Source organism: Amycolatopsis bartoniae (genome assembly GCF_014191255.1).
Classification (GTDB): domain Bacteria; phylum Actinomycetota; class Actinomycetes; order Mycobacteriales; family Pseudonocardiaceae; genus Amycolatopsis_E; species Amycolatopsis_E bartoniae.
Window position 1 is genome coordinate 125172 of sequence record NZ_JACHWH010000003.1, and the last position, 56056, is coordinate 181227.

At 72.1% G+C, this 56056-nt stretch carries 54 protein-coding genes (2 of these 54 only partly in view); 25 read left to right on the forward strand and 29 right to left on the reverse strand.

The annotated features are described in order from the left end of the window. A protein-coding gene (locus tag FHX82_RS17220; RefSeq protein WP_145933002.1) for an ATP-binding protein crosses the window boundary here: on the forward strand, nt 1-986 show its 3' end. It extends 2101 nt beyond the left edge of the window; 986 of the gene's 3087 nt are visible here — the last part of the coding sequence; its start codon lies beyond the left edge, outside the window; it ends in the stop codon at nt 984-986. 1 nt (nt 987) lies between these two features. Here the strand turns inward: FHX82_RS17220 and FHX82_RS17225 are convergent, their stop codons facing one another. Together FHX82_RS17225 and FHX82_RS17230 are read right to left on the reverse strand one after the other, a co-directional pair. Further along, complete coding sequence (locus FHX82_RS17225; RefSeq protein WP_229881097.1) at nt 988-1761, reverse strand: ABC transporter permease; 774 nt, start codon at nt 1759-1761, stop codon at nt 988-990. 85 nt (nt 1762-1846) lie between these two features. Continuing rightward, nucleotides 1847-2809 (reverse strand): ATP-binding cassette domain-containing protein, encoded by a 963-nt coding sequence (locus FHX82_RS17230; RefSeq protein ID WP_145933000.1) that lies wholly within the window; start codon nt 2807-2809, stop codon nt 1847-1849. An 86-nt stretch (nt 2810-2895) separates the two neighbouring features. On the opposite strand from FHX82_RS17230, the gene FHX82_RS17235 reads away from it, so the two are divergent. After that, nucleotides 2896-3471 (forward strand): TetR/AcrR family transcriptional regulator, encoded by a 576-nt coding sequence (locus FHX82_RS17235; protein WP_145932999.1) that lies wholly within the window; start codon nt 2896-2898, stop codon nt 3469-3471. On the opposite strand, the gene FHX82_RS17240 is transcribed toward FHX82_RS17235, so the two are convergent. The 5 genes from FHX82_RS17240 to FHX82_RS17260 form a co-directional block, all read right to left on the reverse strand. Then, complete coding sequence (locus tag FHX82_RS17240; protein ID WP_145932998.1) at nt 3448-5187, reverse strand: pyruvate dehydrogenase; 1740 nt, start codon at nt 5185-5187, stop codon at nt 3448-3450. The genes FHX82_RS17235 and FHX82_RS17240 overlap by 24 nt on opposite strands. Nucleotides 5188-5252: 65 nt before the next feature. Further along, entirely contained in the window at nt 5253-6344 is a 1092-nt protein-coding gene (locus tag FHX82_RS17245) for a CaiB/BaiF CoA transferase family protein (protein WP_145932997.1), read from the reverse strand. After that, nucleotides 6344-7186 carry an acyl-CoA thioesterase gene (locus FHX82_RS17250; protein ID WP_145932996.1) on the reverse strand — a complete coding sequence of 281 codons (843 nt, stop codon included), beginning with the start codon at nt 7184-7186 and terminating at the stop codon, nt 6344-6346. The genes FHX82_RS17245 and FHX82_RS17250 overlap by 1 nt, the downstream gene beginning before the upstream one ends. Nucleotides 7187-7194: 8 nt before the next feature. Next, a complete protein-coding gene (locus FHX82_RS17255) occupies nt 7195-7959 on the reverse strand; it encodes a crotonase/enoyl-CoA hydratase family protein (protein WP_145932995.1) in 765 nt (254 codons plus the stop codon). A gap of 231 nt (nt 7960-8190) precedes the next feature. Further along, nucleotides 8191-8790: a hypothetical protein gene (locus FHX82_RS17260; RefSeq protein ID WP_145932994.1), complete on the reverse strand. Its 600-nt coding sequence runs from the start codon at nt 8788-8790 to the stop codon at nt 8191-8193. 101 nt (nt 8791-8891) lie between these two features. Between FHX82_RS17260 and FHX82_RS17265 the strand changes: the two genes are divergently transcribed. Then, entirely contained in the window at nt 8892-9788 is an 897-nt protein-coding gene (locus tag FHX82_RS17265; protein WP_145932993.1) for an SCO4651 family lipoprotein, read from the forward strand. A 10-nt stretch (nt 9789-9798) separates the two neighbouring features. Here FHX82_RS17265 and FHX82_RS17270 read toward each other — a convergent pair whose 3' ends face one another. The 4 genes from FHX82_RS17270 to FHX82_RS17285 all read right to left on the reverse strand — a co-directional run bounded on the left by FHX82_RS17270 (nt 9799) and on the right by FHX82_RS17285 (nt 12656). After that, complete coding sequence (locus FHX82_RS17270) at nt 9799-10437, reverse strand: M15 family metallopeptidase (protein WP_221216137.1); 639 nt, start codon at nt 10435-10437, stop codon at nt 9799-9801. Between the two features lie 53 nt (nt 10438-10490). Then, entirely contained in the window at nt 10491-11663 is a 1173-nt protein-coding gene (locus FHX82_RS17275) for an SEFIR domain-containing protein (RefSeq protein ID WP_183176682.1), read from the reverse strand. 123 nt (nt 11664-11786) lie between these two features. After that, the gene (locus FHX82_RS17280; RefSeq protein WP_145932990.1) at nt 11787-12104 is read right to left on the reverse strand and encodes a GNAT family N-acetyltransferase; all 318 of its coding nucleotides are present in this window, start codon (nt 12102-12104) and stop codon (nt 11787-11789) included. A gap of 36 nt (nt 12105-12140) precedes the next feature. Next, a complete protein-coding gene (locus FHX82_RS17285; RefSeq protein ID WP_145932989.1) occupies nt 12141-12656 on the reverse strand; it encodes an ArsR/SmtB family transcription factor in 516 nt (171 codons plus the stop codon). A gap of 85 nt (nt 12657-12741) precedes the next feature. Between FHX82_RS17285 and FHX82_RS37015 the strand changes: the two genes are divergently transcribed. After that, nucleotides 12742-13062: an MFS transporter gene (locus FHX82_RS37015; RefSeq protein WP_229881106.1), complete on the forward strand. Its 321-nt coding sequence runs from the start codon at nt 12742-12744 to the stop codon at nt 13060-13062. Then, the gene (locus FHX82_RS17290; protein WP_229881095.1) at nt 12944-13993 is read left to right on the forward strand and encodes an MFS transporter; all 1050 of its coding nucleotides are present in this window, start codon (nt 12944-12946) and stop codon (nt 13991-13993) included. Before FHX82_RS37015 ends, FHX82_RS17290 begins: the two co-directional genes overlap by 119 nt. On the opposite strand, the gene FHX82_RS17295 is transcribed toward FHX82_RS17290, so the two are convergent. Next, nucleotides 13902-14402, reverse strand: coding sequence for a molybdenum cofactor biosysynthesis protein (locus FHX82_RS17295; protein WP_145932988.1), 501 nt, complete (start codon nt 14400-14402; stop codon nt 13902-13904). The genes FHX82_RS17290 and FHX82_RS17295 overlap by 92 nt on opposite strands. 16 nt (nt 14403-14418) lie before the next feature. Then, nucleotides 14419-15027: a LysE/ArgO family amino acid transporter gene (locus FHX82_RS17300; protein WP_145932987.1), complete on the reverse strand. Its 609-nt coding sequence runs from the start codon at nt 15025-15027 to the stop codon at nt 14419-14421. Between the two features lie 12 nt (nt 15028-15039). Here FHX82_RS17300 and FHX82_RS17305 point away from each other — a divergent pair, with 12 nt between their 5' ends. From FHX82_RS17305 to FHX82_RS17325, 5 genes are all read left to right on the forward strand, one after another. Continuing rightward, nucleotides 15040-15990: a LysR family transcriptional regulator ArgP gene (locus tag FHX82_RS17305; protein WP_145932986.1), complete on the forward strand. Its 951-nt coding sequence runs from the start codon at nt 15040-15042 to the stop codon at nt 15988-15990. Nucleotides 15991-16041: 51 nt separating this feature from the next. Beyond that, entirely contained in the window at nt 16042-16623 is a 582-nt protein-coding gene (locus FHX82_RS17310) for a winged helix-turn-helix domain-containing protein (RefSeq protein ID WP_145932985.1), read from the forward strand. A 10-nt stretch (nt 16624-16633) separates the two neighbouring features. Beyond that, nucleotides 16634-16795, forward strand: coding sequence for a hypothetical protein (locus tag FHX82_RS17315; RefSeq protein ID WP_186382233.1), 162 nt, complete (start codon nt 16634-16636; stop codon nt 16793-16795). 188 nt (nt 16796-16983) lie between these two features. Then, nucleotides 16984-18348 carry a condensation domain-containing protein gene (locus FHX82_RS17320; protein ID WP_183176683.1) on the forward strand — a complete coding sequence of 455 codons (1365 nt, stop codon included), beginning with the start codon at nt 16984-16986 and terminating at the stop codon, nt 18346-18348. 16 nt (nt 18349-18364) lie between these two features. Further along, complete coding sequence (locus tag FHX82_RS17325) at nt 18365-19744, forward strand: condensation domain-containing protein (protein ID WP_145932982.1); 1380 nt, start codon at nt 18365-18367, stop codon at nt 19742-19744. A 13-nt stretch (nt 19745-19757) separates the two neighbouring features. On the opposite strand, the gene FHX82_RS17330 is transcribed toward FHX82_RS17325, so the two are convergent. Together FHX82_RS17330 and FHX82_RS17335 are read right to left on the reverse strand one after the other, a co-directional pair. Then, nucleotides 19758-20990, reverse strand: a complete 1233-nt coding sequence (locus FHX82_RS17330; RefSeq protein ID WP_145932981.1) for an acetyl-CoA hydrolase/transferase family protein — start codon at nt 20988-20990, stop codon at nt 19758-19760. 9 nt (nt 20991-20999) lie between these two features. Beyond that, a complete protein-coding gene (locus FHX82_RS17335) occupies nt 21000-22166 on the reverse strand; it encodes an amidohydrolase (protein WP_145932980.1) in 1167 nt (388 codons plus the stop codon). Between the two features lie 62 nt (nt 22167-22228). Here FHX82_RS17335 and FHX82_RS17340 point away from each other — a divergent pair, with 62 nt between their 5' ends. Further along, entirely contained in the window at nt 22229-23683 is a 1455-nt protein-coding gene (locus tag FHX82_RS17340) for an aminotransferase class I/II-fold pyridoxal phosphate-dependent enzyme (protein ID WP_145932979.1), read from the forward strand. Here FHX82_RS17340 and FHX82_RS17345 read toward each other — a convergent pair. After that, the gene (locus tag FHX82_RS17345; RefSeq protein ID WP_145932978.1) at nt 23664-24089 is read right to left on the reverse strand and encodes a 2'-5' RNA ligase family protein; all 426 of its coding nucleotides are present in this window, start codon (nt 24087-24089) and stop codon (nt 23664-23666) included. The two genes, FHX82_RS17340 and FHX82_RS17345, sit on opposite strands and share 20 nt — an antisense overlap. A gap of 166 nt (nt 24090-24255) precedes the next feature. Here FHX82_RS17345 and FHX82_RS17350 point away from each other — a divergent pair, with 166 nt between their 5' ends. After that, nucleotides 24256-24588, forward strand: a complete 333-nt coding sequence (locus FHX82_RS17350; protein ID WP_145932977.1) for a hypothetical protein — start codon at nt 24256-24258, stop codon at nt 24586-24588. Nucleotides 24589-25189: 601 nt separating this feature from the next. Here FHX82_RS17350 and FHX82_RS17355 read toward each other — a convergent pair. The 5 genes from FHX82_RS17355 to FHX82_RS17375 all read right to left on the reverse strand — a co-directional run bounded on the left by FHX82_RS17355 (nt 25190) and on the right by FHX82_RS17375 (nt 30042). Continuing rightward, nucleotides 25190-26359: an ROK family protein gene (locus FHX82_RS17355; RefSeq protein WP_145932976.1), complete on the reverse strand. Its 1170-nt coding sequence runs from the start codon at nt 26357-26359 to the stop codon at nt 25190-25192. A 4-nt stretch (nt 26360-26363) separates the two neighbouring features. After that, complete coding sequence (gene xylA / locus FHX82_RS17360) at nt 26364-27539, reverse strand: xylose isomerase (protein ID WP_145932975.1); 1176 nt, start codon at nt 27537-27539, stop codon at nt 26364-26366. 75 nt (nt 27540-27614) lie between these two features. Then, the gene (locus tag FHX82_RS17365; protein WP_183176684.1) at nt 27615-28220 is read right to left on the reverse strand and encodes a hypothetical protein; all 606 of its coding nucleotides are present in this window, start codon (nt 28218-28220) and stop codon (nt 27615-27617) included. 54 nt (nt 28221-28274) lie between these two features. Then, entirely contained in the window at nt 28275-29489 is a 1215-nt protein-coding gene (locus FHX82_RS17370) for an MFS transporter (RefSeq protein WP_145932974.1), read from the reverse strand. 166 nt (nt 29490-29655) lie between these two features. Then, the gene (locus tag FHX82_RS17375; protein ID WP_145932973.1) at nt 29656-30042 is read right to left on the reverse strand and encodes a ribonuclease domain-containing protein; all 387 of its coding nucleotides are present in this window, start codon (nt 30040-30042) and stop codon (nt 29656-29658) included. Between the two features lie 187 nt (nt 30043-30229). Between FHX82_RS17375 and sfnG the strand changes: the two genes are divergently transcribed. The 3 genes from sfnG to FHX82_RS17390 all read left to right on the forward strand — a co-directional run bounded on the left by sfnG (nt 30230) and on the right by FHX82_RS17390 (nt 34740). Beyond that, nucleotides 30230-31372 (forward strand): dimethylsulfone monooxygenase SfnG, encoded by a 1143-nt coding sequence (gene sfnG / locus FHX82_RS17380; protein WP_145932972.1) that lies wholly within the window; start codon nt 30230-30232, stop codon nt 31370-31372. Beyond that, nucleotides 31369-32553: an acyl-CoA dehydrogenase family protein gene (locus FHX82_RS17385; RefSeq protein WP_145932971.1), complete on the forward strand. Its 1185-nt coding sequence runs from the start codon at nt 31369-31371 to the stop codon at nt 32551-32553. The genes sfnG and FHX82_RS17385 overlap by 4 nt, the downstream gene beginning before the upstream one ends. 186 nt (nt 32554-32739) lie before the next feature. Further along, complete coding sequence (locus FHX82_RS17390; RefSeq protein ID WP_145932970.1) at nt 32740-34740, forward strand: phosphocholine-specific phospholipase C; 2001 nt, start codon at nt 32740-32742, stop codon at nt 34738-34740. A gap of 226 nt (nt 34741-34966) precedes the next feature. Here the strand turns inward: FHX82_RS17390 and FHX82_RS17395 are convergent, their stop codons facing one another. Continuing rightward, nucleotides 34967-35179: a hypothetical protein gene (locus FHX82_RS17395; protein ID WP_145932969.1), complete on the reverse strand. Its 213-nt coding sequence runs from the start codon at nt 35177-35179 to the stop codon at nt 34967-34969. Between the two features lie 165 nt (nt 35180-35344). Here FHX82_RS17395 and FHX82_RS17400 point away from each other — a divergent pair, with 165 nt between their 5' ends. Together FHX82_RS17400 and FHX82_RS17405 are read left to right on the forward strand one after the other, a co-directional pair. Then, nucleotides 35345-35833: a MarR family winged helix-turn-helix transcriptional regulator gene (locus tag FHX82_RS17400; protein WP_229881093.1), complete on the forward strand. Its 489-nt coding sequence runs from the start codon at nt 35345-35347 to the stop codon at nt 35831-35833. Nucleotides 35834-35838: 5 nt separating this feature from the next. Continuing rightward, on the forward strand, nt 35839-38136 hold the full coding sequence (locus FHX82_RS17405) for an MFS transporter (RefSeq protein ID WP_145932968.1): 2298 nt from the start codon (nt 35839-35841) through the stop codon (nt 38134-38136). 290 nt (nt 38137-38426) lie between these two features. Here FHX82_RS17405 and FHX82_RS17410 read toward each other — a convergent pair whose 3' ends face one another. The 6 genes from FHX82_RS17410 to FHX82_RS17435 form a co-directional block, all read right to left on the reverse strand. Next, nucleotides 38427-39086, reverse strand: a complete 660-nt coding sequence (locus FHX82_RS17410; RefSeq protein ID WP_145932967.1) for an MSMEG_1061 family FMN-dependent PPOX-type flavoprotein — start codon at nt 39084-39086, stop codon at nt 38427-38429. Nucleotides 39087-39100: 14 nt separating this feature from the next. Continuing rightward, complete coding sequence (locus FHX82_RS17415; RefSeq protein ID WP_145932966.1) at nt 39101-40042, reverse strand: PDR/VanB family oxidoreductase; 942 nt, start codon at nt 40040-40042, stop codon at nt 39101-39103. Between the two features lie 28 nt (nt 40043-40070). After that, a complete protein-coding gene (locus FHX82_RS17420) occupies nt 40071-40595 on the reverse strand; it encodes a siderophore-interacting protein (RefSeq protein ID WP_145932965.1) in 525 nt (174 codons plus the stop codon). Between the two features lie 97 nt (nt 40596-40692). Continuing rightward, nucleotides 40693-41265, reverse strand: a complete 573-nt coding sequence (locus FHX82_RS17425; protein ID WP_145932964.1) for a TetR/AcrR family transcriptional regulator — start codon at nt 41263-41265, stop codon at nt 40693-40695. A gap of 244 nt (nt 41266-41509) precedes the next feature. After that, entirely contained in the window at nt 41510-42370 is an 861-nt protein-coding gene (locus FHX82_RS17430; protein ID WP_145932963.1) for an SAM-dependent methyltransferase, read from the reverse strand. Continuing rightward, complete coding sequence (locus FHX82_RS17435; RefSeq protein WP_145932962.1) at nt 42367-43467, reverse strand: LacI family DNA-binding transcriptional regulator; 1101 nt, start codon at nt 43465-43467, stop codon at nt 42367-42369. The genes FHX82_RS17430 and FHX82_RS17435 overlap by 4 nt, the downstream gene beginning before the upstream one ends. Before the next feature lie 124 nt (nt 43468-43591). Here FHX82_RS17435 and FHX82_RS17440 point away from each other — a divergent pair, with 124 nt between their 5' ends. The 7 genes from FHX82_RS17440 to FHX82_RS17470 all read left to right on the forward strand — a co-directional run bounded on the left by FHX82_RS17440 (nt 43592) and on the right by FHX82_RS17470 (nt 54665). Further along, the gene (locus tag FHX82_RS17440; protein WP_145932961.1) at nt 43592-45637 is read left to right on the forward strand and encodes a hydantoinase/oxoprolinase family protein; all 2046 of its coding nucleotides are present in this window, start codon (nt 43592-43594) and stop codon (nt 45635-45637) included. Nucleotides 45638-45657: 20 nt separating this feature from the next. Then, nucleotides 45658-47286 carry a hydantoinase B/oxoprolinase family protein gene (locus FHX82_RS17445; protein WP_229881090.1) on the forward strand — a complete coding sequence of 543 codons (1629 nt, stop codon included), beginning with the start codon at nt 45658-45660 and terminating at the stop codon, nt 47284-47286. Then, nucleotides 47283-48326 (forward strand): Gfo/Idh/MocA family protein, encoded by a 1044-nt coding sequence (locus tag FHX82_RS17450; protein WP_145932959.1) that lies wholly within the window; start codon nt 47283-47285, stop codon nt 48324-48326. Before FHX82_RS17445 ends, FHX82_RS17450 begins: the two co-directional genes overlap by 4 nt. After that, nucleotides 48323-49423: an NAD(P)/FAD-dependent oxidoreductase gene (locus tag FHX82_RS17455; RefSeq protein ID WP_145932958.1), complete on the forward strand. Its 1101-nt coding sequence runs from the start codon at nt 48323-48325 to the stop codon at nt 49421-49423. The genes FHX82_RS17450 and FHX82_RS17455 overlap by 4 nt, the downstream gene beginning before the upstream one ends. Nucleotides 49424-49447: 24 nt before the next feature. Then, on the forward strand, nt 49448-50791 hold the full coding sequence (locus tag FHX82_RS17460) for an MFS transporter (protein WP_145932957.1): 1344 nt from the start codon (nt 49448-49450) through the stop codon (nt 50789-50791). After that, a complete protein-coding gene (locus tag FHX82_RS17465; RefSeq protein WP_145932956.1) occupies nt 50791-52371 on the forward strand; it encodes a gamma-glutamyltransferase in 1581 nt (526 codons plus the stop codon). Before FHX82_RS17460 ends, FHX82_RS17465 begins: the two co-directional genes overlap by 1 nt. 101 nt (nt 52372-52472) lie before the next feature. Further along, nucleotides 52473-54665 carry an MFS transporter gene (locus FHX82_RS17470; protein WP_145932955.1) on the forward strand — a complete coding sequence of 731 codons (2193 nt, stop codon included), beginning with the start codon at nt 52473-52475 and terminating at the stop codon, nt 54663-54665. A gap of 3 nt (nt 54666-54668) precedes the next feature. Here FHX82_RS17470 and FHX82_RS17475 read toward each other — a convergent pair whose 3' ends face one another. Further along, the gene (locus FHX82_RS17475) at nt 54669-55511 is read right to left on the reverse strand and encodes an AraC family transcriptional regulator (protein ID WP_145933038.1); all 843 of its coding nucleotides are present in this window, start codon (nt 55509-55511) and stop codon (nt 54669-54671) included. A 142-nt stretch (nt 55512-55653) separates the two neighbouring features. Between FHX82_RS17475 and FHX82_RS17480 the strand changes: the two genes are divergently transcribed. Further along, a protein-coding gene (locus tag FHX82_RS17480) for an aldo/keto reductase (protein ID WP_145932954.1) crosses the window boundary here: on the forward strand, nt 55654-56056 show its start. It continues 680 nt past the right edge of the window; 403 of the gene's 1083 nt are visible here — the first part of the coding sequence; the start codon lies at nt 55654-55656; the stop codon falls past the right edge of the window.

The following is a 56056-nucleotide window of genomic DNA, read 5'->3' on the forward strand; positions in this document are numbered from 1 at the left end:
GGTATCTGCGGGAGGCACCGGAGACGCTGCCGCGGATGATCGTGCCGTTGTGGCTGCGGTTCCAGGCCCAGCTCGCGGCCGCGGTGCGCGACCCGGCGCTGTGCGAACGCGCCAGGGCGGCGCTCGCACCGCTGGCGGGGCAGTGGCTCGTCTCGATCTTCGGCTGCGACATCAGCGGTCCGGTCTCGCTGTGGCTGGCCAAGCTCGACGCGGCGCAGGCGCGGTGGGACGACGCGGTCGAGGGGTTCACGGCGGCGTTGCGCGAGGCCGAGACGTTGCGCGCCCGGCCGTGGGCGGTGGAGGCGCGGACGGGGCTCGCCGCCGCGCTCCTCGGCCGCGGCGCACCGGGCGACCGGGCCGAGGCCCAGCGCCTGGCGAAGGAGGCCGCGCGGGAGGCGGCGGCGCTCGGGCTGCCGAAGTCAGGAGTGGACCTGTTCGCGGGCAACGAGTTCCGCTTCACCGGCGCGGTGTGGTCGCTGGGAATGGCCGGCCGCACGGTGCACCTGCCGGACGCGAAGGGGTTGCGGGACCTGCACTTCCTGCTCGGCAGGCCGGGCGTGGAGGTGCCCGCGGTGCAGCTGCTCGACCCGGCGGGCGGCGAGCTGGTGGTGGCGGCGCGGCGGTTCGGCGGCGACGAGGTCCTCGACGAGGAGGCCCGCGCCCGCTACCGCGACCGGCTCACAGTGCTGGACGAGCAGATCGACCGGGCGCTGGAACGCGGCGACGACGACAAGGCCGCCGCGTTCGACGCGGAACGCCAGGCGCTGCTGGACGAACTCCGCGTGGCGGCGGGCCTGGCGGGCCGCCCGCGCCGGCTGGGCGACGAAACGGAACGCGCGCGCAAGGCGGTGACCGCCCGGATCCGCGACGTGCTGCGGAAACTGGACGGCCACCACCCGGAGCTGGCGGCGCACCTGAGGGCCACCGTGTCGACCGGCACGAGCTGCTGCTACCGCCCAGGCCGCGAAACCGCCTGGCGGTTGTGAGTCACCGCCGGTTGTAGCGCCACATCGACAGCGTGCCGAAGACCGCCAGCAGCAGCACGGCCGACAGCAGTGTCCAGCCGATCTCCGGGCCGTTCCACACGCCCCGCATCAGGCCGCGCACGGCCGTCACCAGGTGCGCGATCGGGTCGAACCGCATGAACATCCGCAGCCACGCCGGCGGGTTCTTCGGCTCCACGAACACGTTGGACAGGAACGTGAACGGGAACAGCACGAGCACGCTCACGCTCATCACCGACTTCTGCGTGCGCAGCACCAGCCCCGCCAGCGTCCAGATCCACGAGAACGCGAACGCGAAGACCAGCACCAGCACCACCCCGGCGAGCACCCCCAGTACGCCGCCGGGCGGCCGGAACCCCAGCACCAGTCCCACGACGAGGATCACCGTGGACGCCAGCACGTAGCGCACCAGATCACCCAGCAGCGCGCCGACGAGCGCGGACGGCCGCCACACCGCCAGCGTGCGGATGCGGTCGAACAGGCCCTTCTCCACGTCGACGTTGATCCCGACGCCGGTGTTCGGGGTGATCATCACGACGCTCATCACGAGTACGCCGGGCAGCAGGAACTGCAGGTAGTCCGCGGGCGACGCGGCGAGCGTGCTGCCCAGCAGGTAGGTGAACATCAGGGTCATGATCACCGGGAAGATGGTGACGTCGATCAGCTGTTCCGGGCGGTGCTTGAGCTTCAGCAGCGCGCGGGTGGCGAAGACCAGCGACGCCGACCAGGCGCCGGGCCGCGGCAGGACCGTGCTCACGCGGCCTCCTCGACGGACGCGGCAAGCCGCGGCAGCGCCACAACGTCGGCCGGCGTGGTGCTGGATGGTTCGGTCGCAAGCTCCCTCACGCCAAGACCTCCTTCTTCGCGGTCAGCGCGAGGAAGACCTCGTCGAGGCTGGGCTGGCCGAGGGAGAAGTCGTCGACGGTGATCCCCGACCGCGTCAGCTCGGTCAGCGCGTGCGACGCCTGGACCGCGGGCGGGATGTCGGGGCGACCCAGCCGGGCGATCACGGTCACCGGATCGGCGTGCTTGCCCACCTTCGTGCCCAGCGCGAGCGCCAGCACGCGCTCGGCCTGCGGCCGCTGGGCGGCGTCGCGGAGCCGCAGGTGGACCGAACCGCGGCCGAGCGCGGACTTCAGCGAGCCCGGCGTGCCCTCGGCGATCACCCGGCCGCCGTCGATCACCGCGATGCGCGACGCGAGCTGGTCGGCCTCCTCCAGGTACTGCGTGGTGAGCAGGACGGTGGTGCCCTGCGCGACGATCATCCGCACCAGCTCCCACACCCTCGTGCGGCTGCGGGGATCCAGTCCCGTCGTGGGCTCGTCGAGGAACAGCACGTCGGGCGTCCGCAACATACTGGCCGCGATGTCGAGGCGGCGGCGCATCCCGCCGGAGTAGTCCTTGGCCTGCCGTCCGGCCGCCTGTTCGAGGTCGAACACCGCCAGCAGCTCGGCCGCCCGGCGGCGCGCCGCGGACCCGCGGTAGCCGAGCAGCCGGGCGAGCAGCACGAGGTTCTCGCGCCCGCTGAGGTCCTCGTCGATCGACGCGTACTGGCCGGTGAGGCTGATGCGGGCACGCACCGCGTCCGGCTCGCGCAGCACGTCGTGCCCGAACACGCGGGCCTCGCCGCCGTCCGGCCGGGTGAGCGTGGCCAGCATGCGGACGGTCGTCGTCTTGCCCGCCCCGTTCGGCCCCAGCACCCCGTACACCGTGCCGGCGGGCACGGCGAGGTCGACGCCGTCGACCGCCCGCTGCCCGCCGAACACCTTGACCAGTCCCGACGTTTCGATCGCCAGGTCGTTCATGGTTTCTTCGCCCCTTCCGAGTGGCTTCACCCGCAAGGCGCGAGAAGGGGTGCCAGATCCGATCTGGCGCCGGTTAGGCTGGTCCGATGCCCACCCTCCGTGACCGGATCCTCGACGCCGGCGTCGAGCTGATCTGCACCGCGGGCTGGGACCGCACCACCATGGCGCAGGTGGCCGACCGGGTCGGCGTGAGCAGGCAGATGGTCTACAAGGAGATCGGTGCCCGCGACAAGCTCGCCCGCGCGATCGTCGTCCGGCACGCCGAGGTGTTCCTCTCCGGAGTCGTCGAGCGGCTGCGCGAGCACGGTCCCGACCCGCTCGCCGGAATTCCCGCCGCCGTGGAGTACGTGCTGCGCGCGGCCGCGGACGACCCGCTGCTCAAGGCCGTGCTCGCCGCCGGGCACGGCGGGACGCAGGACCTGCTGCCGCTGCTGACGATCCAGCCCGAGCCGGTGCTCGGCCGTGCCCTCGCCACGCTGCAGGCCGAGTCCGCCGCGCTGTACCGCGGCCTCGGCCTCGCCGACCTGCCCACGCTGGTCGAGGTGGTGGTGCGGCTGACGCTGAGCCACCTCGTACAGCCCTCGGGCCCGGTCGAGCGGGCCGTCGGGCAGGCGGAGTGGCTCGTGCGCGCGGCGCTGTCAGGGCCGCGGGATGTTACGTAGGTTCGAGCGCGCCAGGTCGATCATGCGCCCGACCCCGCCGCTCAGCACCACCTTGCTCGCGGCGAGCATGAAGCCCTTGAGCTGACCGCCCGTGATGTGCGGCGGGATCGACAGCGCGTTCGGGTCGGTCACCACGTCGACGAGCACGGGACCCGGATGCGCCAACGCCTCAGCGAGGGCGTCGCGCACCTTCTCCGGCTCGGTCACGCGGATGGCGTGCAGCCCCGCGCCGCGGGCGATCGCGGCGTAGTCCACGGCGTCGTGGTCGGTCTCGTAGTCCGGCAGGCCGTCGACGAGCATCTCCAGCTTCACCATGCCGAGCGAGGAGTTGTTGAACACCAGGATCTTCACCGGCAGGTCGTGCAGCCGCACCGTCAGCAGCTCGCCCATGAGCATGCCGAGCCCGCCGTCGCCGGACATCGAGATCACCTGGCGGCCCGGCTCGGCCAGCTGCGCGCCGATCGCGTGCGGCAGCGCGTTGGCCATGCTGCCGTGCAGGAACGAGCCGATCACGCGGCGCCGCCCGTTCGGCGTGAGGTAGCGCGCGGCCCAGACGTTGCACATCCCGGTGTCCACAGTGAACACCGCGTCGTCGGCCGCCAGCTCGTCGAGGACGTCGGCGACGTACTCGGGGTGGATCGGCGTGTGGTGCTCGACGTTGCGGGTGTAGGCGTCGACGACGTTCTCCAGCGAGCGCGCGTGTTCGCGCAGCTTCTCGTCGAGGAAGGCGCGGCTCGACTTCTGCTCGACCTTCGGCAGCACCGCGCGCAGCGTTTCACGCAGGTCCCCGTGCACGGCGAGGTCCAGCGGCGTGCGGCGGCCCAGGTGCGTGGCGTCGTGGTCGATCTGGATGGTGTGCGCCTGCGGCAGGAACCCGTCGTACGGGAAGTCGGTGCCGAGCAGGAGCAGCAGGTCCGCCTCGTGCATGGCCTCGTAGCAGGCGCCGTAGCCGAGCAGCCCGCTCATGCCCACGTCGTACGGGTTGTCGAACTGGATCCATTCCTTGCCGCGCAACGAATGCCCGACGGGAGAATGGAGCTTGCCCGCCAGCTCCATGACTTCGGCGTGCGCGCCCCGCGTGCCCGCGCCGCAGAACAACGTGACCTTCTCGGCCCGGTTGAGCGCGTCCGCGAGCGCGTCGACCTGGCTGGGCGGCGGCGTCAAGGTGGCCCGTTCGGTGACGAACTGGCTCGTGCCCGTCGGCACCTCGGACTCCAGGTGCGCCACGTCGCCGGGCAGCACGATCACCGACACCTCGCCGCGGGTGATCGCGTGCTGGACCGCGATCCGCAGCACGCGCGGCATCTGGCCCGGCGTGGTGATCTGCTCGCAGTAACCGCTGCAGTCGACGAACAGCCGCTCCGGGTGAGTTTCCTGGAAGAACTGCGTGCCGACCTGCGTGGCCGGGATGTGCGAGGCCAGCGCGAGCACGGGCACGCCCGAGCGGTTCGCGTCGTAGAGGCCCTGCACCAGGTGCGTGTTGCCGGGGCCGCAGCTGCCCGCGCACACGGCGAGCCGCCCGGTCAGCTCCGCCTCGGCGGCCGCGGCGAACGCGCCCGCCTCCTCGTTGCGCACGTGCACCCATTCGATGCCCTCGGTGCGCCGGATCGCGTCCACGATGGGGTTGAGGCTGTCGCCCACCACGCCGTAGATCCGGGACACGCCAGCCTGGACGAGCACCTGCACGAACTGTTCGGCGACAGTGGGACGCGCCATGGGGGAACCCTCGCTCTCTTCGCTGGACTCCCCGATTCTGGTGCCGCGAAGGGGTTCGCGCAGGGTCAGGCGCCCCAGTCGGTGACGACCGTCTCGGTGTCCGCGCCCGGGATGGGCGGTGGTGCCGGTTTCGCCGCGGCTGTGCGGGAAAACCGCGGCGCGGGCGCGGCCTGGGGCACGCCGTCGACGGTGATCACCGACTCGCGGGCGGCCAGGTGCGGATGCCGCTGGACCTCATCGAAGGACAGCACCGGCGTCACGCACGCGTCGGTGCCCTCGAAGACCGCCATCCACTCGTCACGGGTCCGGCGCACGATGACCTCGGTGAAGCGGGCGCGCAGGATCCCCCAGTTCTCGCGGTCGTCCTGCGCGGGCAGGTCCTCGTCCGCCAGGCCGAGCCCACGCAGGAACTCGGCGTAGAACTGCGGCTCCAGCGCGCCCACGGCGAGGTACCGCCCGTCGGCGCAGGTGTAGGTGTCGTAGTAGGGCGCGCCGCCGTCGAGGAGGTTCACGCCCCTCGCGTCCGCCCAGCGGCCCGACGCGAGGAAGCCCCACGTCATCTGCAGCAGCACGCCCGTCCCGTCGATCATCGCCGCGTCCACGACCTGCCCGCGCCCGGACCGCTGCCGCTCCCACAGCGCGGCGAGCACCCCGGCGACGAGGAACAGCGAGCCGCCGCCGAAGTCGCCGACGAGGTTCAGCGGCGGCACCGGCCGTTCACCGGCGCGGCCGATCGCGTGCAGCGCGCCGGTGAGGGAGATGTAGTTGATGTCGTGCCCGGCGCGCGGCGCGAGCGGACCGTCCTGGCCCCAGCCGGTCATCCGGCCGTAGACCAGGCCCGGGTTGCGGTCGAGGCACTCGTCCGGCCCGACACCGAGGCGTTCGGCGACCCCCGGCCGGAACCCTTCGAGCAGCACGTCGGCCTTCGCCACGAGCCGCAGCACGAGGTCGCGGCCCTCGGCGGTCTTGAGGTCGGCGGCGACGGAGCGGCGGTTGCGCAGCAGCGCGTCGCCCGCCCCGCCGGTCGGGTCGGCCGACCGCGGCCGTTCGACACGCGCGACGTCCGCGCCGAGGTCGGCGAGCACCATCGCGGCGTGCGGGCCGGGGCCGATGCCCGCCAGCTCCACCACGCGCAGTCCCGCGAGCGGCCCCGCCATCACGAGTCCCTGCGGGCGTGGATGAGCCCCTCCTGCGCGGCGGACGCGATCAGCGTGCCCTCGCGGGAGAAGAACCGGCCTTCGGCGAGCCCCCGCAGGTCACCGACTGCCGGGCTGCTCTTGGCGTAGTAGATCCAGTCGTCGAAGCGGACCTCGTTGTGGAACCACAGCACGTGGTCGAGTGACGTGAGGCCCTTGATGTCGGTGCGCATGGTGGGGCGCAGGATCGACGAGACGAAGGTCAGGTCGCTGAAGTAGGTGAGCACCGCCGCGGCGCTCACCCTGTCGTCGACCTTGCCCGCCCGCGGCCGGAACCACAGGTCGTCGATGAAGCGCGCGTAGTCATCCCCTTCGCTGGTCGCCGGGCGCACGTCGAACACGTCGTACGGCTCCACCTGCCAGTTCGTCGGACGCCGCGGGTCGAACGGCGAGCACTCCTCCGGGTCCGGTGCCTGCGGCGCGCTCACCTGGTGGGTGGTGCCGGAGTGGTCCGTGGTGAACGAGCACTCCAGGCACAGGATCGGCTCGCCGTGCTGGATCGCGGTGACCCGGCGGCGGCGGAAGTTGCGGCCGTCCTGCAGCCGGTCGACGCGGAACACGACGCGCGCGCCCGTGTCGCCGGGCCGCAGGAAGTACGCGTGCAGCGAGTGCGGCGCGGTCTCGGGCGGCGCCGTCCGCTCCGCCGCCACCAGGGCCTGCGCGCACACCTCGCCGCCGAACAGCCGGCCGCCGGGCGCCCCGGTCGACCGGCTGCGGAAGATGTCGAGCTCGATCGGTTCGAGGTCGAGGACGTCGAGCAGCGGCGCGAGCCCCTCAGGGGCCGCGGGAACAGACTCTGCCATCAGCTTCCTTACTCACCGCGCCACACCGGAGCGCGCTTTTCCGCGAAGGCCCGGGCGCCTTCGCGGGCGTCAGCCGATTCAAACACAGGACGGACCAGTGCCTGCTGCGCAGTGAAAGCCTCGTCACTGCGCCAGTCCGCGGAACGCGTGATGATCTCCTTGCTCACCTGGACCGCGAGCGGGGCGTTGGCGGTGATCCGCTCCGCGAGCGCGAGCGCGCCGTCGAGTGCTTCGCCGGGGGCGACGAGGCGGTTGACCAGGCCGTACCGGTGGGCCTCGGGCGCGGGGAAGAAGTCGCCGGTCAGCGCGTACTCCATCGCGATCTGCCGCGGGATGCGCTGCGGCAGCCGCAGCAGGCCGCCCGCGCCCGCGACGAGCCCGCGCTTGACCTCGGGGATGCCGAACTGCGCGTCCTCGGCGGCCACCACCAGGTCGCACGCCAGCGCCAGTTCGCAGCCGCCCGCGAGCGCGTACCCCTCGACGGCGGCGATCATCGGCTTCTTCGGCGGGCGCTCGGTCATCCCGGCGAGGCCGCGGCCGGGGATCGACACGGCCTCGCCGCGCAGGAACGCCTTGAGGTCCATGCCCGCGGAGAACGTGCCGCCCTCGCCGGTCAGCACGCCCACAGCCAGGTCCCGGCGTTCGTCGAGCTGGTCCAGCGCCGCGGCGACGCCTTCGGTGACCGCGGCGTCGATCGCGTTGCGCGCCTGCGGCCGGTTGATCGTGATCACCAGCACCGGGCCGCGTTCGGTGACCCGTACTTCGTCCGGCATGGGGAGTCCTTTCGTCGGTGTGTTCGTTCCGATCTCACTCGAAGGAGTGATCCCTGTCGACGCGCGTCCCGAACCGGCGTGGCCGCCCTCTCTCTGACTGGCACAAGGTGCGGCGGCGACTTCGGCGCCGGTGTGCCTGGGCGTGCCGGGCCGAACGCGCAGCCCCCCGAGCGATCGGACCCGGCACGCCCTGCCATTCTCGCTGGTCACCGCCGTTCGCGCGGATGATCGTCAGCCGAACGGGCGGAACGGGTGCTGCTCGCCGGGCTCCTGCACCAGCCGCGCGAAGGTGTCGATCAGGACGAACGGCGGTTCCTCCGTCGCCGGCATGTGCCGGATGGCGGGATAGACCTCCTCGTCGATCATCACCGGCTGGGAGGTCTGCAGCACCGCGGGTTCGCCGTCGGCGTCGAGGGTGAGCACGACGGCAGTCCCGTCGGCCAGCCGCATGATCGTGGTGCCGAGGCTGTCGCCCTGGGGCGGCGTGAACCGCGCGCCGGTGCCCGCGTAGAGGCCGCGCAGCTCGGGGTCGAGGTGCTGCCACTGGCCCTGCGCCCCCGCCACCAGCCGCGGGTCGCCCGTCGCCACGAGCTCCTCGCGCACGGCGTCCACCACCTGCCGCACGGGCGCCTCCGGGTCGACCGGCTCGATCACCTCGTAGAGCAGGAAGCGGGTCTCGCCGGGGCCGGGTGGCAGCAGGAACAGGTGCAAGAGGGTGAAGTGCTCGTCCGCCGTCCGGGTGGTGCCGAGCAGGGTGCGCACGAGCAGCCCGCGCAACCGGGCGGCTCGTTCCTCGTCCATCGCCGCCAGGCTCGGCGCCAGGGATCGCACCCCCGCACCCTACAAAGCGCACTCTTGGTGAGGATCGTCACACCTGTTAGTGGGTCGCCCGGAACGGGGGCACTCCGTGCGGACTGGACGAAGGAGGAAACATGCGCACAGCGTTGGGGGCGGCCGCGGGAGCCGCGCTGGTGGCGGCCGGTCTGGCGGTTTCGGCCTGCTCGTCGAACGGGAACTCGACGACGACGGCGGCCCAGGAGCAGCCGGCGTCACCGGGTCAGGTGGTCGCCGCGGCGTACACCAAGACGACGGACGCCAAGACGGCGAAGACCGCGATGACGACCCAGATCACCGCCGCGGGCCAGACGGTGCCCGTCAGCGCGTCGGGTGTCATCGACTTCGCGGGCAACACGGCGCAGCTGACCGAGACCCTGCCGAACGGGGCCGGCAACGCCGAGGCCCGGTTCCTCAACGGCGTGGTGTACCAGCAGCTGCCCGCGAACCTGGGGGCAGCGCTGTCCGGCGGGAAGCCGTGGATCTCGATCGACGCCAACAAACTGGCCCAGCAGCAGTACGGGGCGTCGCTGAGCGACCTGCAGGGCCTGAACGTGTCGGACCCGAGTGACGCGCTGGGCTACCTGCGCGGCGCGGGCGACCAGGTGCGCGAGATCGGGCCGGACACCGTGGACGGCACGCCGACGAAGCACTACGACGTGACGCTGGACCTGGACAAGGCGGCGGCGGGGCGGTCGCCGCAGGCGCAGCAGGCGACCCAGCGGCTGGAGCAGCAGCTGGGCTCGCACACGCTGCCGGCGCAGGTGTGGGTCGACGACCAGGGCCGGCTGCGGAAGCTGGTGATGGACGAGAAGATCACCCCGCAGACGACCGCCGCGCAGAACGGCGCCTCGACGGGCCCGGTGACGGTCTCGATCACGGAGACGTTCTCGGACTTCGGGACGCCGGTGACCGTGACGGCGCCGCCCGCGGACCAGGTGGCGGACGTGACCGACCGGGTCCTGCAGGCGCAGGGGCAGACCGGCGGCCGGTAGTTTTCGTGAGTTACGGCCCGCTGTCCGGTTCGGGCAGCGGGCCGTAGCACGTCCGGGTGGCGCCGGTGGTGTGTGCCCAGTAGCGCTCGCCGTAGGACCAGTGCCACCACTCGGTGGGGTAGTTCACCAGGCCGGCGGCGGTGAGGGCCTCGCCCAGCAGGTCGCGGTTGCGCCGTGCCTCCGCGGAGATCTTGTCGGAGGCGGTGAAGCAAGCGCTTGCACTGCGTTCGGGATCGGCGTTGACCTCGGTGCCCATATCGAGCTCCTCACCGGTCTCGGTGACGAGCGTGAGGTCGACCGCGCCGCCGGTGCAGTGGGGCGCGACCTCGGGCGGTGACACGTACTTGCTGGCCTCGACGTGCCGGCGCTCGTCCGTCCACTCGGGATGGAGCTCGCGCAGTTCGTCGCGGTAGCCGGTGAAGTACTGCTGTTGCAGCGCGGGGGAGCGGTAGCCCTCGACGACCAGCAGCCGCAGCCCCCTGGGCAGCGAGGCCTGCGCGGCGAGCAGGCGCCGCAGGAGCCCGTCCCGCAGGAGCGGCGACATGGCGGGCGAGCGCGGCCCGAACCGCAGCCCGCCGGGAAAGACAAGGGGTTCGCCGTTCTCCCCCACAGGCACGGCGGCGATCACGGGGTCCGACAGCAGGATCATGGGCTTCATGGTGCCGCGTGGTGCTCGGCGAAGCCCAGCCTGCTTTGGCAGGACTAGCGTCGCTTCAGCCGGGAGATCAGGCGAGCGGTCAGCTCGTCCGCGATGATCTCGGGAAACCGCTGGAGGTCGTCGAACCGCACCGCTTCCTCCGGTTCGACACGGACAACCTCGGGCCCCATGTGGATACTGTGACTGCTCGATGAAGCAGCGTCGCTCAGCTTGGCGAAGGTGAGGATGCCTAGGGGATCCATTCCCACTGCGAGCGCGATCTCTTCCGGCGCGGGAAGCTCGATCTCGGCCAGCAGGGCGAGCCGCTCGACGAGTGTACGGACGAGGTCCTCCTCGTCGAGCACTCGGACGGGCGACACGGAGGGAAGGGCGAACCAGCAAGAGCGCTGCCCTGCTCGCGTCACGGCGATCCCTGCTTCGCCGAGACGCCAGTCGGTCGAGTAGGCCCACACCGCCCGGTCGGTGGAGTTCGCCTGCAGAGATTGCTCCGGGGTGAACAGGGCCTTGGTCCTGCCGAGCGCGGCGAGTTCGGGCCGGAGGGTGTCCAGCCGCCGGACGGGAAGTCGCGAGGGTGAGCCCACAGGCACCAGATGAAGTTCGACCATCGATCCCTGGGGCCGGTAGTAGTCGGTCACCAGGTCCCGTCGCCAGAGCGCCGGTGCCGGGGCAGGTAGTTCTCGCCAAACTGGTTCCCCCGCAACCGGAGCCGGTGACCGTGGTGGCAGCACCGGAGGAGAACCCAGCGGCGGGAGCACGTGGCCAGGTTGTCCCGTCAGCATCCGCAGCAGGTCCTCGGCCCCTTCGACGGTGAAGGACTCGACCGGATACCGGGTGGCGGCCTGGGGCTGGAGGAACCTCGGAATCTCCGTGACATGGTGCCCGGGCAGCAACACCGGGACGATCTTGGGCAGCCACTTCTCCCGGTCTTCCTGCAACAGGTCGCGCAACGTGGCCGCCTCCGACTGGCCGCCCCGGTTCTTGTTCGCGGAACCGTTGCCGTCTCCGATTTCGAGGTATCCGGCGGACGCGATCACCAGGATGTAGTCGGCAGCGAGCATCTCCCGGTTCGCCCACGCGTACCAGTCCTGCCGTGCCGGACCGGCCCACTGGTCGAAGGCCACGTCGATCCCACAGCTTCTCAGGAAGATCGCGAACTCGAGCACCTGCTGCTTGTGCCGCTCGGAGTCGTGGATGTACGAGAGGAACACTCTCGTCACGATCGTCCGCGTTCCTTCGGCCGAGTGCATGGTCAGAATCCTTTTGCCAGGGCCGGAAGTGCGGCCGTCCGTTGCGGAAACGGTAGCAACCGGCCCCGACAGAACGCCGTCACGCGGCCCCCGTCACTGGGTCTTCTTCACCCACTCCTCGACCTCCGGCGTGACCGGGTCGGCGACGTCGCCCTGTTCCGGGTGCTTCTCCACGAACGCGGCCACCAGCGGGCACACCGGGACGAGCCGCTTGCCGCTCGTGCGCACGTCCGCCAGTGCCTCGGTCACCAGCACGTTGCTCAGCCCGCGTCCGCCGAAGGCCGGGAAGACCTCGGTGTGGTAGACGACCCGCTGCCCGCCGCGGTCGGCGTATTGCGCGAACCCCGCCAGCTCCCCGTCGACCGTCAGCTCGTAGCGGCTCTTCTGGTCGTTCTGCTTTACCTCGTTCATCGAGTCCCTTCCGACGTCTCGTGTCCAGTGTGAGCCCTACTCGGCCAGCTGGTGCAGCACGATCAGCCCACCGTGGGCGGGGCTGCCGAGGCGCTCGCCGTCCGTCGCGACGTACTCGTCGACCACCGACTGGATGCGCCGGCCCAGTTCGGCGGCGTCGTCGGCGGACAGGTGCAGCGCGAACCGGACGAACATCCGCACCGACTCCGGGCCCGCCGCGCGCAGTTCCTCCTGCACCGCCTCGACCGGGGCGAACGCGGCCTCCGCTCCGGCCCCCGGCGGGTCGTCGAGCCACCACGAGCGGGCCTTCGCGCGGTAGGGCTTCTCCAGCGCGCCACCGGTTCCCGTCCGCACCGGCGCCGGTTCCAGCAGGCCCGCCGCCGCGAGCTGCCGCACGTGGTAGAGCACCGTGCCGGGGTCCCGGCCGAGCCGCTCGGCCAGCTGCTTGTTCGTCAGCTCCCGCTGCCAGCACAACCGCAGGATCCGCAGCCGGAGGGGATGCGCAAGCGCTTTCAGCTCGCGCTCGTTCGCGGGACGGTGCGGCAGTGCCATAGGCGCACGGTAGTCGATGGAGTTTTCTCCATCGATGTGGGATTCTCCATCAGTGGGGTTCCGGTGGCTGTGGACGTCGTCGGCGATGTCGAACCTCGCGGACGGCGTGCTGAAGGTCGGGCTGCCGCTCGTGGCGGTGGGCCAGACGCGCTCACCGGTGCTGATCGCCGGGCTGACGTTCGCGTTCACCGTGCCGTGGCTGCTGTTCGCGTTGCCCGCCGGCGCGCTCGCCGACCGCTGCGACCGCCGCCGGCGCGCTCGCCGACCGCTGCGACCGCCGCCGGCTGATGCTCGCCGCGAACCTCGTCCGGGCCGGGCTGCTCGCGGCGCTCGTGCTCGCGACGCTGTCGTCGGCCACCTCGATCTGGCTGCTCTACGTGGTCGCGTTCGGCGCGGGAACAGCTGAGACCTGTTACGACACCGCGGCGCAGGCGATCGTCCCGCAGCTGGTCGCGCCCGAACGGTTGTCGCGCGCGAACGGGCGTCTGTACGCCGCCGAGCTGACCGCCAACGAGCTTGTCGGGCCGCCGCTCGCCGGGTTCCTGGTCGCCGCGGGAGTGCTCACCGTCGTCGTGGCCCCGGCACTGCTGTGGCTGCTGGCGGTCGCGGCGCTGCTGTTCGTCCGCGGCGCCTTCCGCGTCGACGCGGGAAAACCGCGAGTCGCCGAGGGCCTGCGGTTCGTGTGGCGGCACCGGGTTCTGCGGACGTTCACGGTGGTGGTCGGGGTGTTCAACTTCGCCAGCAGCGGCACGCAGGCGATCCTCGTCCTGTACGTCGTGGGGCCGGGCTCGGTGCTGGGGCTGGATGAGCGGGCCTACGGCTGGCTCGTCACCGCGCCTGCCGCCGGCAGCCTGCTCGGTGCGGTCTTGGCCGAACGCGTGGAACGCCGTTTCGGCCGTGCCCGTCCGTTGCTCGTCTCCTTCGGCTGCGCCGCGGCCACGCTCGCCGTGCCCGCGTTCGCGCCCGATCCCTTCGCGATCGCCGCGGCGTACTTCCTTTGTGGCGCAACGCTGATCATCGCCAACGTCGTCACCGTCTCGCTGCGGCAGACCCTCGCGCCCGCGGAGTTGCTGGGGCGCGTCGGCAGCTCGCACCGGCTCGTCGCCTACGGGACCAAACCCCTGGGCGCGCTCGCGGCCGGTGCGCTGGCACCGGCGCTCGGGTTGCGCGGCACCTTCGCCGTGCTGGGGTTGCTCGCCCTCGCCGCCTCGGCGCCGCTCCTGCGGCTGCGCGAGGACGAACTCCTCAGCCCACCTCCAGTTTCGCCGCCCCCAGGCGCAGGACGCCGTCGTCCAGCGGGGTGCACCGGACGCCGCCGTGGCCGCGGAGGGCCTTGAACGCGCCGGGGGCCAGGACGGCGTCCATCCACGCGCACGGGTGAGCCGGGCGGTGCGCCTGGAAACGCACCGGGCCGTCGCCGGAGTCGAGGCTGAACACCGCGCCCGCCTGCCCGCGCCGCGCGGCGAGGTCGTCGACCGGGAAGCCGCGCAGCACGATGTTGCGCCGCGCCAGCAACGGGTCCGGCCGGCCCAGCCCGTCCAGCGACTCGGCGGCGAACACGGTCACCGCCGCGGTGCGGTGCGCGGGGCGGTTGAAAAAGCGGTCTCCGACCAGGCCGAGACCCGCGCGCACGGTCACGGACTCGACACCGGCACCCGCGGGATCGGGGCGCGGCCCGTCCGCCGGGCGGCCCTCGAAGGCGTGCACCGGCGAGACGAGCAGCGCCACGATCTCGACCTCGGCCACCTCCCCACGGTACGGCTCAGGCGGTGGCCAGCAGCGTGCCGCCGACGGTGAGCATCGTCGCCGCGACCAGCCCGTCCAGCAGCCGCCACGACGACGGGCGCGAGAAGAACCCGGTGAGCAGGCGCGCGCCGAAACCGATCGCCACGAACCAGCACAGGCTCGCCAGCGCCGCGCCCAGGCCGAACTCCCAGCGCAGGCTCCCGTGCGTCGCGGCGACGGACCCGAGCAGCAGCACGGTGTCGAGGTAGACGTTCGGGTTGAGCCAGGTCATCGTCAGGCATGTCAGCGCGGCCCGGCGGCCGGACACCGCCGTACCGACGGTGGTCAGTGCGGCGGGTCGGAACAACCGGCGCGCGGCCAGCAGCCCGTAGCAGATCAGGAACAGGCCGCCGACGATCCCGACCACGGTCAGCGCGGTCGGCCGCGCCCGCACGAGCGAGCCGACCCCGGCGACACCGAGCGCGATCAGGATCGCGTCCGACGCCGCGCAGATCGTGACCACCAGCGGGACCGACTCGCGGCGGATGCCCTGCCGCAGCACGAACGCGTTCTGGGCCCCGATGACGACGATGAGCGAGAGACCGGTGCCGAACCCGGAGGCGACGGCGAGCAGAAGCGGTGGCACGCCTCCGAGGTTATGGACGGGCTTGTCAACAGTCCAGCTAAGGATTCTTACGTATCATTAGCGCTCGTGACGTTACCGCTGGATCAGGTCCGCACGTTGCTCGCCGTCGTCGACGAGGGCACCTTCGACGCGGCCGCGGCGGCGCTGCACGTCACGCCGTCCGCAGTGAGCCAGCGGGTGAAGGCGCTGGAGCAGGGCACCGGCCGGGTCCTGCTGCTGCGCACGAAACCCGTGCGGCTGACCGAATCCGGGGAGGTCGTGGTGCGGCTGGCCCGCCAGCTGGCGCAGCTGGAACGCGACGCGCGGCGGGAGCTGGGACTGGCGCACGCGGGGGAGCCGGCGACGCTGCCGATCGCGGTGAACGCGGACTCGCTGGCCACCTGGTTCCTGCCCGCGCTCACCCGCGTGCCGCCGGAGCTGCGCATCTGCTTCGAGCTGCACCGCGAGGACGAGGAGCACACGACGACGCTGCTGCGGGAGGGGCTCGTGATGGCGGCGGTGACGTCGTCGCCGGACCCGGTGCAGGGCTGCTCGGTGACCGCGCTCGGGTCGATGCGCTACCTGCCGTCGGCGAGCCCGGACTTCGCCGCCACCTGGCTGGACCGGCCACTGCGCGACGCACTCGGCGAGGTTCCGGTGGTCGTGTTCGACCGGCGCGACGGCCTGCAGGACAGGTTCGCGCGCGACCTGACCGGCCGGGACGCCGGCCCGCTGCGGCACTACGTCCCGTCGTCGGAGGGGTACGTCGACGCGGTCGCGGCGGGCATGGGGTGGGGGCTGGTGCCGAGCGCGCAGGCGGAACCGCGGCTGCGGAACGGCACGCTGGTGCTGCTCGATTCCGGACGCGTGATCGACGTGCCGCTGTACTGGCAGCAGTGGAAGCTGCACTCCCCGGCGCTGGCCGCCGCGGCGGACGCGGTGCGAGAGGCGGCACGGGAGTCGCTGACTGCTCCATCCGGATGACAACCGCAGAGGAGCATTTGCAGAGAACTCTCTGCGGTCTACGGTCCGGTCATGGCCGCTGGACCACAGCCGAGGATGGACAAGCGGATGCTGCGCGCGCTCGCGCACCCGCTCCGGCTCCGGCTGCTCGACCTGCTCCGAGCCGACGGCCCCGCCACGGCGACCGGGCTGGGGCGTCGCGTGGGGGAGAGCTCCGGCACCACCAGCTGGCACCTGCGCCAGCTCGCCGAAGCCGGGCTCGTCGTCGAGGACACCGGACGCGGCAGCAGGCGCGAACGGTGGTGGCGGGCGGCGCAGGAGCGATTGCACATGCGCGCCAAGGACTTCATCGACGACCCCGAGCTGGCGGGGCCGCTCGACGCCTACCTGCACGCCCTCGTCGAGCAGCGGTACCAGGCGGAGACCCGGTTCGTCGCCGAGCTGCCCGAATGGATCGAGGACTGGCACGACAAGGCGACCTTCAGCGACGGGCGCCTCTCGCTGACTCCGGACGAGGCGGCAGCGCTGAGCGACGAGATCCTGCAGGTCGTCGAGCGCTACCGGCGGGACCGCCGTCCCGATGACGCCACGGTGGTCTTCCACTGGGCGGCGTTCCCCCGGCGGTCCTTCCCCGGCGAAGCCGACAATGACTAGGGGGCCGACGATGGTGCACTTCCTGATGGCCGAAGCGCTGGTGCACGACCGGGAGCGGGAGCTGCGCCGGACCGCGGCGCGCCCGCGCACGACGCTCGCCGCGCGGCGGCGCCGGTTCGGCTGGAAGCTCGTCGACGTCGGGCTCAGGCTCGCGCTCAGCCCGCAGCGCTGACCACTGTGGACTCTGGGTCCAGCATCTTGACGCGATTTTGTGTGTGCGAAAGGTCACCGGGCAACGCGTTGTCAGCCTTTCGAGCGGACGGCTAGCCTTCCGCCGTACCGACGCGGCACGGGTGCCGCCGTCTCTGGCCGTTTCTGGCGTTCATCCTCCATCGTCGCAGCTCGAGTCTGGAGAGGACTGTGCAGTTCACCGAGCTTTCCGGTTATCGCGTCCGTCCCGGCGCTTGCACGGTGTTGCGTCCGTTCCTCCGGCCGGGCGGCACGAACGTGGTCGCCGACCCCCGGCCCGCGGCCTACGTCCAGGAGGCCCACCTCCGCGTCGCCCACGCCCGCCGGGCCGCGGGTGAGGCCGCGGCGTCCTGGCTCGGCACCGCCTTCGAGCTGCCCGGCCGACCCGACATCGCCGCGCTGCAACGGGCTCTGCTCGGCTGGATCGACCGGCACGAGACGCTGCGCAGCGTCCTGTCCTGCACCGAGGACGGCGTCTTCCGCAGGACGCTGCCGCCGGGTGAGGTGGGACTGGCCAGGCAGGACCTCGGCCGCTTCGACACCGGTGAGCTGGCTTCCCGGCTGGAGGACCTCTTCGACGCCGAGACCGACCCCCTCACGTGGCCTTCGTACGTCTTCGCCGTGGTGTCCCACGACGACTCGTTCACCGTCTACGTGAGCCTCGATCACTCCAATGTGGACGGATACAGCGTCCTCATGATCGCGCGGGAGGTCAGCGACCTGTACCGCGCGGAGACCTCCGGCAGTCCCGTGGCGCTCGGCTCCGTCGGCAGCTACGTCGACTTCGCCAGCGCCGAACGGCGTTCGGCGCGCCGGGTGCTCGCCGACCACCAGGCGGTCGCCGCGTGGCGGAACTTCCTGCTGTCGCACGGCGGCGAACTGCCCGCCTTCCCGGTGTCACTCGGGGCCGCGCCGCAGACCGGCACCTGCCGGATGCTGCTGGACGCCGAAGAGGCGTCCGCGCTCGAAGCCCGCAGCCGCGCGCACGGCGGCTCGTTCATGACCGGGAGCCTCGCGTGCCTGGCGCTGGCGGCCAGGGCCGAATGCGGGAGCGGGGTGTTCGGCGCGCTGATGTCGATGCACACCCGCAGCGCGGTGGAGTGGGCCGAGTCGCTGGGCTGGTACGTCGGGCTCGTGCCACTGCGCGTCGCCGTCGGCCCGGCGGATGACTTCCCGGGCGTGCTCGCCGCGGTGACCGCGCAGACCCGCGCGGCGAAGACCATGGCGGCGATCCCGTTCGAGCGCATCGCCGAACTGCTCGGCCGCGACCTCACGCCCCGTTTCGTACTGTCCTACATGGACCTGCGCCGGGTGCCGGGCGCCGACCGGTGGGCCGACTGGAAGGCCGCCGCGTTGCGCTCGCGCAGCCCGCACGCGGACGAGGTCTACCTGTGGCTGATCCGGTCGCACGAAGGACTGCGGCTTTCCGCGCGGTATCCGGACACCCCGGCGGCGCGGACCGTGCTGGCGCGTTACTTCGACCGCGTGGCCGGGGTGCTGCGCGCGTCCGCGCCCGTGCCGCAGCCGGCCGGATGAGGAAGGGGACGCACCGATGCTGATGACGACGATCACCGGCTACCGGCCCGAGCCCGGCAGGCTGGTGGAGTTCCGGGCGACGGCGGCGGCCGACCGGGTCACCGGGGAACCGCTGTCGTACCTGCAGGAGAACCACGTGCGGCGGCTGCTGGCGAACCGGGCGGCGGGCCGGGCGCAGTCGCCGTGGCTGGCGACGGTGTTCGACCTGCCGGGGGAGTTCCGGCCGGACGCGATGACGGCGGCGCTGGAGAAGTGGCTCGAACGGCATCCGAGCCTGCTCACGTACTTCTCCCTCGGCGACGGTGGGCTGCGGCGGCACACCGTGGTCCCGGCGGGCCTGGAAACCGTTGCGGTGGGCGAGGTCGCGGACATTCCCGGCTACCTGCACGAGCGGTTCGACGAGGGCACGGATCCCCTGAGCTGGCCGCCGTTCGTCGCGGGCGCGATCGTGCGCGAGGACAGTGCGACGGTCTACTACGCCGTGGACCACAGCCACACCGACGGCTATTCGGTGATGCTGGTGTTCGCGGAGCTGCGAGCGCTGTACGAGGCCGAAGTGACGGGCATTCCGGCGGTGCTGCCCGAAGTAGGATCCTATGTGGACGCTTGTGTGCAGGAGCGCGCGCTGGCCGCGGAGCTGACGCTGGAGTCGCCGGAAGCGCGTCAGTGGCTGGACTTCTGGCTTTCCGGGCCGCCGCCCGCGTTTCCGCTGGAGCTCGACGTCGAGCCGGGACGGTTCTACTCCAGCGCCGCGCTGGACGCCGACGTGTTCGACGCGGCCGAGGCGGAGCGGTTTTCCCGCGCCTGCAAGGAAAATGGGGCGGGTTTCTCAGCGGGATGGCTGACGGCGCTGGCGATCACGGCGTACGAGCTGGCCGGGGTGGAGCAGCATCGCGGGCTGGCGGTGGTGCACACGCGGGACGAGCCGCGGTGGCAGTCGGCGCAGGGCTGGTTCATCAACCTGGGGCCGGTGGCGTTCCCGGTGGCGGGGCGCGAGTTCGGGTCGGTGGTGGCCGGCGCGCAGGCGGCGTTCGACCGGGCGCAGAGCCTGGCGCGGGTGTCGCTGCTGCGGGTCGCGGAGCTGCTGCCGGGCCTGGACCCGCAGGGGGACGCGGCCGCCGTGCCGCCGATGGTGTCCTATTTGGACATGCGGCACGCGCCGGGCGCACGGGAGTGGGCGTCGTCGAACGTGACGGCGCTGGTGGGCCCCGGCCAGACGGCGGACGTATCGATGTGGCTGAACCGCCTCGCCGAGCGGACGTACCTGAAGGCGCAGTACCCGGACACACCGGCAGCGCGCACGGCGGTGCCCCGGTACGTGACGCACCTGGTGGAGGTGCTGCGCGAGATCGCCCGCACAGGCGGTTACCGGCTCAAGCACCCGGCGTGGTTGTGAGCCTGGAAACCGCTCACCGCAGCGGAAAACCCAGTGCCCGCCCGCCTTCGCGGAGTTCCTCCCGGGCGTCCGGGTGGGCGACGTGGTCCACGATCTCCTGCGCCTGGCTCACGGCGTCCCGGCCCCAGATCGTCGCCGTGCCCTGTTCGCTCACGATGTAGCTGTGCTGGAACGACGTGACCGGGCCGGTGAGGCGCGGCACCACCGTCGACACGTCCGCCTTCGGGTGCCACGACGGCAGCGCGATGATCGCGTGCCCGCCCGGTGAATGCAGCGCCCCGACGACGAAGTCCGTCTGCCCGCCGAAGCCCGAGTACACCACCCCGCGCACGCGCCCGGCGTTCGCCTGCGCGTAGAGATCCACCTGCAGCGCGCTGTTGACCGAAACGAGCGCCGGCTGCCGCGCGATCAGGCCCGGATCGTTCGTCTTCTCCGTGCGCAGCATCCGCACCCGCGGGTTGCGGTCGACCCAGTCGTACAGCTCGGCGCTGCCGAACACGAACGAAGCCGTCACCGGCACCGACGGATCCAGCGCACCGGCTTTCTCCAGCGCCGGCACACCGTCGCTGAACATCTCCGACCACACCTTCAGCCCGCGCCGTCCGGTGAGCGCGGCCAGCGTCGCGTCCGGCACCGCGCCGATGCCGAGCTGCAGCGTCGCCCCGTCGGGCACCAGCTCCGCCACCCGCGCACCGATCCGCGCCGACACCTCACCGGGAGGACGCGGGACCGGGCTCGCCAGCGGTTCGTCGACCTCGACGGCGTAGTCGACCTCGTCCAGCGTCAGCACGGCGTCGCCGAAGGTGTAGGGCATCCGCGGGTTCACCTGCGCCACCACGAGACCGCCGCGCGCCCGCACCGCCTCCACGGCGGCGGGCAGGAGGTTCACCTCGGTGCCGAGCGAAACCGTGCCGTCGCGGGGCACGGACGTGTGCAGCAGCACCACATCGGGCGGCAGCGTTTCCTTGAGCAGCTGCGGAACCAGCGACAGCCGCGACGGGAAGTACCGCAGCCCGGGCTTCCCGCGCATCCCCGGGCCGACGAACGGTGTCTCCAGCGTGACTCCGTCGCGGTCCGGGATGCCGCGCTGCGCGTTGAGCATGAAGAGCCGGTACTCGCCGACGGCCGAGTCGAGGATCGCGAGGGTGCGCGCCGGGGTCGCGAAGTTGCCCGCCGCCACCACCCGCGGCACCCCGGGCACCCCGGCGAGGGTCGCGGCCAGCTGGGACTCGGAGATCGTGCGCACGTCCCATTCTTACCGCTCGGCGGCGGCGCGCCGGTGGAACTCCGCCCAGGCGGCGTCGTGGGCGCCGGTCAGCACGTCCACCGCCGTCCTGGCGAGGGCCTTAGCCGCCGCGAGCAGCACCGTCCGGCCGCGTTCGCTCGCCGCGGCGGCCGCGAACTCCGGCGTGTGGTCCGACTGCTCCGGGCCGGTGATCGCGACGAACGGGTGAATCGCGGGCAGGCTCGTGCTGATGTTGCCGATGTCCGACGAGCCCAGGAACACCCCCGGCTCCGGCTCGGTCATCGGGATCCCCAGCTCCCCGAGGTGCCTGCCGAACGCGTCCGACAACACCGTGTTGTTGCGGAAGTGCGCGTACCCCTCCCGCGGCCGCTCGACCGACACCGTCGTGCCCGTGGCCCGCGCGACGCCCTCGGCGGCCTCCCGCACCTGCTCGGCCAGGCGGTCCAGCGCCGCCGTCGTCAGGCCGCGCAGTCCGAACCGGCCCTCGGCGAGGTCCGGCACGATGTTCGTCGCCTCGCCACCCTGGGTGATGATGCCCTGCACGTGCGATCCGGGCGGCAGGCGCCGCTGCAGCACGGCCAGCACGGTGAACAACTGGATCAACGCGGCCAGCGCGTCGATGCCCTCCGTCGGGTTCCCCGTCGGATGCGCGGCGCGGCCGTGGAAGGTGACCGTCAGCTCGGCCTGCGCGGTCAGCGGCGCCCACGACCAGCTGTGCACCCCGGGGTGGAACATCAGCGCCGCGTCGACGCCGTCGAACACCCCGGCCGCCAGCTCCAGCACCTTCCCGCCGCCGCCCTCCTCGGCCGGCGTCCCGACGGCGAGCACCGTGCCCGGCACGTCCGCCTGGCGGGTCGCGAGCGCGGCGCCGAGGGAGGCCGCCGCGATGAGGTTGTGCCCGCACGCGTGCCCGAGCCCCGGCAGCGCGTCGTACTCCAGCAGCAGCGCGACACGCGGCTCGCCGGTTCCGGCGCGGCCCGCGAAAGCCGTCGGCAGGCCCGCGATCCCGCGGTCCACGGCGAACCCGCCCTGCAGGAGCTCCTCGGACAGCCGCGCGGCCGCGCGGTGCTCGTCGAACGCCAGCTCCGGATCGCGGTGCAGGGTCAGCGCCACGTCCCACAGCCGCTCCGCCAGCCCGTCGACCGCCTCGTCCACCCGTGCGTACCAGTCAGCCATGGCCTCCGGCTACCCCCGCCGCCGCGGTTTGATCCACTGCCTCCGCGGGCATTTCCCCGGGTATGGACCACAGTCGTGCACCGGTGCTGGAAGCGTTGCGGGCGTTCCAGGAGGGCGGGTTCGTCCCGTTCAACCCGCCCGGGCACAAGCAGGGCCGCGGCGTCGAAAAGCGGGTGCTGGACACGGTCGGGGAAAGCGTCTTCACCTCCGACGTGATCTCCGTGAACGGCCTCGACGACCGCCTCTCGCGCCTCGGCGTGCTGTCGGAGGCGCAGGAGCTGATGGCCGACGCCGTCGGCGCCGAGCACACTTTCTTCTCCACCTGCGGCAGCTCACTGTCGGTCAAGAGCGCGATGCTGGCCGTCGCGGGGCCGCACGAGAAGCTGCTCGTCGCGCGGCACGCCCACAAGTCGGTCATCGCCGGGCTCATCGTCAGCGGCGTGCAGCCGGTGTGGGTCGACCCGCGCTGGGACGCCGAACGCCACCTGTCGCATCCGCCCGGCGTGGACGAGGTGCGCGCGGCGTTCGAGTCCGAACCGGACGCCAAGGGCCTGCTGCTCGTCACCCCCACCGACTACGGCACGTGCGGGGACATCAAGGCGATCGCGGACCTGTGCCACGAGCGGGACCGGACGCTGATCGTGGACGAGGCGTGGGGCGCGCACCTGCCCTTCCACGACGACCTGCCGCCGTGGGCGATGAACGCGGCCGCGGACCTGTGCGTCACGAGCGTGCACAAGATGGGCTCGGCCGTCGAGCAGAGCTCCGTGTTCCACCTGCAGGGCGACCGCGTCGACCCGGCCGTGCTCAAGGCACGCGAGGACCTGCTCGGCACCACCAGCGCCTCGTCGCTGGTGTACGCGACGCTCGACGGCTGGCGGCGGCAGATGGTGCAGCACGGCGACGAGCTGCTGAGCGCCGCGCTACGGCTGGTGCGGTCGGTGCGGGCGCGGATCGGCGAGCTGGACGGGCTCGCGGTGATGGGGGAGGAGTTCCGTGAGCACGCGAGCTCCTACGACCCGCTGAAGGTGGTAGTCGACGTGTCCGGCCTCGGCATCAGCGGCTACCAGGCGACGGACTGGCTGCGGGAGCACCGCCACGTCACCGTCGGGCTGTCGGACCACCGGCGGCTCGTCGCGCAGTTCACGTACGCCGACCGCGAGGAGACCGCGACCGCACTCGTCGACGCGCTGGAGGCGCTGGTCGCGGCGGCGGAGCGGCTGCCCGAGCCGAAGCCGGTCGACCTCCCGACGCCGGACGAGCTGCGGCTGCACACCGCGATGCTGCCGCGTGACGCGTTCTTCGGCCCCGCCGAGCAGGTACCGGCGGAACAGGCGGCCGGGCGGGTCGCGGCGGAGATGCTGACCCCGTACCCGCCCGGCGCCCCGGCCGTGGTGCCCGGCGAGGTGCTGACCAAGGACGTGTTGTCCTACCTGCGTTCCGGCCTGGCGGCGGGGATGTCGGTGCCGGACGCGGCGGACTCGTCGCTGGAGACCATCAGGGTGGTGGCGCGCTGACCGGACGCCAGCCGGTGGCGGTGTTTTCGACGAACAGCGGCCCGACGACCTCGCTCCGCACGGGCAGCAGGTCCCGCACGAGCGCGGTGATTTCGTCCGCGCGGGCGCCGAGGGCCAGCGTCACGTGGGCGGCGGGTGCCTCGCCGTAACGGCCGCCGTACGGGGTCGCGCGGGGGAAGGCGTCCCGCAAGCGGGCGAGCACGGGGTCCAGCTCCGGGACGGCGAGCCCGACGAACCCGTCCTCGCCGGTGAGAATCTCCTCGCAGGTGACGACGGGAGGCAGGGCCGATGTCAACCGGGTGACTTCGGCGACGGCTTCCGGCGGCGGCCCGGGGTACAGCAGCGAGACGTGCGCCGGCAGTGCTCTGACCAGCGAGGGAGCGTGTGCGCGGACGGCGTCGAGCACGGGTTCGGCGCCGGGGAGCAGGACGACGATCGCGGTGGGAATCGGAGCTTCCTTCCCTCGTTCCGGGCAGGGTGTCGTATCAATGGGTATCGGTTAGGTGACGTTACGTGTCCGCCGGGTTCGTCCGGTCTTACCGTGGAGTATGACCCAGAACTCGTCTTTGGCAGTGCTTCGTCAAGCCGAGTTGAACCAGCTGCTGATGGAGGTCCGTCGTCGTCAGGTCGACCCGGACGTGCTGGTCACGGAGCTGGATCTGCTCGGGGACGAGCTGTTTTCGCGCCGCGTGAGCCCCGCCGAGCGGCGGCGTTCGCTGGCGCTGGTGATCCTCGGGATCCTGACCGGGATCCTGCTCGTGGGCGTGCTCGCGCTGGCGTTGCTGAGCCAGCCCATTCCCGACCTGCTGTCCGGCCTCGCGGGCAGCGGACTGGGCGCGATCGCGGGCATCCTGACGTCCTCGCCCGCCACGGCGGACAGCCCGAAGGCGGGGAGCCCGGTGTAGGCGTGGAGTGCTGGGGTCGGCCAGCGGGCCGGGTCGGCGAGGGGGCATGCGGCGCCGGGGTTCCTTGTGGTGCTTCGGTGTCCGGCGGGTCCGGCGGGCGGGCACCGGCAGGGCGCTCAGTCCAGTCAGTGGGCCGGGTCGGCGAGGGTGTGCGGTGCCCGGGGCGGGGATGTGTTGTGGCGCTTGGGTGTGGCGGTCCGGCGGGCAGGAGGCGCCGCCACCGGTGGGGCGCTCAGCCCAGCCCATGGGCCGGGTTGGCGAGGGTGCGGAAGGCGGTGCCCGGGGCCGGGGTGCGTTGTGGCCCTTCGGGATTCGGCGGGTCCGGCAGGCAGAAAGCGCCGCCACCGGTGGGGCGCTCAGCCCAGCCCATGGGCCGGGTTGGCGAGGGTGTGGGATGCGGTGCCCCGGGCGGGGATCGTTGTGGCCCTTCGGGATTCGGCGGGTCCGGCAGGCAGGAGGCGCCGCCACCGGTGGGGCGCTCAGCCCAGCCCATGGGCCGGGTTGGCGAGGGTGTGGGATGCGGTGCCCCGGGCGGGGATCGTTGTGGCCCTTCGGGATTCGGCGGGTCCGGCAGGCAGAAAGCGCGCCACCGGCGGGGCGCTCAACCCAGCCAGCGGGCCGGGTCCGCCAGCAGACCCGCCAGTTCCCGGAACGCCGCGCCCGTCGCGCCGGGGGCCGGGATGGCCTGGGCCGCTTCGATCTTCGGCGGGGTCCAGCGGGCGGACAGCACCCGGGTCCGCAGCTGCTCCTCCAGGTCGTCGCGCAGCAAATCAGCCAGGTGGGCCAGGTGCCCGCCGAGGACGACGGTCGGGATGTCGAGCACGTTCACCACCCCCGCGAGCGCCACCCCGAGTGCCCGCGCGCCCGTGGCGACCGCCGCCAGCGCACGCTCGTCCCCGGCCGCCGCCCGGGCCGCCAATTCCGCCGGGTGCGCCAGGCCCGCCACCGCGAGCAGCGCGTCGCGACCGGCGTACGTCTCCAGGCAGCCCGTCGACCCGCACCGGCACTCCGGGCCCGCCGGGTCGACCGTCACGTGCCCGATCTCGCCCGCCCAGCCGTGCCGCCCCGCCATCACGCGACCGCCGAGCACCGCCGCCCCGCCGATGCCGATCTCACCCGAAAGGTAGATGAAGTCCGGAAAGGCGCCGGGCCGCCCCGGCGCCGTCTCCGCCACCGTGTGCGCCGCGAGGCTCGCCTCGTTGTCCACGTGCAGGCCCAGCCCCTCGGGCACCGCACCCCGCAACAACGGCTCCGGCCGCACGTCCGACCAGCCGAGGTTCGGCGCCCTCAGCAACAACCCTGTCTCCGTCGCCACCAGGCCGGGCAGCGCGAGCCCCGCCCCGGTCAGCGTCACCTCCCGGGGCAGGCCGTCGAGCACCTCGCGGCACAGCCGCCCCAGCCGCGCGAGCGTCGAAGCCGGGTCGCTGCCCACGAAGTCGTCCTGTTCGAGCGCCTCGCCCACCACGTGCCCCCGCAGGTCGAGCACGCGCACCGCGAGGAACCCCGCGTTCACCTGCAGGCCGAGCGCGGCGAAGCGCGCGCCCGGCACGAGCGGGGTGGCGGGACGGCCGCGGCCGGCGGCGGCCGGCTCGGTCTCGGCCAGCACACCGCCCGCCACGAGCTCGTCGACGAGGCGGGACGCCGTCGCCCTGGTCATCGACGTGGCGGCGGCGACGTCCGCCCGGGACGGCGGGAGCGCCGCCGCGCACACGGTACGAGCGACGAGGCCGAGGTTCGTGGCCCGCAACGTCGACTGCCGCGCACTCGTCACCGGCTCACCCTATGAGGTGTTCGAGCGCGAGGTTCTGCAGCCGGACGAACCCGAAGTCGCGCTCGGCGGCCTTCTCCGGGTCGAAGTCGTCGTCGGTGGCGAGGAACGCTTCGACGCTTTCGCCCGGCGCGAGCGTCGGCGTCGCCAGGTCGTACACGCCCGCATACGTCATCGCTTCCCGCACCCGCGGGTCCGCCCGGAACGCCTTCGCCTTGTCCGCCAGCATCAGGTACGTCGACATGCAGGCGCGCGCGGATTCCCAGACACCGTCGAGGAACTCGGTGCGCGAGGGCTTGTAGTCGAAGTGCCGCGGACCGGTGTAGCGGGGGCCGTCGGGGTAGCCGGGGAAGCCGTTCTCGATCAGGTCGACGGTGAAGAACGCGGAGATCAGGTCGCCGTGCCCGAACACGAGGTCCTGGTCGTACTTGAGGCCGCGCTGCCCGTTGAGGTCGATGTGGAAGAGCTTGCCGCTCCACAGCGCCTGCCCGAGCGCGTGCGTGTAGTTCAGGTTCGCCATCTGCTCGTGCCCGGTCTCGGGGTTGAGGCCGACGATGTCACCGTGCTCCAGCTGCGCGATCAGCGCGAGCGCGTGCCCGACGGTCGGCAGGAAGATGTCGCCGCGCGGCTCGTTCGGCTTCGGCTCCAGGCCGATGCGCAGGCCGTAGCCCTGCGACTTGATGTATCCGGCGACGGTGTCGAGGCCCTCCTTGTAGCGCTCGAACGCGGCGTAGACGTCCTTCGAGCCGTCGTACTCCGCGCCCTCGCGCCCGCCCCACATGACGAACGTCGTGGCGCCCATGTCGGCGGCGAGGTCGACCGCGCGCAGGATCTTGCGCAGCCCGAACCGCCGGACGGCGCGGTCGTTCGAGGTCAGCCCGCCGTCCTTGAACACGGGGTGGCTGAAAGTGTTGGTGGTGACCATCTCGATGACGAGCCCGGCCTTGTCGGCGGCGTCCTTGAGCCGCCCGCTGATGCGACGGCGCGTGGCGTCGTCGGCGTCGAACGGGAAGACGTCGTTGTCGTGGAAGGTGATTCCCCACGCGCCCAGCTCGGCGAGCTTGTCGGAGTACTCCCACGGGTCGAGTGCGGGGCGGCTGGGGCCGCCGAAGGGGTCGGTACCGGTCCAGCCGACGGTCCACAGGCCGAACGAGAACTTGTCTTCAGGGGTGGGCGACCGCATCGTTGCTCCTCCATTTTGTTTTTCCATGTAACTTATTCGCGGACGCGGAGGAGCGTCAAGGGGGCCAGCCCGGGTTCAGCGGCGGACGACTCCCACGATCGAGCCGATCAGGGCGATCACGCCGCTGAAGAGGAAGAAGTAGTACCCGACGGACGTGCTGTCCGGGTTCGCCTCGCCGCCGGTCAGCCAGAACACCGCGCCCAGGACCATGAGCACCGACAGGACGAGCGCGATCGCGCCGAGCGGCCGGTGGCTGCGCATCGGCACGAACATCACCGCGCCGAGCAGGAGCGCCAGCGCGCCGCCGACGAGGACCGTCCACACGCCGATCTGGATCAGCGTGCTCTCGCTCGCGCTCGCCCCGAGGGCGCTCGCCTGCCCCGCGAGCTCGGCGATGTCCATGCCGTTGACGTGGACGTTCGAGAAGGAGGAGTCGATCCACGGCAGGAAGAACTGCAGCACCCCGAACAACCCGCCGAGGTCGAGCAGCACCCCGGCGAAGATGTTCGGCCGCGACGGCGTCTGCGGCGCGCCCCACTGGCCCTGCGGACCGTACGGGCCGTACCCGTACTGCGTGGGCTGGCCGTACTGCGGCGGCTGCTGCCCGTACTGGGGCTGCTGCCCGTAGGGCTGGCCGTACTGGTTCTGGTTCCACTGCGGCGGCTGGTTCGGATACGTCACGGTGACCCCCCTCGGAAACGGTACCCAGCGGATCGTACTGCTCCGGACCGACAGTCAGGCGCGGCTCGGCTCGGTGGTTCCGCCGAGCGTGAAGCCCCGCACCAGCAGCACGGCGACCCCGGCCAGCACGATCTGCGCCACGCCCGAAACCACGAACGTCGCGCTCGCGCTGCCCGCCAGCCGGGTCAGCGCGCCACCGAGCAGGGCGCCCACGGGCACCGCGCCCCACACCACCGTGCGCCACGCGCCCAGCACCCGGCCGAGCAGCTCGCCGGGCACCAGCGCGTGCCGGGCCGTGGCGAGCACGACGTTGACCGCCACCACGGCCGCGGCGAACAACCCGAAGCCCAGCGCCCCCGCGAGCACGTCGCGCACCAGGCCCATCGCGAGGAACCCGAGCCCGCCGGCCAGGATTCCGCACAGCAGCACCGGAACGCGGCCGGTCCGCCGCACCAGCCACGGGGTCGCGGCGGCACCGGCCAGCCCGCCGAGCCCGCCGACGAAGCTGAACACGCCGAACGCCGCGTCGCTCAGCCCCAGGTCCTCCAGCGCGTAGAGCACGAGCTGCGCCTGCGCGAGCTCACTCGTCACGCTGATCAGCCCGGCGATCAGCACCAGGCGCAGCAGCAGCGGGTTGCGCGCGAGCCAGCGCAGGCCGTCGGCGAGGTCGGTGCGCAGTTTGACCGCGGCGGCGGGCGTGCTCGGGCGGAAACCGCCCGCGAGTCCGAGCAGCAGCGCCGCCGCGATGGCGAACCCCGCCGAGCTGAGCAGGAACGGCAGCAGCGCGAACAGGGCGAACGTGGCACTGCCGACCGGTCCGCCGAGGAACGTCTGCCCCAGGATCTCCGCGGCCTGGAACCGGCTGTTGGCCCCTTCGAGCCGGTCCCGCTCGACGACGGCGGGGATCACGGCGTTCGCCGCGCTCTCGGCGACCGTCTCGGCCGCGCCCAGCAGCAGGGCGGCGAGGTAGACGAGCCAGATGGACAGCGTGCCGGTGCCGACCAGCACCGCCGTGAGCAGGACGACCACGGCCCGCACGAGGTTCGCCAGCACCATCGCGCGGCGCCGGTCGACGCGGTCCACCAGCGCACCCGCGACGGTGCCCACCAGCAGCCACGGCACGAACTGGGTCGCCGACAACGCGCCGATCTGGACCGGGTCACGGGTGAGCGTGGTGGCCAGCAGGGGGAAGGCGACCTTGCCGATGCCGTCCGCGAGGTTGCCGGTGCCCGCCGAACCGAGCAGCCACCAGACCCCTCGACCGGACAACGATCATCCCCAGCAGTGGACAACTTTTGGTGATCGTGTCATCACGGTCCGTCGGAGTCCAGCCGAACGGCGCAGGATCCGCTGGTCGAAGGACCCGGACAGTGCTGGATGGAGTAACCCGGCGGGCGGGAGACGCCGTGCCCGGAGTCTCCCGCCCGGTCCGGTTTCACACGATGCGGTAGAAGTTCACGTAGTGGTCGGGGGTGTACCACACGACGCCGGTGGTCACGTCACGCACGATGCGCTCCGCGTCCCGCGAGGCGCCCTTCGCGCGCGGGTTGACGTCGTACTCGTAGAAGCTGTCGCCGGCGGGCAGCTCGCCCTCGCGGTTCTGGAACACGCCACCGGTGTAGTTGTACTGGCCGTAGGGCCACGCGTACCAGCCGGCCGAGCGCGGGAAGCCGAGCTGGCTCCAGCCGTTGTAGGCGGTCTTGGCGGCCGAGCAGCCGGACACGGTGCAGGAGCTGTAGACGCTGGCCTCGGCCGGGGTGACCAGTACCGTGGCCGACAGCGCGAACAGCAGGCCGAACACCGACAGGAACTTTCGCAGCACGAGTGAACCTCCGGGAGACGGGGGAACAGGGCGCCCCCATCATCGGCGGCGGATTTTGCCCTGATCAAGCCGTGCCGGGTGAACTTCCGACGAAAGTTCTGCCGCGGGCGGCGGCCACTGTCCCGCCTGGATTTCAGATCGTGGACGACTTTGACCGCCATTCGGCGTCGTTGCTCTACTCCTTTCCGTGGCCGACAACCAATCCCTTTCCCGAGAACCGCTGAAATTCGCCTACTGGGTCCCGAACGTGAGTGGCGGGCTCGTCACGAGCAAGATCGAACAACGCACCGACTGGGGTTACGAGTACAACAAGGAACTCGCCGTCCTCGCCGAGCGCAACGGTTTCGAGTACGCCCTCACGCAGGTCCGCTACACCGCCAGCTACGGCGCCGCCTACCAGCACGAGTCCACCGGCTTCAGCCTCGCGCTCCTGCTGGCGACGCAACGGCTCAAGGTCATCGCGGCGATCCACCCCGGACTGTGGCATCCGGGTGTGCTCGCGAAGTTCGTCGCGAGCGCCGACGTGCTCTCCGGCGGCCGTGCCGCGGTGAACGTGGTGAGCGGCTGGTTCAAGGACGAGTTCACGAACCTGGGCGAACCGTGGCTCGAACACGACGAACGCTACCGCCGTTCCGAGGAGTTCATCCGCGTGCTGCGGGAACTGTGGACCAGCGACTCCGCCGAGTTCCGCGGGGACTTCTACCGCATCCACGACTTCGACATCAAGCCCAAACCGGAAACCGGGCCCGGCCGTCCGCATCCCGAGATCTTCCAGGGCGGCAACTCCACCGCGGCGCGCAAGCTCGCCGGGCGCGTGTCCGACTGGTACTTCAGCAACGGCAAGGACTTCGACGGGTTCACCGAGCAGGTCGAGGAGGTGCGGGGCTACGCCGCGGAGAACGGACGGACCGTCCGGTTCGGACTGAACGGGTTCGTCATCGCCCGCGAATCCGAGCGCGAGGCGAAGGACGTGCTGCGGGAGATCGTGGAGAAGGCCGACACCGAGGCCGTCGAAGGGTTCCGCGGCGCCGTCCAGCAGGCGGGAAGGTCCACTTCGGACAAGAAGGGCATGTGGGCCGATTCGGAGTTCCAGGACCTGGTGCAGTACAACGACGGGTTCCGCACTGGCCTGATCGGTACACCCGAGCAGATCGCCGACCGCGCGATCGAGTACAAGCGCCGCGGCGCGAACCTGCTGCTGCTGGGTTTCCTGCACTACCTGGAAGACGTCGAGTACTTCGGCAGGCACGTGCTGCCGGTGATCCGTGAGAAGGAACAGGAGCTGGACCGCAGCTCCGCCACCCCCGAGCCGATTGGGAGCCTGTCATGACCACCACCGAGGACTGGATCCGCACCGCGCGGGAGGTCGCGGCGAAGCTCGCCGTGGACGCCGTCGAGCGCGACCGGGCGAACGAGACGCCCTACCAGGAGGTCCAGCTGCTCAAGGACAGCGGGCTGGTCACGCTGCTCGGGCCCGTCGAGCACGGCGGCGGCGGGCAGACGTGGGAGACCGCGTACCGCGTGATCCGCGAGGTCGCCCGCGGCGACGGGTCGATCGGGCAGCTGCTGGGCTACCACTACCTGTGGGCGTGGGCGGCGCGCCTCGTCGCGACCGACGAGCAGATCGCCGTCGTTGAGGAGCTGTACACGCGGGACAAGCTGTTCTTCGGCGGCGCGGTCAACCCGCGGGACTCGGACCTGACCATCACCGAGGACGGCGACGAACTGGTCTACCGAGGGCACAAGTCGTTCTCCACCGGCAGCAAGGTGTCCGACCTGACCGTGCTGGAGGGCGTGCTCGAAGGCACCGGGGACCACGTCTTCGCCATCGTCCCGTCGAAGCAGGAGGGCATCGTCTTCCACGACGACTGGGACAACATCGGGCAGCGGCTCACCGAGTCCGGGAGCGTGACCATCAACGACGTGCGGGTGCCCTGGTCCAGCGCGGCCGGGTACGTCGACAAGAAGTTCCGGCCGCTGACGTACAACACGCTCAACGTGCCCACCATCCAGCTGGTGTTCACGAACTTCTACCTCGGCATCGCCCAGGGCGCGCTCGACACGGCGCTGGCGTACACGCGGGACAACACCCGGGCCTGGCCCTACGGCGGGGACAACAAGGAGTCGGCGGGCGAGGAGTGGTACATCCTCGACGGCTACGGGGACCTGCAGGCCAAGCTGTGGGCGGCGGAGGCGCTCACCGACAAGGTGGGCGCGGAGATCTCGCAGGTGCTGCACGCGCCGCGCGAGGAGCTGACGCCCGAGGCGCGCGGCGAGGTGGCGGTGCGGATCGCGGCGGCGAAGCAGCGGGTGATCGACACCGGGCTGGAGATCGGCACGCGGATCTTCGAGCTGACCGGTGCGCGGGCCAGTGCCACGAAGTACGGGCTGGACCTGTTCTGGCGCAACCTGCGCACGCACTCGCTGCACGACCCGGTGGCCTACAAGCGGCGCGAGGTCGGGGCCTACGCGCTGCTCGGCCAGCTGCCGGAGCCGACCTGGTACACGTGAGGCGAAGGCCGCGGCTGCCGGTGTCCACTGTGGACCCGGCGGCCGCGGTGCGTCACGTGGGCTGCGCCCGGAGTGCCCGATCTGCTCGGTTCGGCCGGTCTCGCCGCCGCGGGCGATGCCAAGAGTTCGCCGAACCTTCGCCGGGTGGTCTTGTTTTCCGCCCGGAGCGCTGACGAGACTGTCCGCATGACCGACCTCAACCGCCGCCGGTTCCTCCAGGTGGCCGGCGGTACCGCGGCCGCGACGATGCTCACGGACAGCATCGCCCGCGCTGCCGCCATCCCGGCGAACTTCCGCACCGGCACGCTGCGCGACGTCGAACACGTCGTCGTGCTGATGCAGGAGAACCGGTCCTTCGACCACTACTTCGGTTCGCTGCGCGGAGTCCGCGGCTTCGGCGACCCGCGGCCGGTGACGCTCCCCAGCGGCAAGCCGGTCTGGTACCAGTCGGACGGCCAGCGCGACATCCTGCCGTTCCGGCCGCAGGTCAAGGACCTCGGCCTGCAGTTCGTCCAGGACCTGCCGCACGGCTGGAACGACACGCACGCCGCCTGGCACGACGGGCGCTACGACCAGTGGGTGCCCGCGAAGTCGAGCACCACCATGGCGTACCTGACGCGCGAGGACATCCCGTTCCACTACGCGCTCGCCGACACGTTCACCATCTGCGACGCCTACCACTGCTCGTTCATGGGGTCCACGGACCCCAACCGGTACTACCTGTGGACCGGCTACACGGGCAACGACGGCAAGGGCGGCGGCCCGGTCATCGGCAACGACGAGGCCGGCTACAGCTGGACGACCTACCCCGAGCGGCTGGAGCAGGCCGGGGTGTCGTGGAAGATCTACCAGGACGTCGGGGACGGGCTCGACGCCGCCGGTTCGTGGGGCTGGATCCCCGACGCCTACCGCGGCAACTACGGCGACAACTCGCTGCTGTACTTCGACCAGTACCGCAAAGCGCAACCGGGAAACCCGTTGTACGACAAGGCGCGCACCGGTACGGACGCCAAGAACGGCGACGGCTTCTTCGACGTGCTGAAGGCCGACGTCAAGGGCGGGCGGCTGCCGCAGGTGTCGTGGGTCGTGGCGCCGGAGGCGTTCACCGAGCACCCGAACTGGCCCGCGAACTACGGCGCCTGGTACGTCTCGCAGGTCCTCGACGCGCTCACCGCCTCGCCCGAGGTGTGGAGCAAGACGGCGTTGTTCATCACCTACGACGAGAACGACGGGTTCTTCGACCACGTCGTCCCGCCGTACCCGCCCGCGTCCGCCGACCAAGGTGCGTCCACAGTGGACACGCAGTTCGAGATCCTGAACGGGGTGCCGTACGGGCTCGGGCAGCGGGTGCCGATGCTCGTCGTGTCGCCGTGGAGCAAGGGCGGCCGCGTGTGCTCGGAGGTCTTCGACCACACGTCGATCATCCGGTTCCTGGAGCGCCGCTTCGGCGTGCGTGAGCCGAACATCTCGACGTGGCGCCGTTCGGTGACCGGTGATTTGACGTCGGCGTTCGACTTCTCCCGCCGGGAGACGGTGGTCCCGCCCCTGCCCTCGACGGCGGCGTACGAGCCGCCGGACCGCGACCGGCACCCGGACTACGTGCCGACGCCGCCCGGAACCCCGGCCCTGCCCCGGCAGGAGGCGGGGCGCAGGCCCGCGCTGCCGCTGCCGTACGACCTGGCGGCCGACGGCAAGCTCTCCGGCGGGCGGTTCACGGTGGACTTCGCGAACAACGGCAAGGCGGGGGCGTGCTTCTACGTGACCTCCCCTGGCGCGGGCCCGCGCAGCTACACGGTGGGCGCGGGCGGGCGGCTGTCGGCGGCCTGGGACGTGACGGGCGCGTACGACTACACCGTCCACGGCCCGAACGGCTTCTTCCGCCGGTTCGCGGGGCAGGGGAGTGGCGTCGAGGTGACCGCCCGCGCGGCCGGGCAGGACCTCGGACTGGTCCTGACCAACGGCGGCAAGGACGCGGTGTCCGTGACGGTCGCGGTGGCGCCCGGTTACGGCCCCGCACGTGACGCGGAGTACCGCCTGCGGCCGGGCGCCCGGGTCGTGCACGTCGTGCGCACGGCGGAGGGCTGGTACGACGTGTCGGTCACCGCGGGCAGCACGGTCCGCCGCCTCGCGGGCCACCTCGAGACCGGCCGCATCACCCTCACCGACCCCGGTTTCGGGGCCCGCTGAAAACACGCCGTTCCGGCGGCCGGGGTGCGCGCCCCGCCGCCGGAACGGCGTTTTTCTTTTGGGCGGAGGGGCGGGGCTCGTGACGGTGTTCGCGTGGCTGCTGCCTGCCGCTTGCTGTGCGCTGACCGCTGTCGCGCCCGCCTGCGCCGCCGCTCGCCGCCGACCATCCGCGTAGGCCGCCGCCGCACTGACGCATTGCCACCGCTGTCCGCGCCCCTGCCTGCCATCACCGGCCGCCATCACCGGCCGCCGCCATCACCGGCCGCCGCCGCTGCCGTCGTCGCGGCCGCCTCGCCACCACTGCCGCCGCGCCGCGCGCTGCCACTGCCGCCACCACCGGCCGCCGCCTGCCGCGACCGTTCACCGCTGCCGTCGTCCGCGCCCGCCCGCCGCGTCCGCCCGCCACGCTGCCGCTGGGCACCCCGCCGCTTCCCGGCATCTCGCCGCCCGGCACCTCACCCTCGGCGCCCCGGCACTTCCCAGCCCTCTCACCTCGCCACGTTCCTCGCCGACCGGTCAAGTGGGACAAGTCACCACCCACTTGGTTGCCACATGCAACTAGCGCGCTATAGTTGTATGTGGCAACCAACTGGAGGTGGTGAAGGTGGGGGACAGCGGCGACAAGGCCGTCGCGCTGATGCGGGAGCTCCGCACCGCCGCGCAGCTGCAGCACGCGTGGCTCACCCAGTCCTGGCAGCACGCGGGCACGTCCCTGCACCCGGCGGCCGTGACAGTGCTGTCGGAGCTGGGCCGCCACGGCGAGTGCCGCCCGTCGGACCTCGCGAAGCGCAAGATGGTCGACGTCTCGGTGATCAGCAGGCAGATCGCGCAGCTCGCGGCCGCCGGGCTGGTCGAGCGCCGTCCCGCGCCGGAGGACGGGCGGGCCAGCCTGGTGCGCATCTCGGCCGCCGGCCGTGCCCAGCTGGAGCGCTGGCGCGACCAGTACCTCGAGTACGTGGGCCGCGCGCTGGGCGACTGGACCGAGGACGAGCTGGAGTCCCTCACCACCCGGTTGACGCTGATGAACCAGGGTCTGCGCGACGCGCTCGTGCCGGCCGTCTGCCCGCCGCAGGCGGGGGAGCAAAGGAAGTGAGCCCGATGAGTTCCGCGGCACAAGCCGAGCAGATGACGCCCCGCCAGATCGCGAGAGCGTTCTCCGGTCTGCTCCTGGCCCTGCTGGTCGCCGTCCTGTCGTCCACGATCGTGTCGAACGCGCTGCCGACGATCCTGGCCGACCTGAACGGTTCCCAGAGCCAGTACACGTGGGTGGTCACCGCCACCCTCCTGGCCTCGACGGCGAGCACCCCGATCTGGGGCAAACTGTCGGACCTGTTCAGCAAGAAGATGCTCTACCAGCTGGCGATCGTGATCTACACGGCCGGCTCGGTGCTCGGCGGCATCTCGCAGTCCATGCCCGAGCTGATCGCGTTCCGCGCGGTGCAGGGGCTGGGCCTCGGCGGCCTGCAGGCGCTGGTGCAGGTCGTGATCGCGGCGATGATCTCGCCCCGCGACCGCGGCCGCTACAGCGGTTACATCGGCGCCGTCTTCGCGCTCGGGACCGTCTCCGGCCCGCTGCTGGGCGGCCTGATCGTGGACTCGCCGCTGGGCTGGCGCTGGTGCTTCTGGATCACGGTGCCGATCGCGGTGCTCGCGTTCATCGTGCTGGGCAAGACGTTGCACCTGCCCGTCGTCAAGCAGCAGGTGAAGATCGACTGGCTGGGCGCGACCCTGCTCGTCGGCGGTGTCTCGCTGCTGCTGATCTGGGTTTCGCTCGCGGGCGGCAGCTTCGCGTGGTGGTCGGTGTCGAGCCTGCTGTACGTCCTGGGCGGCGTGGCGGCGCTGGCGCTGGCGGTGTTCGTCGAGTCCCGCGTGAGCAATCCCGTGGTGCCGCTGCGGCTGTTTCGCGGGCGGACGTTCACGCTCGCGGTGCTCGGCAGCCTCGCCGTCGGCACGGCGATGTTCGGCGGCGCGGTGTTCCTCGGGCAGTACTACCAGCTCGCCCGCGGCTACTCGCCCACGCACGCCGGGCTCATGACGGTCCCGATGATGCTCGGGCTGTTCCTGTCCTCGACCATCGCCGGACAGGTCATCTCCCGCACCGGCCGGACGAAGTCGTGGATGGTCGGCGGCGCGGTGCTGCTGGTGGCGAGCCTGTTCCTGCTCAGCACGGTCGACCACGACACGAACCTCGTGCTGATGGGCTGCTACCTGGCGCTGCTGGGCCTCGGCGTCGGCGCGCTCATGCAGAACCTCGTGCTCGTCGTGCAGAACACCGTGGCGATGAAGGACATGGGCTCGTCGTCCTCGGTTGTCACGTTCTTCCGCTCGCTCGGTGGTGCGGCCGGTGTCTCCGCGCTGGGCGCCCTGCTGGCGGCGAAGGTGAGCGACCACGTGTCGAGCGCACTGGCCGGGCTGGGGATCAGCGGCGGGACACAGAGCAGTGGCGGCAGCCTGAACGTTGGCGCGCTGCCCGAGCCGATCCAGAGCATCGTGCGCGCGGCGTACGGCGACAGCATCGGTTCGGTGTTCTTCGCCGGTGCCATCATCGCGGTGGTGACGCTGCTCGCGGTGCTGTTCATCAAGGAAGTGCCGCTGCGGCGCAGCATCGACCTGACCGAGGGCGCTCCGGCGGTGGCGGGCACGGGGATCTCCGGTGTGGTGAGCACGCCGTCGGGTCGCCCGCTCGCCGGTGCCGCGCTGACCCTGACCGACGCGACGGGGCAGCAGGTGGCCCGCGCGGTGAGCGGCGAGGACGGCCGGTACGAGCTGACCGCGGCGCCGAACAGCAGCTACGTGCTGATCGCGTCGGCGGGGCGGTACCAGCCGAGCGCCACGGGGATCACGGTCAACGGGCAGGCGGTGCGCCGGGACGTCAAGATGACCGGGGCCGGCGGGCTCGGTGGCGTGGTCCGCTCGCGGGGTGGGCAGCCGGTCGGCGGGGCCACGCTGGTGCTGACCGACTTCCGGGGCGAGGTCGTCGCGTCGGTGGTCACCGGTGGCGACGGCTGGTACCACGTGGAGGACCTGCCGGGCGGTACGTACACCCTGACCGTGGCCGCGCCCGCCCACCGGCCCACCGCTGCCGCCGTGTCCACTGTGGACGGCGAGGAGGCGGTGCACGACGTGGAGCTGGACAGCGCCGCGGAGCTGGCGGGCGTGGTGCGGACGGGCCGCGGGCGCCCCGTGCCGGAGGCGCAGGTGACCCTGCTCGACGTGGCGGGCGAGGTGGTCGCGACGACGTACTCGGACGAGGAGGGCCGCTACCGCTTCCCGGACGTCCCGGCGGGCGACTACACCCTCGTGACGTCCGGCTTCGCCCCGGTGAGCGCACCGCTGGCGGTCCGCCCCGGACGGCTGGTGTCGCGCGACGTGGAGGTGGGCCACGCGACGGCGTGATCCCCGCGGTGTGGAACCGGCCCGGCGCGGTGGCGCCGGGCCGGTTCCGTCTGGGGGTGCCGTGGCGTGGTGGCGCAGTGGGGCGCCGTCCCGCGGCGCTCCTGCTGCCGGTGGGGTTGGGTAAGCGCTTTCCGCGCCTCCGGGCTGCCCTGGAAGCGCTTTCTCGCGGCGCGGCGCCCTTGTAAGCGCTTTCTCAGGCCAGGAGGTGGCGCCGCCACCGCGATCCCGAACCAGCAGGGAACCCCGGGGAGGGCCTGCTCGCCCTCGCCACCGACCGCTGGTAAGCGCTTTCAGTACAGCTCGTGCCGGTAGGAGTGCTCCAGCATCGCGCCGATTTCGCCGAGGTGGTCGCCGAGCGTGCCGGCCATCTTCGCGGCGCTCTCGGCGACCATCAGGGACCCGAGGTCGCCGCCGAGGGTGACTGCCTCCGCGAGGCCTCGCTGGTCGCCCTCCCACAGCTTCGCCCGGACCACCGCCTTGCCGCACTGCGAGAACACCTCACGCACCCGGACAACCGTCGCCAGCACGGCCGGTTTACCCTCCGCGCTCAGCATGCCCAGCAGCTCCGGGTCGTCGGTGACGAACGCGTCCCCGTTCACACGCACCGCCTCGCGCAGGCCCGGCACGAGGAACATCAAACCCACCGCCGGGTTCCGGCTGAGGTTCTCGAACGAGTCGGCGAGCTTGTTGCCCGGCCGGTCGGGCACGGCCAGCGTCCACGGATCGAGCACCCGCACCGAACCCGGCGGGTCACCCCGCGGGCTGCAGTCCAGCTGCCCGTTCTCGTCGCAGGTCGACACCACGAAGAACGTGCTGTGCGCGATGAACCGGGTGGCGAACTCACCCAGGTAGGACGACTTCTTCTCCGCGATGAACGGCATCGGGTGACCGATGACCTCGCGCACGCGCGTCAGGTCGATCGGCTGGTAACGGTCGGCGGCGGTGCTCACGATGACTGCTCCTCTCAGACGTCGAGCACGAGACGGGGACTGACGGCCCGGGACACGCAGAGGTACATCCGGTCCCCGGCGGCTCTGTCCTGTTCGGACAGAATGTCGTCACGGTGTTCGGGAACCCCTTCCAGAACACGGGTTTCGCACGTGCCGCACACGCCTTCACGGCACGATCCGGCCACGGGCAACCCGGCGTCCTGCAGCGCGCCGAGGATGCTGCGGTCCGGCGGCACGGTGACGGTGCGGTTCGAGCGGGCGCACACCACCTCCACCGCGGTGTCCGGCCGGGGCGGCTTCGGCCGGGGCCGGAAGCGTTCGAGGTGCAGCGCGCCGGGACGCCAGTGCGCGCACGCCTTTTCGACCGCGGTGAGCAGCGGCTCCGGACCGCAGGCGTAGACGTCGGTGTCCTCGCGCGGCTGCCCGAGCCACTCGTCGAGCGGGATCAGCCCGGCCTCGTCCTCCGGGTACACCGACACGTGGTCGCCGTAGGGCCGCAGCTCGTCGAGGAACGCCATCGACGCGGCGCGCCGCCCGCCGTACAGCAGGTGCCACGGCACGCCCCACTCGGCGGCCTGGTGCACCATCGGCAGGATCGGCGTGATCCCGATGCCGCCCGCGACGAACAGGTGCGCGGCCGCGCGGGAGAACCCGAAGTTGTCCCGCGGCGCCCGCACCCGCACCGGCTGGCCGGGCCGCAGGAACGCGTGCACGTACTCCGAACCGCCCCGGCTGGCGCGCTCGCGCAGCACGCCGATGCGGTAGCACGAGCGGTCTTCCGGTGAACCGCAGAGCGAGTACTGCCGCGCGATTCCCGTGGGCAGCACGAGTTCGATGTGCGCGCCGGGCCGCCACGGCGGCAGCGGCCCGCCGCGGGGGTCGGCCAGTTCGACCGACACCACGCCGGCGGCCTCCCACCTCAGCTGCCGCACGATGGTGTCGAGTTCCGTGATCATGGATGTTTTCCTTTCCGTACAGGGGTTTTCAGCCGGGCGCCGACCAGCCGCGCCGCCAGTAGCCGACGAAGGCGATGGCGGACTTCGGCACGCCGCGTTCCCGGTTGAGGAACCGGCGGGCGCCCGTCACCAGCCCGCTCTCGCCCGCGATCCACGCGTAGTCCGGAGCCGGCAGCGCGGCGTGCGTGAGCTCGGCGAGGGCCGGCTGACCCGGCCGGGCGCCGTTCTCGCGAACCAGCCACTGAACGTCCACTCCGGACGGTGCGCCGACCTCGCGGACGTCGGATTTCGCGGGGACTTCGAGGAACACCGTCACCACCAGGTCCGCGGGCGCGGACTCCAGGACCGCCAGCGCCGCGGGAACCCCGCTCTCGTCGGCCGCGATCAGCTGCCGGGCGCCGGACTGGTCGCGCCCGGGTGGTGGGAAACCGGCCAGTTCCGGCTCGCCCAGCGTGATCGTGACGAAGTGCTCCGACGTGCGCTCGTTGCGCACGACCTCCGCGCGCAGCAGCCGCCGGGTGGCGGGTGCCTGGCGCTGGGGCAGCAGGGACATGGCCGCCGCCTTTCCTGTTAGGCTCACCTAAGAGAAACGGTACTGTTTCGTACTCTTAGTTGGCAAGCGCCTGCTGAGAATCCGCTGAAAGCGCAGGTCAGGGCTGGGTGAACAGGGGCACGACGACCTCGTCGACGAAACGCACGAGGTACTCGTCGGTGAGCGGCTCCTGCTGCGGCAGGAGCTGGTTGGTCATGATGCCTTCGCACAGCGGGTGGAGCCAGGCCAGGTCGGCACCGGGGCGGATGCCGGCGCCGCCGCGCCAGCGGTCGGCCAGGCCCAGCCACATGCTGTCGTGTGGACCCGCGATCTGGCGCTGCATCTCCTCCGACAGCGCCTCGTCCCGGCGGCTGGCCTCGACGAGGAACTGCAGCGCCGCGAGGTTGTCGTCGAGCCAGCGCTTGACGAGCCGCAGGCCGAACAGCACGTCCTCGCGGAAGTCGCCGTGCTCGGGCAGTTCGAACGGGACCGGGATGCGCCGCCGCACGGCGGCGACGAGCAGCTCGGGTTTGCTGGCCCAGCGGCGGTAGAGCGTCGCCTTGGAGGCACCGGACCGGGCGGCCACCGCGTCGACCGTCACGCGGTCGAAGCCCTGCTCCATCATGAGCTCGAAGGCGACGGCGAGGATCTCGTCCTCTCGTTCGGGGGAGAGGCGGGAACGGGGCGGCATCGCGGGAAGCCTAACAGCGCGGACGCATGCCTTGCCCGATCGGCTCGCGGGCCGTTCCCTTCCCGAGCCTCCACCGCCCGGAAACCGGCTCTTCCGCTGCCGGCCAACCACCGGAACCAGCGTCGTCCGCGACCGTGATCGAAGCGGGCCGGGCGGGGGCCGAGCGGGTCTGAGACCGGCGCTCGGTCACCTTGCCGGGTGCGCCTCGGCCGCGGAAGCTCGCGGCCGAGGCGGCGAGCGAGCCCTACTCCCGCACCTGGCCGACCCCGGCCCAGTAGAACGGGCGCACCGACTCAGCCTTCAGCTTCGGGAACAGCGTCTCCACCGCGTCGGGGCGCCAGTCCGTCAGGTGGACGATCCCGGGCGGGACGAGGTCCATCCCGTCGAACCAGGACTCGAACTCCGCCCGGTCCCGCAGCCACGCCGGGTTCTGCGTGTTGCGGTAGGACTCCGCCAGCGCACTGATCTGCGCGGCGCCCTCGGCCGGGGCGTCGTCGGTGGTGATGTGGCTCGCCGCCCACCAGCTGCCGGGCGCGAGCTTGCGGCGGTAGCGCGCGACGATGCCCGGCACGTCGTCCCCGCCGCCCACGAAGTGCAGCACCGACACCATCAGCACGCACACCGGCTTCGAGAAGTCGATCAGCTTCCGCGTGACGGGGCTGGCGAAGATGTCCTCCGGGTCACGCAGGTCCGCGCGCACAACGCCCGCCCACTTCGTGATGCCCTGCCGGTCCAGGATGATCTCCGAGTGCGCCACCGCGACGGGCTCGTAGTCGACGTACACCACCCGCGCTTCCTCACCCGGCGCGTGCTCGCGCACGATCTCGTGCACGTTCCCCACCGTCGGCACGCCGGAACCGAGGTCGAGGAACTGCCGGATCCCCGCGTCCAGCGCGGCCCGCACGACGCGGCCCAGCCACTGCCGGTTGGACATCGCCAGCGGTTTGATCAGCGGGAACTGCCGGTCCGCCTTCTCCCCGAAGATCTGGTCCACCACGTAGTTGGTGGTACCGCCGAGGTACCAGTCGTAGATCCGCGCGGAGCTCGGCTTGTCCAGGTCGACCTGTCTGGGTGCTTCCGGCGCGTGTTCGGCGTTGCTGGTCACTTCCGCTCCTCGCGGGCTAGGTCCTCCTGAGGGGAAGCAGGATAGCGTGCCGTCGATTCGCGGACGACGAGCTTCGCCTTCAGCTGCACGTGCTGCGGCGAACGGTTCGCCGACCCGGCCAGGCGGTCGAGCAGCTGCCTGCCCGCGCGGGCCCCGAGGTCGTACGTCGGCTGCTCCACGATCGTCAGTTCCGGGCGCACCAACGTGGTCCACGGCTCGTCGTCGAACCCGACCAGCGACAGGTCCGCCGGCATCGACAACCCCCTGTCCTGCGCCGCGCGGTAGGCGCCGGACGCGAGCACGTTGTCGGTGCACAGCACGGCCGTCGGTGGTACCGCCGAATCGAGCAATGAAGTCATGGCGTCGTAAGCGGATTCCCGCTCGTAGCGCGCCGGGGCCACCAGCCGCTCGTCGATCTCGATGCCCGCCGCCTGCAGGGCCCGCACGTACCCGCGAAGCCGGACGGCGCTGGGAAAGAGGCCGCGACGGCGGCTGCCCGAGCGGACGCGCGCGAGCTGGTCGCCCGCCTCCGTGATCACGCCGATCCGCCGGTGCCCCAGCTCCAGCAGGTGCGCCACCGCCTCCGCGGCCGCGTGCTCGTTGTCGATCGTGATGGTGTCGGCGTCGGGCACCCCGGTGACCTGCCGGTCGAGCAGCACGACGGGCACGCCGACGTCCATGGCGTGCTTGAGGTGCGCCCCGTCGCCGGGCTGCGCCGCGGCGACGATCATCCCGTCCACGCGTTTCTCCGACATCACGGTGACCGCGCGCTGCTCGGCCTCCCGCGTGCCGCCCGTGTTGGCGAGCAGCACCTCGAAGCCCGCGGGCGAGGTCACGTCCGTGATGCCCCGCAGCGCGGTGGCGAAGAACGGGTTCGCGACATCGGTGACCACCACGCCGATCGTCTGCGTCGAACCGGTGACCATGCTGCGCGCCAGCCCGTTGGTGCGGTACCCGAGCTCGGCCGCGGCGGCGAGCACGCGCTCCCGGGTGCGGTCGCTGACCTGCCCGTAACCGCCGAGCGCGCGCCCCGCGGTCGCGGTGGACACGCCCGCCGCCCGCGCCACGTCGATCAGCGACGCACCGTGCGTGCTCACCCGGCAGCCTCCTCGGTCACGGGCCTTTTACGGCCCAGGTCTTGACCGAGAGTACTACCGGCTGAGAACCTTCTCATCCAACAGCTACTGAGAAGGTTCTCATTCCTGGAGCGAGGCCCAGCACATGACACTTCGGATCGGTGTCGACACCGGTGGCACGTTCACCGACGTCTGCGCCCTGGACGAGCAGACCGGCCGCTTCTTCGTGCGCAAGGTCGCCAGCACGCCCGACGACCCCGGCCGCGCCATCGTGACGGGGGTTTCGCAGCTGCTCGACGAGATGGGCGGGCGCGACCTCGGCGAGGTCGGCTACTTCGCCCACGGCACCACGGTGGGCACGAACGCGCTGCTCACCGGGCGCGGGGCGCGCACCGGCCTGCTCACCACGGCCGGGTTCCGCGACCTGCTGGAGCTGGGCCGTGGCCGGCGGCCGTCGCTGTACGACCTGCAGGCCGACAAGCCCGCCGCGCTGGTGCCGCGCGACCGCAGGCTGGAGGTGGCCGAGCGCGTGAGGCACGACGGCCGGGTCGAGCGCGCGCTCGACGAGGACGAGGTTCGCGCGCTGGCCCGCCGGCTGCGGGAGCAGGGCGTCGAGTCGGTCGCCGTCTGCTTCCTCTACAGCTTCGTGCACCCCGGGCACGAGCGGGCGGTGGAGCGGATCCTCGCCGAGGAGCTGCCCGGCGTGCACGTCTCGGTGTCCTCCGCCGTGCTGCCCGAGTTCCGCGAGTACGAGCGACTGTCCACAGTGGTCGTCAACGCCTACATCGGACCGGTCGTGGCGCGCTACCTCGCGCGGCTGCGGACGAGGCTGGCCGAGCTCGGCCTGCGGGCGACGCCGCACGTGACCCAGTCCAACGGCGGCATCATCCCGTTCGAGGCCGCCGAGCGGATGCCGTCGCGCATGGTGCTGTCCGGCCCGAGCACGGGCGTGGTCGGCGCGGCCGAGATCGCCCGCGCCGCGGGATTTCCGGACGTCATCACGTTCGACGTGGGCGGCACGTCGTCGGACGTCTCCCTCGTGCAGGACGGCGTGCCGAAGGCGGCCAACGGCACGGAGATCGACGGCAGGCCCGTGCGGGCGCCGATGCTCGACATCCACACCGTCGGCGCCGGCGGCGGTTCGATCGCGTGGATCGACGCGGGCGGCGCGCTCAAGGTCGGCCCGGGCAGCGCAGGGGCTGACCCCGGTCCGGCCTGCTACGGCCGCGGCACCGAACCCACCGTCACCGACGCGAACGTGGTGCTGCGGGTGCTCAACCCCGAGTACCTGCTGGACGGGCAGATGAAGATCGACGCCGAGGCCGCGCGGACCGCGGTGTCCACTGTGGCCGGTCCACTCGGGATGGACGTGCTCGAAGCCGCGCAGGGCGTCATCCGCGTCGTCACCGCGAACATGGCCCGCGCGATCCGGGTCATCTCCGTGCAGCGCGGCTACGACCCGCGCGACTACGTGCTGGTGCCCTTCGGCGGAGCGGGCCCGCTGCACGCCGTCCGGCTCGCGCGGGAGCTGGGCATGAAAACGGTGCTGGTGCCCGAAACCCCCGGCGCGCAGTGCGCCGCCGGGCTGCTGATGACCGACATCCGCGCGGACTTCCTGCGGACCCACCTCACCGCGCCGGAGGAGTCCGTGGTGGCGGAGGTGTTCGCCGAGCTGGCGGAGTCGGCGACGGCGTGGCTGGCCGGGGAGGGCGTGCCCGCGGAGCACCGCCGCACCGAGCGGTGGGCCGAAATGCGGTACGCGGGCCAGAACTACGAGCTGCCCGTGCCGGTGCCCGAAGGGGAGGTCACCGCCGACACGATCACCCAGCTGACCAAGCGGTTCGCGGCCGAGCACGAGCGGCTCTACGGCTACTCCACGGCCGAGGACGAGGTCCAGGTGGTCACGTTCCGGCTGCGGGCGGTCGGCGAGGTCGCGCGGGCCGAGCTGCACCGCACGCCGCTCGGCGACGCCGACGCGAGCGCGGCCGTCCGCGCCACGCGAGAGGTCTACCTGCCCGAAAGCGACGGCTTCACCGAATGCCCGGTGTACGACCGGCGGCTGCTCGCGCCGGGGCACCGGATCGAAGGCCCGGCGGTCGTCGAGCAGATGGACACCACCACCCTGCTGCTGCCCGGGGACGTGGCCGTGGTCGACGAGCTGCGCAACCTGATCGTGGCGGTGGGCGAATGAACGACGCAGGAGGAAACCCGATGCAGGATCCCGTGCTGGTGGAGGTGATCGGCTCGGCGCTGTCGTCCATTGTGGAGGAAATGGGTGAGACGCTGGTGCGCGCCGCGTACTCCACCAACATCAAGGAGCGCCGCGACTGCACCGCGTCGGTGTTCGACGCGTGCGGCCGGATGCTCGCGCAGGACGAGGGCGGCTCGCCGCTGCACCTGGGCTCGCTGATGGGCATCGTCGACGAGATCACACGCCGCTACCCGGCGGGCACGATCGACGAGGGCGACACGTTCATCGGCAACGACCCGTTCACCGGCGGCGGCTCGCACCTGCCGGACATCGTGCTGGTCTCGCCGGTGTTCACCGCCGGCGAGATCACCGCGTGGGTCGCGAACCTGGCGCACCACGCCGACTTCGGCGACCGCGGGCACGCGCACATCTTCCAGGAGGGCCTGCGCATCCCGCCGGTGCGGCTGATGCGCCGGGGCGAGCTGCAGACCGACCTGTTCGAGCTGATCCTGCTCAACTGCCAGGTGCCGCACGAGCGCCGCGCCGACCTGCGGGCGCAGATCGCCGCGAACCGGCTCGCCGTCACCCGGTTCACCGAGCTGGCCGGGCGTTACGGTCGGGACACGCTGGTCGCCGCGAGCGAGGCGCTGCTGGACTACACCGAGCGGCGCACCCGCGCCGCGATCGCCAAGGTGCCGGACGGCACGTACGCGTTCACGGACCGCTTCGACTGCCCGGAACTGGACGAGGAGCTCGATCTCGGGGTGACCGTGACGGTCACCGGGGACGAGGCCGTCTTCGACTTCACCGCGCCACCCCAGGTCCGCGCGAGCGTGAACGTGGTCTGGACCGCCCTGCACGCGGCCGTCTACTACTCGCTCAAGACGCTGGTTGACCCCGACATCGTGCCCAACGCGGGGTTGCACCGGCCGGTCACGATCAACGCCCCGCGGGCCTCGGTGCTCAACTGCGTCGAACCCGCAGCCGTCAACGGCCGCAGCGAGACCTGCCAGCGCGTGGTCGACCTGATCCACGGCGCGCTCGCCGCCGCGGTCCCCGAGACGGTCACCGCCGCGAGCAACGGCGCGAACACCGGCGTGCACTTCTCCGGTGTGGACAGCCGGACCGGCCGCTACTTCGTCTACCTGGAGACGATCGGTGGCGGCTGCGGTGCGCGGCTGGGCAAGGACGGCATGGACGGCGTGCAGGTGCACATGACCAACACCAGCAACCTGCCGGTGGAGGCGCTGGAGACCGAGTACCCGCTGGTGGTCGAGGAGTACGCGCTCATCGACGGCTCCGGGGGCGACGGGCGCACGCGTGGCGGCATGGGCATCCGGCGCACCGTGCGCGTGGAGGAGGCCGACGTGCACTTCTGGCTCGACACCTCACGGCAGCGCTCGCGCCCGTGGGGGTTGTTCGGCGGTGAGCCGGGGGAGCGGGCCGGAATGGAGCTTTCCAAGGGGGCGCAACCGATCGAGCACGGCTACACCAGGCTCCAGCCGGGCGACCGCGTGTCGGTGCTGACCGCGGGCGCGGGTGGTTACGGGCCACCGTCCGAACGGGACGCCGAGCGGGTGCGGCGGGATGTGGCCGAGGGCCGCATCTCCGCCGAGCGGGCCCGCGAGGTGTACGGGGTGGAGTCGTGATCCGCGCCGCGGTGGCCGGGTTCGGCGTGTCCGGGCGGGTCTTCCACGCCCCGTTCCTGGAGCACGACGCCGCCTACTCGCTCGACTTCATCGTCACCGGCAACCCCGGCCGCGCGAAGCAGGCCGCGGAGAAGTATCCGAACGCGACTGTCCTTTCCGGACCAGCCGAGCTGTTCGACCGGGCGGCGGAGATCGACCTGGTGGTCCTCGGTACGCCGCCGGGCACCCACGCGAAACTGGCCACCGCCGCCCTCGACGCCGGGCTGCACGTGGTGGTGGACAAGCCGTTCGTGCCCTCCAGCGAACAGGGCACGGCGCTCGTCGAGCACGCCCGCCGCGCGGGCCGCGTGCTGACGGTGTTCCAGAACCGCCGCTGGGACGGCGACTTCCGGACGGTACGGAAACTCGTCGACAGCGGCGAGCTGGGCGAGGTGCACACGTTCGAGTCGCGGTTCGAGTGGTGGAAGCCGCAGGGCCCGCGCGACTGGAAGGCCCGCACGACGGCGGCCGAGGGCGGCGGCATCCTGTTCGACCTCGGCACCCACCTGGTCGACCAGGCCGTGCAGCTGTTCGGCCCGGTGGAGCGGGTGTGGGCGGACCTCGCGCGCCTCGGTCCCGGCGAAGCCGAGGACGACGCGCTCGTCGTGCTGGGCCACGCGAACGGCACGCGCTCGCGGCTGTCCATGTCCGGGCTCGCCGCCCTGCCCGCGCCGCGGTTCCACGTGCTCGGCTCGAAGGCCGGGTACACGAAGTGGGGCCTGGACCCGCAGGAGTCCGCGCTGGCGGCCGGAGCCCGGCCGGGCGACGACGGTTTCGGCGTGGAGCCAAGGGAAAACTGGGGCACGCTCGGCGTCCGCGGCGACACGCGGCCGGTCGAGCCGGAACGCGGCGACTACGGCGAGTTCTACCGGCTCCTGGCGCCCGCGCTCGCGGGCGAGGGTGAGCCGCCGGTGGACCCGGCCGACGCGGTGGACGTCCTGCGAATTCTCGAACGGGCGCACGCCCGGACCGACACGGAGGAGGGGGAGCTTTCCCGATGAGCGAAGGCAAGCACGTCGTGGTGGTGGGCGGCGGGATTCTCGGCGTCTCCACGGCCACGCACCTGCGGCGCGACGGCGTTCCGGTGGTGCTGGTGACCGAGGGCGAGCTGGCGGACGGCGCCTCCGGGCGTTCGCTGTCGTGGCTGAACTCCGCGGGCTCGCGCTCGGCGGCTTACCACGCGCTGCGCGTCACCGGGATCGACCGCTACCGCACGCTGTTCGCGGCCGATCCCACCCGCGAGTGGCTGCGGTTCGACGGCGCCCTGCACTGGTCGGCCGACCGGAACGCGATGGAGCAACGGCACCGCGCCGAGACCGCCCACGGGTACGACTCGAAGCTGGTGCCGCCCGCCGAGGCGGAGCCGGCCCTCGACCCCGCGGCGGTTCCGGACGTGGCCGTGCACAATCCCGGTGAGGGCTGGGTTTCTCTGCCGCACCTGATCGAGCACCTGGCCGCGGAGTTCACCCGGCTCGGCGGCCGGATCGTGACCGGTGCGGGCAAGGCGAGCGTGACCACCGCCGGGGGAGTGGCGACGGGAGTCGTCACCGCGAGTGGCGAGCGGTTCGAGGCCGGCGCCGTCGTCGTGGCCTGCGGCGCGGCGACTCCCGCGGTGGTGGGCGAACTAGGAGTGTCCATTCCGGACTCGTCGCCGCTGTCGATGCTGGTGGTCACCGAACCGGCCGGGACTGCGCTGTCCGCCGTGCTGAACACCCCGCGGGTCTGCCTGCGCCCCAACCCCGGGCACACGATCGCGATGGACCAGGACTGGTACACCGACCGGATCGCCGAGGCACCCGACGGCACCTGCACCATCGACGAGTCCGTGGTCAAGGAACTGACCGCCGAGGCGTCCGCCCTGCTGGACGGGGACGTGGAGCTGACCGCCGCGTCGTGGAAGCTCGGCCGCAAACCCGTGCCCGGCGACGGCGAACCGGTGTTCGGCGAGCTCGCCGAGGTGCCGGGGTGTTTCGTCGCCTTCACCCACTCCGGCGCCACGCTCGGCCTCATCGCCGGGGAGCTGCTGGCCGGCGAGATCCGCACCGGCACCCGCCACCCGATGCTCGACCCCTTCCGCCCGGAACGCTTCCGGCACTGACCCCGCTGACTCCGAGGAGAACCGTTGACCGACCACGACATCCGGGAGACCGAGCTGCCCGAACCACCCGCCACGGACCTGCGCACGCGCCGCCGGGTCCTGCTGTCCGCGATGCTCGGCAACGTCGTCGAGTACTACGACTTCGGCCTCTACGGCACGCTGGCGGTCGTCATCTCCCACCAGTTCTTCCCCGCCGGGGACGCCACCGCCGCGCTGCTGTCGACCTACGCGGGGCTCGTGCTGTCGTACGCGCTGCGGCCGGTGGCGGCCATGGTGCTGGGCCCGCTGGCCGACCTGCGCGGCCGCCGGTTCGTGCTGCTGCTGACGATCGCGGTGATGAGCGCCGGGACCGCCGGGATCGGCGTGCTGCCCACCTACGCCGCGATCGGCATCGCGGCACCGGTGATCCTGCTGCTGTGCCGGCTGTTGCAGGGCGTCGGCGCGAGCGTCGAGTACACCACGGCGGCCAACTTCATCTTCGAGCACGAGCACGGCAACCGGCGCAACTACCTCGCCGGGCTGAGCGTGGCGTCCACCTCGATCGGCCCGCTGCTGGCGACGCTGGTGTCCTATGTGGTCATCGCGGTGCTGCCGGCGGAGGCGTTCGACGACTGGGGCTGGCGGATCCCGTTCCTGCTGGCCGTGCCGATGGCGCTGGTCGGCATCTACATCCGGCGGCACGTGGAGGAAACGCCGCAGTTCCGGGAGATGGCCGCGCTCGCCGACGAGGGCAAGGTCAAGCAGACGCCGTTCCGCACGGCCGTGCGGGAGCACTGGGGCGTGATGCTGCGGGCGATCGGGCTCGGCGCCGGGCAGCGGGTGGGCTCGTTCGTCATCCAGGCGTACTTCGTCACGGCGATGGTCAAGGCCGGGTTCGCGGAGAACAACGCGCTGCTGGCGTCGCTGCTGACCTACGCGATCGGGCCGGTGCCCGCGATCTGGGGCGGTAAGCTCGCCGACCGGGTCGGGGCGAAGATCCCGCTCGTCGTGGGCTACGGGCTCTTCGTGGTGCTGACCGTGCCGACGTTCCTGGCCATCGGCTCGGGCTCGCTCTGGCTGGCCGTGGTCGCGGTGGTGGCGTTCACGTTCATCAACAACTTCGTCGGGGCCCCGCTCACCACCGCGTACGTGATGAGCTTCCCGGCGGAGGTGCGGGCCAGCGCGTCCGCGTTGAACTACAACATCGGCACCACGGCACTGGGTTCGACCGCCGGGCTGATCGCGGTGTGGCTGTTCGACCTGACCGGCACCAACGCCACGTTCGGCTGGTACATGACCGGGTTCTGCGTGCTGTCGATCCTCGTGGCGCTGTTCGCGATGCCCCACTCGGTGGACGAGCAGCGGAACAAGTCGCTGGCGGGGTCCTGATGGACCGGCGGACCGCCGGCGAGCTCGCGCGCCGGGCCGCCTACGGGCGGAAGGAGCCCGTCGAGGCCCGGCGCGGGATGGTCGTCACCTCGCACCCGCTCGCCGTCCGCTCCGGGCTCGACGTGCTGCGGGAAGGCGGCACGGCGTGCGACGCGGCCCTCGCCGCGGCGGCCACGCAGCTGGTCGTCGAGCCGCACATGACGGCGCTGACCGGCGGCCTGGAGCTGCTGTACTGGGACGCGGGCACCGGCGGCGCGAGCTACCTCAACGGCAACGTCGCCGCGCCGCTCGCGCCACTGCCGGGGTTCACCGGCGCCGACCTCACCACCGGCCGGGGCGTGCCGGTGCCCGGCTGGTGGCCGGCGTTCCGTGCCGCGCACGAGCGGTTCGGCGGCGTGCCGCGGGCGCGGTTGCTGCGGGACGCGATCTTCCTGGCGCGGGACGGGTTCGCGGTGCACCCGTACCTGTTCGGCGAGGTGTACGCGCATCGCGCCGAGCTGGGCTGCCACGAGCAGGGGCGGGAGGCGTTCCTGCCCGGTGGCAGCCTGCTCGGGCCGGGGGAGACGCTGCGGCAGGAGCGGGTGGCGCGCACGCTGGAACGGCTGCGGGACGAGGACCTGGACTACTACCTCGGGGACTTCGCGCGGGCGGTCAGCGCCGAATGCCGCCGCGGCGGCGGGGTGCTCACCCGCGAGGACTTCGCCGCGTACCAGGCCCGGTGGCACACCCCGCTGCGTGGCACCTACCGGGACGTGGAGATCGTCGCGTCCGCCCCGCCCGACGACGGGGGCTGCCAGCTGATCGAGGCGCTGAACCTGCTGGAGCTGACGGACCTGCCGTCGTGGGGACCGTCCTCAGTGGACACGCTGGACCTGCTGGTGGCCGTGCACAACGAGGTCTACTACGCCCCACCTCGCACGGCCGCCACCGACGTGGAAGCGTTGCTGTCGAAGGACTACGCGGCCCGCCGTCTGGAGCGGCTGGGCTCTGCGCCGTCCCCGGCCGCGGTCCCCTCGCCGGGAACGATCCACGTGACGGTGGTGGACGAGCAGGGCAACGTCGCCTCGGTCACGCACTCGCACATGGCGTCACCGTGGGTGAACGGGCTGTTCGCCGAGGGCTGCCAGCTCTCCGGGGGCGGCTCGTTCTTCCAACGCGGCATGCCGTGGCCGGGCGAGCGGGCGACGGTGTACCTCGCGCCGAACCTGGTGCTGCGGAACGGGGTTCCGGTGCTCGCATCGGGTTCGCCGTCGGTGTCACTGGTCGCGTGCGTGCTGCAGAACCTCGTGAACCTCGTGGACTTCGGCCTGTCCATCGAGGAGTCCGTGGCGGCACCGCGGTTCGGGGTGCGCCCGCACGAGCCGTCCGCGGGCTGGCTGCCGGGGGTGACCCTGGAGCACGGCTTCGACCCGGCGGTGGAGCGCGAGTTCCGGCGGCGCTGCGGTGAGCGGGGGTTGTGGCTCAAGGACCTCGGCCCGTGGCATTCGCTGACGGGCAACTTCGAGGGCGTGGTGCTTTCGGGCGGGGTGCTGCGGTCCTGTGCGGACCCGCGGCGGAACGGGGCGGCTGAGGGTTTCTAACGGTACTGAGGTCCGTTTTGTGAGGCCCCGTGGCGCGGGCAATGGGGGAACCGGTATCTTCCCAATTAAGTCAGCTGACTGACTTAGACGGGAGCCCCCTGATGACCCCCTCCTCTGCCACCGGCGTGCGGCCCAACGCCGTCGTCGCGGTGCTCGCCTTCGGCGGGATCGTGGTCTCGCTGATGCAGACCCTCGTGATCCCGCTGGTCCCCGAACTGCCGAAGCTGCTCAACGCCTCGCCGTCGGACGCGACGTGGGCGATCACCGCCACGCTGCTGGCCGCCGCCGTCGCCACGCCGACCGTCGGGCGGCTCGGCGACATGTACGGCAAGCGCCGCATGCTGCTGTTCAGCATCGTGATGCTGGTGGCGGGCTCGGTGCTGTGCGGGCTGTCGAGCAGCCTCTGGCCCATGGTCGCCGGCCGCACGCTGCAGGGGCTGGCCTCCGGCGTGATCCCGCTGGGCATCAGCATCATGCGCGACGAGCTGCCCGCTGAACGGCTCGGCAGCGCGATCGCGCTGATGAGCGCCTCGCTCGGCGTCGGCGGTGCGCTCGGCCTGCCCGCCGCCGCGCTGATCGCCGACAACTTCGACTGGCACGTGCTGTTCTGGACCGCCGCCGTCCTCGGCGTGGTCGCCGGCGTGCTCGTGCTGTCGCTGGTGCCGGAGTCGCACGTGCGCACCGGCGGCCGGTTCGACGTGCCGGGCGCACTCGGCATGTCGGTCGCGCTGCTGGCCCTGCTGCTGGGGATCTCCAAGGGCGCCGACTGGGGCTGGGGCAGCGGCCGCACGTTGGGCCTGTTCGCCGTCGCCGTCGTCGTGCTGCTGGTGTGGGGCTGGTGGGAGCTGCGCACCCGGCAGCCGCTGGTGGACCTGCGCACCACCGCGCGCCGCCAGGTGCTGCTGACCAACATCGCGTCCGTGGTGTTCGGGTTCGCGATGTTCGCGACGTCGCTGGTGGTGCCGCAGCTGCTGCAGCTGCCGAAGGCGACCGGTTACGGGCTCGGGCAGACCATGCTCACGGCCGGTCTGGTGCTGGCACCGAACGGTCTGGTGATGATGGTGGTGGCGCCACTGTCGGCGAAGGTGTCCCGGGCCAGGGGCCCGAAGGTGACGCTGATGATCGGCGCGTTCGTGGTGGCCGTCGGGTACGTCCTGTCGACCGTGATGATGGGCTCGGTCTGGCAGCTGCTGATCGCCACGTGCGTCATCGGTGCGGGCATCGGGTTCGCCTACGGGGCGCTGCCCGCGCTGGTGATGGGCGCGGTGCCGGTGTCGGAGACGGCCGCGGCCAACAGCCTCAACACCCTGATGCGCTCGATCGGCACGTCGGTGGCGAGCGCCGTCGCGGGCGTGATCCTCGCGCACCTGACGACGAGGCTCGGCCCGGTGAACGTGCCGTCCCAGGGCGGTTTCCGCGTGGTGCTGGTGATCGGCGCGGCCGCCGCGGTGGTGGCGCTGCTGATCGCCGCCTTCCTGCCCGCCCGGAAACAAGCGGCTGCCGCTCCCGCGGCGCCTGCTGCCTCTCGGGTGCCGTCGCCGGGGGAGCTGACGGGGCAGCTGCGGACCGAGGGCGGTGCCGCCCTGTCGCACGGCGTGGTGACGGTGACGCGTCCGGACGGCGGGCAGGTCAGTCGCGCCCGGGCGGACGCCGAGGGGCGCTACGCCGTGTCGGGGCTGCCTTCGGGCTCGTACACGGTGATCGTCACGGCGAGCGGGTTCCAGGCGGAGGTCGCGCGGGTGTCGCTCAACGGTTCCGGTGTGGTGCGGGACTTCGCGCTCAGCGGCGACGGCGTCGTGACGGGGTTCGTGCGCGCGGCCGACGGGAGCCCGGTGAGCGGGGCGACCGTGACCGCGACGGGGGCCGCGGGCGAGGTGCTCGGCAGCACGGTTTCGGGCCAGGACGGCGGTTTCCACCTCGCGGGGTTGCCGAGGGGGGAGACGACCGTCGTGGCGCAGCCGCCGAACCGCCGCCCGCGGGCGGTGCCGGTGGTGGTCGGCGGCGCGGAGCCGGCGGTGGCGGAGCTGGTCGTGGACGCGAACGGGCTGCTGAGCGGCACGGTCACCGGCCCGGACGGTGACAGCATCGCGGAGGCCACGGTGACGATCACCGACGCGGCGGGCACGGTCGTCGCGACGACGGTCACCAAGGCGGACGGCCGGTACGAGCTGTCCTACCCGGAGCCCGGTGAGTACACGGTGGTCACGAGCCTCTACACGCCGACCGTCCAGCAGGTGAGCCTGACGGCAGGCCGGCCGGCGACGGTGGACGTGGACCTGGAGACGACGAGCTGAGGCTCAGGGCAGCGACGGCGCTCCCACGGCCTCGGCGTCGGCCCGCAGGCGGGCGGCGTCCTGGCCCGGGGGAGCGCCGAACAGCCGGCGGTACTCGCGGGTGAACTGCGAAGGGCTGTCGTAGCCCACGAGGTGGCCCACGCCCGCCACGTCGCCGGGGCGGGCGAGCAGCAGGGTGCGCGCCTCCTGCAGCCGGATGCGTTTCTGGAACTGCAGGGGGCTCAGCGCCGTCACCGCGCGGAAGTGCCGGTGGAACGCGGACGCGCTCAGCCCCGCCAGACGCGCCAGGTCCTCGATCCGCAGCGGCTCCGCGTAGTGCTCGCGGATCCACCGGATCGCCCGGTTCACGTGCCCCAGCCCGCTCTCGGCCAGCCCGATCTGCCGCACCACGCCCCCGAGCGGACCGGTCAGCAGCCGCCACAGGATCTCGCGCTCCAGCAGCGGCGCGAGCACCCGCACGTCCGCCGGGCGGTCGAGCAGGCGCACCAGCCGGGCCACCGCGTCGAGCAGGTCCTCGTCCGCGTCGCAGGTGCCCATCGCCGGCACCCCGGCCGCCCGTGGCGCGGGCGGCACGTCCGGCAACAGCGCCGAGATCGCGGCCGGGCGGAGCACCAACCCCAGTCCCAGCGCGGGTTTCCGCGGACTCGCGTCGAGGAAGTGCCCGGTGACCGGCAGATCCGTGGTGACAACGAGGCACTGCCCCGCCCGGTACTCGTACACCCGGTCGCCGAGCAGGAGCCGCTTGCCGCCCTGCGCCATCACCACCAGCAGTGGCTCGGTCAGCGAATGGTGCTGCTCGGAACTGTCCACTCTGGACAGCAGTAACCCGGGAACCGGCGTGCGCATGTCCGGCCGGGCATGGGCCGCGACGGCGTCGCGGATCTCGGTGAGAAGCACGAGTCCGATCGTGGCGAATCGAACAGGATCGTGCAAGAGCCGGACAGTATCGGTCTACCCCCGCCGGCCGGATCGCGGTTGTATGAATCCCATGCCACTCGACCACTACCTCACCCTCGGCCGGTCCGGACTGCGGGTGAGCCCGTTCGCCCTCGGCGCGATGACCTTCGGAGAGGATCCCGGCGGTGCCGGATCCAGCGTCGAGGAGTCGGAGAAGATCCTCTCCGCGTACCTCGACCGCGGCGGGAACTTCATCGACACCGCCAACATCTACACCAACGGCCACTCCGAAAAGATCCTCGGCGACCACTTCGCCGCCCGCCCCGGCAGCCGCGACCACGTGGTGCTCGCGTCGAAGTTCTTCACCAACCTCTTCCCCGGCGACCCCAACGGCGGCGGCGCGGGCCGCGCGTCCATCCTCGCGCAGCTGCACGAAAGCCTGCGGCGCCTGCGCACCGACCACCTCGACCTCTACTGGTTGCACAACTGGGACC

What these genes read in the sequence shown, in the direction of transcription:
- FHX82_RS17290 (WP_229881095.1), top strand. Translation starts at nt 12,944, where the DNA reads ATGCTCGCCGCGAACCTCGTCCGGGCCGGGCTGCTCGCGGCGCTCGTG.
- FHX82_RS17285 (WP_145932989.1), bottom strand. Translation starts at nt 12,656, where the DNA reads ATGGCACTGCCGCACCGTCCCGCGAACGAGCGCGAGCTGAAAGCGCTT.
- FHX82_RS17340 (WP_145932979.1), top strand. Translation starts at nt 22,229, where the DNA reads ATGGACCACAGTCGTGCACCGGTGCTGGAAGCGTTGCGGGCGTTCCAG.
- FHX82_RS37015 (WP_229881106.1), top strand. Translation starts at nt 12,742, where the DNA reads ATGTCGAACCTCGCGGACGGCGTGCTGAAGGTCGGGCTGCCGCTCGTG.
- FHX82_RS17250 (WP_145932996.1), bottom strand. Translation starts at nt 7,186, where the DNA reads ATGGCAGAGTCTGTTCCCGCGGCCCCTGAGGGGCTCGCGCCGCTGCTC.
- FHX82_RS17325 (WP_145932982.1), top strand. Translation starts at nt 18,365, where the DNA reads ATGCTGATGACGACGATCACCGGCTACCGGCCCGAGCCCGGCAGGCTG.
- FHX82_RS17465 (WP_145932956.1), top strand. Translation starts at nt 50,791, where the DNA reads ATGGACCGGCGGACCGCCGGCGAGCTCGCGCGCCGGGCCGCCTACGGG.
- FHX82_RS17455 (WP_145932958.1), top strand. Translation starts at nt 48,323, where the DNA reads ATGAGCGAAGGCAAGCACGTCGTGGTGGTGGGCGGCGGGATTCTCGGC.
- FHX82_RS17335 (WP_145932980.1), bottom strand. Translation starts at nt 22,166, where the DNA reads ATGGCTGACTGGTACGCACGGGTGGACGAGGCGGTCGACGGGCTGGCG.
- FHX82_RS17395 (WP_145932969.1), bottom strand. Translation starts at nt 35,179, where the DNA reads ATGCCGGGAAGCGGCGGGGTGCCCAGCGGCAGCGTGGCGGGCGGACGC.
- FHX82_RS17385 (WP_145932971.1), top strand. Translation starts at nt 31,369, where the DNA reads ATGACCACCACCGAGGACTGGATCCGCACCGCGCGGGAGGTCGCGGCG.
- FHX82_RS17270 (WP_221216137.1), bottom strand. Translation starts at nt 10,437, where the DNA reads ATGATCCTGCTGTCGGACCCCGTGATCGCCGCCGTGCCTGTGGGGGAG.
- FHX82_RS17280 (WP_145932990.1), bottom strand. Translation starts at nt 12,104, where the DNA reads ATGAACGAGGTAAAGCAGAACGACCAGAAGAGCCGCTACGAGCTGACG.
- FHX82_RS17305 (WP_145932986.1), top strand. Translation starts at nt 15,040, where the DNA reads ATGGACGGGCTTGTCAACAGTCCAGCTAAGGATTCTTACGTATCATTA.
- FHX82_RS17405 (WP_145932968.1), top strand. Translation starts at nt 35,839, where the DNA reads ATGAGTTCCGCGGCACAAGCCGAGCAGATGACGCCCCGCCAGATCGCG.
- FHX82_RS17440 (WP_145932961.1), top strand. Translation starts at nt 43,592, where the DNA reads ATGACACTTCGGATCGGTGTCGACACCGGTGGCACGTTCACCGACGTC.
- FHX82_RS17245 (WP_145932997.1), bottom strand. Translation starts at nt 6,344, where the DNA reads ATGGCGGGGCCGCTCGCGGGACTGCGCGTGGTGGAGCTGGCGGGCATC.
- FHX82_RS17315 (WP_186382233.1), top strand. Translation starts at nt 16,634, where the DNA reads ATGGTGCACTTCCTGATGGCCGAAGCGCTGGTGCACGACCGGGAGCGG.
- FHX82_RS17255 (WP_145932995.1), bottom strand. Translation starts at nt 7,959, where the DNA reads ATGCCGGACGAAGTACGGGTCACCGAACGCGGCCCGGTGCTGGTGATC.
- FHX82_RS17230 (WP_145933000.1), bottom strand. Translation starts at nt 2,809, where the DNA reads ATGAACGACCTGGCGATCGAAACGTCGGGACTGGTCAAGGTGTTCGGC.
- FHX82_RS17235 (WP_145932999.1), top strand. Translation starts at nt 2,896, where the DNA reads ATGCCCACCCTCCGTGACCGGATCCTCGACGCCGGCGTCGAGCTGATC.
- xylA (WP_145932975.1), bottom strand. Translation starts at nt 27,539, where the DNA reads ATGCGGTCGCCCACCCCTGAAGACAAGTTCTCGTTCGGCCTGTGGACC.
- FHX82_RS17445 (WP_229881090.1), top strand. Translation starts at nt 45,658, where the DNA reads ATGCAGGATCCCGTGCTGGTGGAGGTGATCGGCTCGGCGCTGTCGTCC.
- FHX82_RS17265 (WP_145932993.1), top strand. Translation starts at nt 8,892, where the DNA reads ATGCGCACAGCGTTGGGGGCGGCCGCGGGAGCCGCGCTGGTGGCGGCC.
- FHX82_RS17425 (WP_145932964.1), bottom strand. Translation starts at nt 41,265, where the DNA reads ATGCCGCCCCGTTCCCGCCTCTCCCCCGAACGAGAGGACGAGATCCTC.
- FHX82_RS17310 (WP_145932985.1), top strand. Translation starts at nt 16,042, where the DNA reads ATGGCCGCTGGACCACAGCCGAGGATGGACAAGCGGATGCTGCGCGCG.
- FHX82_RS17470 (WP_145932955.1), top strand. Translation starts at nt 52,473, where the DNA reads ATGACCCCCTCCTCTGCCACCGGCGTGCGGCCCAACGCCGTCGTCGCG.
- FHX82_RS17390 (WP_145932970.1), top strand. Translation starts at nt 32,740, where the DNA reads ATGACCGACCTCAACCGCCGCCGGTTCCTCCAGGTGGCCGGCGGTACC.
- FHX82_RS17420 (WP_145932965.1), bottom strand. Translation starts at nt 40,595, where the DNA reads ATGTCCCTGCTGCCCCAGCGCCAGGCACCCGCCACCCGGCGGCTGCTG.
- FHX82_RS17415 (WP_145932966.1), bottom strand. Translation starts at nt 40,042, where the DNA reads ATGATCACGGAACTCGACACCATCGTGCGGCAGCTGAGGTGGGAGGCC.
- FHX82_RS17240 (WP_145932998.1), bottom strand. Translation starts at nt 5,187, where the DNA reads ATGGCGCGTCCCACTGTCGCCGAACAGTTCGTGCAGGTGCTCGTCCAG.
- FHX82_RS17475 (WP_145933038.1), bottom strand. Translation starts at nt 55,511, where the DNA reads ATGCGCACGCCGGTTCCCGGGTTACTGCTGTCCAGAGTGGACAGTTCC.